Origin of the sequence: Pseudomonas sp. App30 (assembly GCF_047947025.1) — a bacterium.
GTDB lineage: Bacteria > Pseudomonadota > Gammaproteobacteria > Pseudomonadales > Pseudomonadaceae > Aquipseudomonas.
In genome coordinates this window covers 1026013-1081263 of the sequence record NZ_CP133165.1, presented here as the reverse complement: position 1 = coordinate 1081263, position 55251 = coordinate 1026013, and the positions used below count along the sequence as shown (strand labels likewise).

The 55251-nt window shown below is 60.1% G+C and carries 56 protein-coding genes and 1 pseudogene (1 of these 57 only partly in view); 31 read left to right on the top strand and 26 right to left on the bottom strand.

Translation table 11 applies throughout. The features are described from left to right. Both RAM80_RS04735 and RAM80_RS04730 read left to right on the top strand, forming a co-directional pair. Positions 1-400, top strand: the 3' portion of a protein-coding gene (locus tag RAM80_RS04735) for a Panacea domain-containing protein (protein WP_416425081.1). 41 nt of this gene lie to the left of the window's left edge; only the last 400 of its 441 coding nucleotides appear in the window; the start codon falls outside the window, past its left edge; the stop codon is at positions 398-400. 68 nt (positions 401-468) lie between these two features. Further along, positions 469-819, top strand: a complete 351-nt coding sequence (locus RAM80_RS04730; protein WP_416425080.1) for a hypothetical protein — start codon at positions 469-471, stop codon at positions 817-819. Positions 820-920: 101 nt separating this feature from the next. Here RAM80_RS04730 and hxsA read toward each other — a convergent pair whose 3' ends face one another. The 4 genes from hxsA to RAM80_RS04710 are packed head-to-tail and all read right to left on the bottom strand — an operon-like array spanning position 921 to position 4457. Further along, positions 921-1538 carry a His-Xaa-Ser repeat protein HxsA gene (hxsA, locus tag RAM80_RS04725; protein ID WP_416425079.1) on the bottom strand — a complete coding sequence of 206 codons (618 nt, stop codon included), beginning with the start codon at positions 1536-1538 and terminating at the stop codon, positions 921-923. Continuing rightward, complete coding sequence (gene hxsC / locus RAM80_RS04720) at positions 1535-2758, bottom strand: His-Xaa-Ser system radical SAM maturase HxsC (protein WP_416425078.1); 1224 nt, start codon at positions 2756-2758, stop codon at positions 1535-1537. The genes hxsA and hxsC overlap by 4 nt, the downstream gene beginning before the upstream one ends. Positions 2759-2763: 5 nt before the next feature. Further along, positions 2764-4251 carry a His-Xaa-Ser system radical SAM maturase HxsB gene (gene hxsB / locus RAM80_RS04715; protein WP_416425077.1) on the bottom strand — a complete coding sequence of 496 codons (1488 nt, stop codon included), beginning with the start codon at positions 4249-4251 and terminating at the stop codon, positions 2764-2766. Continuing rightward, positions 4248-4457 (bottom strand): hypothetical protein, encoded by a 210-nt coding sequence (locus RAM80_RS04710; protein ID WP_416425076.1) that lies wholly within the window; start codon positions 4455-4457, stop codon positions 4248-4250. The genes hxsB and RAM80_RS04710 overlap by 4 nt, the downstream gene beginning before the upstream one ends. Positions 4458-5011: 554 nt before the next feature. Here RAM80_RS04710 and RAM80_RS04705 point away from each other — a divergent pair. Then, the gene (locus tag RAM80_RS04705; RefSeq protein ID WP_416425075.1) at positions 5012-5347 is read left to right on the top strand and encodes a hypothetical protein; all 336 of its coding nucleotides are present in this window, start codon (positions 5012-5014) and stop codon (positions 5345-5347) included. 18 nt (positions 5348-5365) lie between these two features. On the opposite strand, the gene RAM80_RS04700 is transcribed toward RAM80_RS04705, so the two are convergent. The 3 genes from RAM80_RS04700 to RAM80_RS04690 form a co-directional block, all read right to left on the bottom strand. Next, a protein-coding gene (locus tag RAM80_RS04700) for an IS3 family transposase (protein ID WP_416425074.1) occupies positions 5366-6528 on the bottom strand; the annotation gives its coding sequence in 2 pieces (ribosomal slippage) (positions 5366-6273 and positions 6273-6528; 1164 coding nt in all). 161 nt (positions 6529-6689) lie between these two features. Further along, positions 6690-9434, bottom strand: a complete 2745-nt coding sequence (locus RAM80_RS04695) for a hypothetical protein (RefSeq protein WP_416425073.1) — start codon at positions 9432-9434, stop codon at positions 6690-6692. Between the two features lie 125 nt (positions 9435-9559). Then, a complete protein-coding gene (locus tag RAM80_RS04690) occupies positions 9560-10600 on the bottom strand; it encodes a hypothetical protein (RefSeq protein WP_416425072.1) in 1041 nt (346 codons plus the stop codon). Positions 10601-11032: 432 nt separating this feature from the next. On the opposite strand from RAM80_RS04690, the gene RAM80_RS04685 reads away from it, so the two are divergent. The 6 genes and pseudogenes from RAM80_RS04685 to RAM80_RS04660 all read left to right on the top strand — a co-directional run bounded on the left by RAM80_RS04685 (position 11033) and on the right by RAM80_RS04660 (position 16143). Then, positions 11033-11611, top strand: coding sequence for a hypothetical protein (locus RAM80_RS04685; RefSeq protein WP_416425071.1), 579 nt, complete (start codon positions 11033-11035; stop codon positions 11609-11611). Positions 11612-11798: 187 nt separating this feature from the next. Beyond that, positions 11799-12134 carry a hypothetical protein gene (locus RAM80_RS04680; protein ID WP_416425070.1) on the top strand — a complete coding sequence of 112 codons (336 nt, stop codon included), beginning with the start codon at positions 11799-11801 and terminating at the stop codon, positions 12132-12134. Between the two features lie 101 nt (positions 12135-12235). Then, positions 12236-13012, top strand: a complete 777-nt coding sequence (locus RAM80_RS04675; protein ID WP_416425069.1) for a hypothetical protein — start codon at positions 12236-12238, stop codon at positions 13010-13012. A gap of 286 nt (positions 13013-13298) precedes the next feature. Then, the gene (locus RAM80_RS04670) at positions 13299-13616 is read left to right on the top strand and encodes a hypothetical protein (RefSeq protein ID WP_416425068.1); all 318 of its coding nucleotides are present in this window, start codon (positions 13299-13301) and stop codon (positions 13614-13616) included. Positions 13617-13697: 81 nt separating this feature from the next. Further along, positions 13698-14872, top strand: a pseudogene (locus tag RAM80_RS04665) (IS3 family transposase). A gap of 20 nt (positions 14873-14892) precedes the next feature. After that, on the top strand, positions 14893-16143 hold the full coding sequence (locus RAM80_RS04660; RefSeq protein WP_416425067.1) for an IS256 family transposase: 1251 nt from the start codon (positions 14893-14895) through the stop codon (positions 16141-16143). Between the two features lie 92 nt (positions 16144-16235). Here the strand turns inward: RAM80_RS04660 and RAM80_RS04655 are convergent, their stop codons facing one another. Next, positions 16236-16640, bottom strand: a complete 405-nt coding sequence (locus RAM80_RS04655) for a hypothetical protein (RefSeq protein ID WP_416425066.1) — start codon at positions 16638-16640, stop codon at positions 16236-16238. A gap of 74 nt (positions 16641-16714) precedes the next feature. Further along, on the bottom strand, positions 16715-17368 hold the full coding sequence (locus RAM80_RS04650; RefSeq protein WP_416425065.1) for a hypothetical protein: 654 nt from the start codon (positions 17366-17368) through the stop codon (positions 16715-16717). Positions 17369-17658: 290 nt separating this feature from the next. Between RAM80_RS04650 and RAM80_RS04645 the strand changes: the two genes are divergently transcribed. Both RAM80_RS04645 and RAM80_RS04640 read left to right on the top strand, forming a co-directional pair. Continuing rightward, positions 17659-18852, top strand: a complete 1194-nt coding sequence (locus tag RAM80_RS04645) for an MFS transporter (protein ID WP_416425064.1) — start codon at positions 17659-17661, stop codon at positions 18850-18852. 254 nt (positions 18853-19106) lie between these two features. Then, positions 19107-24944 carry a DUF3320 domain-containing protein gene (locus RAM80_RS04640; RefSeq protein WP_416425063.1) on the top strand — a complete coding sequence of 1946 codons (5838 nt, stop codon included), beginning with the start codon at positions 19107-19109 and terminating at the stop codon, positions 24942-24944. 97 nt (positions 24945-25041) lie between these two features. Here RAM80_RS04640 and RAM80_RS04635 read toward each other — a convergent pair whose 3' ends face one another. Next, positions 25042-25662, bottom strand: a complete 621-nt coding sequence (locus tag RAM80_RS04635; RefSeq protein WP_416425062.1) for a transglycosylase SLT domain-containing protein — start codon at positions 25660-25662, stop codon at positions 25042-25044. A 108-nt stretch (positions 25663-25770) separates the two neighbouring features. After that, on the bottom strand, positions 25771-26025 hold the full coding sequence (locus RAM80_RS04630; RefSeq protein WP_416425061.1) for a DUF3077 domain-containing protein: 255 nt from the start codon (positions 26023-26025) through the stop codon (positions 25771-25773). 560 nt (positions 26026-26585) lie between these two features. On the opposite strand from RAM80_RS04630, the gene RAM80_RS04625 reads away from it, so the two are divergent. Then, the gene (locus RAM80_RS04625) at positions 26586-27125 is read left to right on the top strand and encodes a DUF3237 domain-containing protein (RefSeq protein ID WP_416425060.1); all 540 of its coding nucleotides are present in this window, start codon (positions 26586-26588) and stop codon (positions 27123-27125) included. Between the two features lie 194 nt (positions 27126-27319). Here RAM80_RS04625 and alaE read toward each other — a convergent pair whose 3' ends face one another. Beyond that, entirely contained in the window at positions 27320-27781 is a 462-nt protein-coding gene (gene alaE, locus RAM80_RS04620; RefSeq protein ID WP_416425059.1) for an L-alanine exporter AlaE, read from the bottom strand. 143 nt (positions 27782-27924) lie between these two features. On the opposite strand from alaE, the gene RAM80_RS04615 reads away from it, so the two are divergent. The 5 genes from RAM80_RS04615 to RAM80_RS04595 all read left to right on the top strand — a co-directional run bounded on the left by RAM80_RS04615 (position 27925) and on the right by RAM80_RS04595 (position 32450). After that, positions 27925-28551 (top strand): LysE family translocator, encoded by a 627-nt coding sequence (locus RAM80_RS04615; protein WP_416425058.1) that lies wholly within the window; start codon positions 27925-27927, stop codon positions 28549-28551. 165 nt (positions 28552-28716) lie between these two features. Then, positions 28717-29493: a hypothetical protein gene (locus tag RAM80_RS04610; RefSeq protein WP_416425057.1), complete on the top strand. Its 777-nt coding sequence runs from the start codon at positions 28717-28719 to the stop codon at positions 29491-29493. A gap of 178 nt (positions 29494-29671) precedes the next feature. Next, a complete protein-coding gene (locus RAM80_RS04605; RefSeq protein WP_416425056.1) occupies positions 29672-30154 on the top strand; it encodes a MarR family winged helix-turn-helix transcriptional regulator in 483 nt (160 codons plus the stop codon). Then, positions 30154-31344, top strand: coding sequence for an FAD-dependent monooxygenase (locus RAM80_RS04600; RefSeq protein WP_416425055.1), 1191 nt, complete (start codon positions 30154-30156; stop codon positions 31342-31344). The genes RAM80_RS04605 and RAM80_RS04600 overlap by 1 nt, the downstream gene beginning before the upstream one ends. A gap of 80 nt (positions 31345-31424) precedes the next feature. Continuing rightward, positions 31425-32450 (top strand): hypothetical protein, encoded by a 1026-nt coding sequence (locus RAM80_RS04595; protein WP_416425054.1) that lies wholly within the window; start codon positions 31425-31427, stop codon positions 32448-32450. Between the two features lie 82 nt (positions 32451-32532). Here the strand turns inward: RAM80_RS04595 and RAM80_RS04590 are convergent, their stop codons facing one another. Further along, on the bottom strand, positions 32533-32976 hold the full coding sequence (locus RAM80_RS04590; RefSeq protein ID WP_416425053.1) for a GNAT family N-acetyltransferase: 444 nt from the start codon (positions 32974-32976) through the stop codon (positions 32533-32535). A gap of 19 nt (positions 32977-32995) precedes the next feature. After that, positions 32996-33865, bottom strand: a complete 870-nt coding sequence (locus tag RAM80_RS04585; RefSeq protein ID WP_416425052.1) for a DMT family transporter — start codon at positions 33863-33865, stop codon at positions 32996-32998. 192 nt (positions 33866-34057) lie between these two features. Here RAM80_RS04585 and RAM80_RS04580 point away from each other — a divergent pair, with 192 nt between their 5' ends. Beyond that, positions 34058-34975: a LysR family transcriptional regulator gene (locus RAM80_RS04580; protein ID WP_416425051.1), complete on the top strand. Its 918-nt coding sequence runs from the start codon at positions 34058-34060 to the stop codon at positions 34973-34975. Here RAM80_RS04580 and RAM80_RS04575 read toward each other — a convergent pair. Both RAM80_RS04575 and RAM80_RS04570 read right to left on the bottom strand, forming a co-directional pair. Further along, complete coding sequence (locus RAM80_RS04575; RefSeq protein WP_416425050.1) at positions 34953-35603, bottom strand: HD domain-containing protein; 651 nt, start codon at positions 35601-35603, stop codon at positions 34953-34955. The genes RAM80_RS04580 and RAM80_RS04575 overlap by 23 nt on opposite strands. Before the next feature lie 39 nt (positions 35604-35642). Then, on the bottom strand, positions 35643-36137 hold the full coding sequence (locus RAM80_RS04570) for a GNAT family N-acetyltransferase (protein ID WP_416425049.1): 495 nt from the start codon (positions 36135-36137) through the stop codon (positions 35643-35645). A 164-nt stretch (positions 36138-36301) separates the two neighbouring features. Between RAM80_RS04570 and RAM80_RS04565 the strand changes: the two genes are divergently transcribed. Next, positions 36302-37195 carry an aspartate/glutamate racemase family protein gene (locus RAM80_RS04565; RefSeq protein WP_416425048.1) on the top strand — a complete coding sequence of 298 codons (894 nt, stop codon included), beginning with the start codon at positions 36302-36304 and terminating at the stop codon, positions 37193-37195. Between the two features lie 178 nt (positions 37196-37373). On the opposite strand, the gene RAM80_RS04560 is transcribed toward RAM80_RS04565, so the two are convergent. Beyond that, the gene (locus RAM80_RS04560) at positions 37374-38003 is read right to left on the bottom strand and encodes a LysE family translocator (protein ID WP_416425047.1); all 630 of its coding nucleotides are present in this window, start codon (positions 38001-38003) and stop codon (positions 37374-37376) included. A 135-nt stretch (positions 38004-38138) separates the two neighbouring features. Here RAM80_RS04560 and RAM80_RS04555 point away from each other — a divergent pair, with 135 nt between their 5' ends. Next, entirely contained in the window at positions 38139-38633 is a 495-nt protein-coding gene (locus RAM80_RS04555) for an Lrp/AsnC family transcriptional regulator (protein WP_416427412.1), read from the top strand. A gap of 126 nt (positions 38634-38759) precedes the next feature. Here RAM80_RS04555 and RAM80_RS04550 read toward each other — a convergent pair whose 3' ends face one another. The 5 genes from RAM80_RS04550 to RAM80_RS04530 form a co-directional block, all read right to left on the bottom strand. Next, entirely contained in the window at positions 38760-39152 is a 393-nt protein-coding gene (locus RAM80_RS04550) for a Rid family hydrolase (RefSeq protein ID WP_416425046.1), read from the bottom strand. Positions 39153-39157: 5 nt separating this feature from the next. Further along, the gene (locus RAM80_RS04545) at positions 39158-40510 is read right to left on the bottom strand and encodes an MFS transporter (protein ID WP_416425045.1); all 1353 of its coding nucleotides are present in this window, start codon (positions 40508-40510) and stop codon (positions 39158-39160) included. Between the two features lie 87 nt (positions 40511-40597). Further along, positions 40598-41311 (bottom strand): SDR family NAD(P)-dependent oxidoreductase, encoded by a 714-nt coding sequence (locus RAM80_RS04540; RefSeq protein ID WP_416425044.1) that lies wholly within the window; start codon positions 41309-41311, stop codon positions 40598-40600. A gap of 14 nt (positions 41312-41325) precedes the next feature. Continuing rightward, positions 41326-42615, bottom strand: a complete 1290-nt coding sequence (locus RAM80_RS04535; RefSeq protein ID WP_416425043.1) for a flavin-containing monooxygenase — start codon at positions 42613-42615, stop codon at positions 41326-41328. Between the two features lie 125 nt (positions 42616-42740). Then, positions 42741-43667 carry a LysR family transcriptional regulator gene (locus RAM80_RS04530; protein WP_416425042.1) on the bottom strand — a complete coding sequence of 309 codons (927 nt, stop codon included), beginning with the start codon at positions 43665-43667 and terminating at the stop codon, positions 42741-42743. A 151-nt stretch (positions 43668-43818) separates the two neighbouring features. Between RAM80_RS04530 and RAM80_RS04525 the strand changes: the two genes are divergently transcribed. The 6 genes from RAM80_RS04525 to RAM80_RS04500 all read left to right on the top strand — a co-directional run bounded on the left by RAM80_RS04525 (position 43819) and on the right by RAM80_RS04500 (position 49810). Continuing rightward, entirely contained in the window at positions 43819-45033 is a 1215-nt protein-coding gene (locus tag RAM80_RS04525; protein WP_416425041.1) for an aldose 1-epimerase family protein, read from the top strand. A gap of 185 nt (positions 45034-45218) precedes the next feature. Then, complete coding sequence (locus tag RAM80_RS04520) at positions 45219-46202, top strand: DUF1852 domain-containing protein (RefSeq protein WP_416425040.1); 984 nt, start codon at positions 45219-45221, stop codon at positions 46200-46202. A gap of 24 nt (positions 46203-46226) precedes the next feature. Then, on the top strand, positions 46227-47261 hold the full coding sequence (locus tag RAM80_RS04515; protein WP_416425039.1) for a methionine synthase: 1035 nt from the start codon (positions 46227-46229) through the stop codon (positions 47259-47261). 72 nt (positions 47262-47333) lie between these two features. Then, on the top strand, positions 47334-47756 hold the full coding sequence (locus RAM80_RS04510; RefSeq protein WP_416425038.1) for a MerR family transcriptional regulator: 423 nt from the start codon (positions 47334-47336) through the stop codon (positions 47754-47756). Between the two features lie 55 nt (positions 47757-47811). Next, entirely contained in the window at positions 47812-49068 is a 1257-nt protein-coding gene (locus RAM80_RS04505; protein WP_416425037.1) for an NADH:flavin oxidoreductase/NADH oxidase family protein, read from the top strand. A gap of 271 nt (positions 49069-49339) precedes the next feature. After that, positions 49340-49810, top strand: coding sequence for a GNAT family N-acetyltransferase (locus RAM80_RS04500; protein ID WP_416425036.1), 471 nt, complete (start codon positions 49340-49342; stop codon positions 49808-49810). Between the two features lie 380 nt (positions 49811-50190). Here the strand turns inward: RAM80_RS04500 and RAM80_RS04495 are convergent, their stop codons facing one another. Further along, positions 50191-50451, bottom strand: coding sequence for a hypothetical protein (locus RAM80_RS04495; RefSeq protein ID WP_416425035.1), 261 nt, complete (start codon positions 50449-50451; stop codon positions 50191-50193). Next, complete coding sequence (locus RAM80_RS04490; RefSeq protein ID WP_416425034.1) at positions 50448-51305, bottom strand: SDR family oxidoreductase; 858 nt, start codon at positions 51303-51305, stop codon at positions 50448-50450. The genes RAM80_RS04495 and RAM80_RS04490 overlap by 4 nt, the downstream gene beginning before the upstream one ends. Positions 51306-51508: 203 nt before the next feature. Between RAM80_RS04490 and RAM80_RS04485 the strand changes: the two genes are divergently transcribed. From RAM80_RS04485 to RAM80_RS04465, 5 genes are all read left to right on the top strand, one after another. Next, positions 51509-51691, top strand: a complete 183-nt coding sequence (locus RAM80_RS04485) for a hypothetical protein (RefSeq protein ID WP_416425033.1) — start codon at positions 51509-51511, stop codon at positions 51689-51691. Positions 51692-51715: 24 nt separating this feature from the next. Then, positions 51716-52708: an SDR family oxidoreductase gene (locus tag RAM80_RS04480; RefSeq protein WP_416425032.1), complete on the top strand. Its 993-nt coding sequence runs from the start codon at positions 51716-51718 to the stop codon at positions 52706-52708. 70 nt (positions 52709-52778) lie between these two features. Continuing rightward, positions 52779-53837 carry a M42 family peptidase gene (locus RAM80_RS04475; protein WP_416425031.1) on the top strand — a complete coding sequence of 353 codons (1059 nt, stop codon included), beginning with the start codon at positions 52779-52781 and terminating at the stop codon, positions 53835-53837. Beyond that, positions 53834-54292 carry a DNA methylase gene (locus tag RAM80_RS04470; RefSeq protein WP_416425030.1) on the top strand — a complete coding sequence of 153 codons (459 nt, stop codon included), beginning with the start codon at positions 53834-53836 and terminating at the stop codon, positions 54290-54292. Before RAM80_RS04475 ends, RAM80_RS04470 begins: the two co-directional genes overlap by 4 nt. Positions 54293-54307: 15 nt before the next feature. Continuing rightward, positions 54308-54442, top strand: a complete 135-nt coding sequence (locus RAM80_RS04465; protein ID WP_416425029.1) for a hypothetical protein — start codon at positions 54308-54310, stop codon at positions 54440-54442. A gap of 34 nt (positions 54443-54476) precedes the next feature. Here RAM80_RS04465 and RAM80_RS04460 read toward each other — a convergent pair whose 3' ends face one another. Together RAM80_RS04460 and RAM80_RS04455 are read right to left on the bottom strand one after the other, a co-directional pair. Then, complete coding sequence (locus tag RAM80_RS04460) at positions 54477-54779, bottom strand: hypothetical protein (protein WP_416425028.1); 303 nt, start codon at positions 54777-54779, stop codon at positions 54477-54479. Between the two features lie 16 nt (positions 54780-54795). Continuing rightward, complete coding sequence (locus tag RAM80_RS04455; RefSeq protein WP_416425027.1) at positions 54796-55194, bottom strand: response regulator; 399 nt, start codon at positions 55192-55194, stop codon at positions 54796-54798. Positions 55195-55251 lie beyond the last annotated feature (57 nt).

Genomic DNA, 55251 nt, shown 5'->3' with positions numbered 1-55251 from the left:
TGAGGGGGAAGGGGGTGAGATCTCGAATCTAAAGCTTCAGAAATTGGTGTATTACGCTCAAGGGTTCAGCTTGGCCCTGCGCGGCACGCCACTGTTCGACGAGCCCATTGAAGCGTGGATGCACGGGCCTGTGGTACCTGCTCTGTACCGTCAATTCCGGGACCGGGGATCAAACCCGATTCCACCGGATGTGGCATTCGATCCTGAGGTGCTGAGCGTTGACGAACGCCGCCTCATCGAAGAGGTGTTTGGCGTCTATGGCCAATATTCCGCATGGAAGTTACGCCAGCTCACCCATGAGGAAGACCCCTGGCGTGAAAACTACTCCGAAGGTGAGTACAGCCGCGAGATCCCCCAGCAGCAAATGGAGCATTATTTCCGCGAACATCTGGTGAACTGACCGTGGCCAGGGACAGAATCAAGCGACGGGACTCGCATGGCTCTCAGATCAAGGCACGCACTTCACCCGTGGAACTCGATGATTCGGACGCCCGCCCACCGGTATTTTCCTTCGAATACCTGCAGAAGGGCTGGTGCATTCAAGACTGCCAGCAAGAAGAACGGTCGAAGATGCTGGATAAACTGAGAAAACTCAGCAGCCTCTCCTGGAAAGACATTCGCCAGCAGGAGCGGCACGGCCTAGGCACCGAAATCATTGATAGGGGCAGTTTAAAGGCCGCGTTGCCTGCCTTTATCACGGAAGAGGTCCGCCTATTGGCGTTCAGGGCCTACGATTTGGTGCCGATGGTTGGCTACCGTAGTGGGCGGATTTTCCACGTCGTTTGGATTGATCGGGCGTTTAAGCTGTACAAACACTAACGTCCTATCTTAGTGCGTGTGCCTCATGGATGCGGAGTCGACTCAAATTTGCGTAGGTAACTGACCCTGGTCAGCTTCCGTCTGTCTCTCCGCATCCGCGCTCAGGGAATTCTCACCCCGAGAGCGTTCAGTGTTGGCGTATCCATTTTCCCGTGCACGGTAAGCCCCGAATCTGATTGGAAGGCCATGAGCGCCCCCCGGGTGGCTTTGCCCATCACACCGTCTGGACGACCTTGGTAATACTGACGAACCATCAGCGCAGTCTGCACCCTCATGACCAGCGTGTTCTTCTCTGCTTCGGTTGGGCGGGCAGCGGCAGTGGAAGTAGCCCCGCCTCCGGTTGATGTCCCATAAAGGGAATTGCTTGAGGAGGAACTCGTCGACCTGGTAGCGCTGTATCTCGACGTACCCGAGGTGTTCGGCGTGGTCGCCACAGGGGGGCTGTAATAGCGTGGCGCGCTGTAGCCGCTTGATCCGCTGTAGTGAGAGCTATGGGAACTGTGCGAGCTATGGGAGCTATGCGATCGGTGAGCGGCATACATGTTGACCACGTCGAGCGCGTTCAAGGTATTGGCGAACACGGGTGGTAAAGCATTGTCCCTGGGTGCCCAGTTCATGTCAGCGAGGGGCAATTGGTTTGCGTCGGCCATGGCCGCGCCGGCAATCGGTAGCAGGCTTACGCCTCCGATCAATAGCTTCCAGCGATCAAGCAGTTTCATTGGGCGCTCCCTGCGTAGGCTGCGAAAGCCTGCGTCGTCAGTTTTTGTATTCCACGGCTTTGCCAGCGGGTGGTGTGAGATTTGAAGAAGCCAGAACAGTGTTCAGCGGCGGCGCAGTCTTTACAGTCGTCGATGAACAGATTTTTCCAGTCCGAGATGCTCTGCCGGGCAAACCGCGCGAGATGTGGGGGGACTAGGCAGAGCGGAAGGTTGTAGATCGACACCGGAAGGCCTCGGTTACTCAGGAAGTAAACGGCTTGGGTTAAGTGCTCCTGGTAATCCAGCGGGTCTATCCAGAGCTCGTCGTAATGCTTGCGAGCAAGTCCGGTGCTCTCAATCCCCATCAACGCAACGTGTTGTACAAACGACAAATTGCGGAAAATGTAGTGGGCCAGCTCGGGGAGGCGCGGCGTCGTCAATTGGTTGAGCACGACCCGGATCTCGATGACCTGTTTTGCGCGCGCCAAGTTGTACAGCCCCTGCAAGGTTTCGCTAAAGGCGCCAGGTGCTTGCACGACGTGGTCGTGATCTGTGGGATTGTCCGCGTAGAGGGGAATTCCCCAGCTGAGCTGTGGATGATCAACCTGAGTCAGCGCCTCAATCCAGCTGGGGTCTTTGAAAGTTCGGCCGTTGCTCAATACGTGGATCGACTTGTGAGGGAGCACGTCTTTGCATTTACGCAAAATGGCCAACAGTCCTTCCCGGTAAAGGGTTGGCTCACCGCCGCTGATGCCGATGTTCTCCTCCTGCGGATCCATCAGATCAATCACGCGTAGGTTTTCCTCGATGTGCCAGCGGTCATCGATGTCCTTGGGCGGTTGAGAACACATCAGGCACAGGCTGTTGCAGCGGTCGGTCATGAACAACAGGTTGCTGTCGGAGCCTCTCCGATAGAGCACTCGAACTACCGGGCTTCCGGGCGTTAACGCAATCACATCACCTGGCTGGACGACCCCCTCGTCCTTCGGGCCGTGGAGGGCCAACACCCCAATAGCCACCGGTAGCTCAGTACTAGTTGGGGTGATGAAACCACCGAGGGGTAGTTCAAGCAGGTTGGCTTGGAGCGCGGGCTCTGCAACCCATAGCATCAGATCCTCGAAGCCAACTTGGCCCGCACAGGCAGCAGTGCCTTTCTCAATGAACTCTTCAAGGCTCACGACTTTCAGTAGCCGAGGTTCGACTAACCCCTGAATTTCAAAGTGAGTGTCTTTACGCAACAAAATGGTTACCCCCGATATCCGGCCAGACGAACATCGGAGTAGGCGCGCCGGTTCAGCCAAGACAGGAACACCCTTCGGCTGGCGTCATCGCCATCGCGCAGCAGCGTGAACAGATGCTGAAGTAAACCAAGGTTTTTAGTGCAAAAGCTGCTGAGCGCCCGGTGCCCGATAGGGTCGCCTTGACGGGCAAAGTGCTCCACTGGATCTGCACCACAGTAGGGAACCAGCGCGCAGTCAGAGCAACCAGGCAGAGCTTCGGCCACGCCACTGGCGAGCAGTACCTCCATTACAGGAGACTTCAGCAGTTCATGCAGCGGCTGGTGGACTGTACCCAGGCGCAGGCCATTTTCACCCATCTCCAGAAGCATGCGTGCCTCGTCGGACGGGTAGACGTAGCCGTCATAGTTGTACACCAGCGCTCCGGTGCCCGCGCCTGTAGGGGAGCGCAGATCCACGTATCCCGAGGCGAAGGGCGTCAGCACATTCCTCAGGAGAAGAGTGGTGTAGCTTTCGGAGAGGTAAACCCCTTGCTGGTTGATCTCCAGCAAATACGCCAAGGCCTCTTTGTAAAAAGCAACGAATCGCTCCATCGGGTAGTCCAGTCGCCGCGCACTGCGGGTAGCAAAGCCGTAGGGGCTGAGGGGGCGCAGCGCGATACTGGTGAAGCCTTGTTTGATGTACTCGTCGATGATGGCCTTGGGGCTTTCGAGGCTGCGTGCTGTCAGTGTCGTCAGGGCGGAGACTGCGTCATGCCCCATGTGTTCACGGACCCGCCTGACACCCTCGAGGGTGCGCTCGTAGGAATCGCGGGACGGCGTTGGGCGGTTCGCGTTGTGCAATGCCGCGGGCCCATCCAGCGACGTGGAAAACTGGATCTGATGCTGTTTGGCGAAATCGAGGATTTCGTCAGTCAGGTGGTGCAGGGTGGTGGTGACGACAAACTGCACGTCGCGCTGTTCGACCAGGTTGCGTGCTTCAACCCACTCGACAATCTGCTGGATTCGCCCGAATGCCAAAAGGGGCTCACCACCTTGAAACTCTACGGTGAGTGCCTGCGCGTTTGACTCGAATACTCGGTCGACAGCAGCGAGGGCGTCCGCTTCCGAGAGATCATGGCCGGCGCCGGCCATGGGCGCCCGGGACACCTGGCAGTACTGGCAGGTATGGTTGCACCGCAACGTGACCACGAAAATGTGCAAGGCCGGCCCTTGGAAAAGGAAATTCTTGCGACTGCGGTACTGGGCTGCCATCTCAGGCATAGGGTCGTGGCGCCCGGGCTCATAGATGAAATGGCGCGCAAGCAGATCTTTGTAAAACGGCGTTTCAGGAGGAATCTTTTTGTCCACCAGGGCCTGCAACTGTGGGTCGCTGACAAACAGGTATTCACCTGTTTCCGAGGTGATCAGGACATCCTGCGCATGCATTTCTGGCAGGCGCATGAATCGCAGCGGGAGTAGCCTGAAGCTGCTCGCGTCGGTCGCAATAAGGGTCATTTCAGGCCGCAACCCGATAAGGCTGCACGTGCCAGCAACTCCCTGATACCAGCGGACTCCTGATTGATGCGGTCACGTAGCGCAAAGTCATTCAGGGATTGTATGACCAGCGCGCGAGCGCGATCAGCCTGCATGATGCCGTCGGAAATGGGGGGCGAGATCATCAAATCGAATTGATCTGCCGAAGGCACAACCTGGATGGTCAAGGAGCTCGCCAGTGCATAGGCAGCTCGTTGCACAACACCAAGAGGATATGCTGTGGCGCTCACGCGTAGGGTGACTGGCCATGTCATTCTGTTCGATCCCTGAATACACATCGTTAAGGTCGCAATTTTGCCGCCACACGAGGCAATTAGCCACTACCACTTGTAGCTTTGCTGAAGATATTTTTATGAGCGGAGAAGGGGTGGCAGCCGTGGTCTAAATACGAGCCCAGCGAAACGGTAAGGTGAGTATTGGTGGCGACGAGCGCGCTTGATCTGGGAATGTGGTTAACCACATAAATGCCCGGTTTTGAGTGACGTTAGGAGAGCTATCGATGTCCGACAGAAGACCACCTTGCGAGCCTTACAGTGCCCATCCTCCAGGAGGGCATTCATTGCTCAACAACAGCATCAGGTTGAGCCGATTGACGCTTTGAGCTTGAATACTGCGCTCGGTTGACCATTGTTCTGAGTTTGTTGATGAGACCAGCCAGCATCCCATTGAACAGCAGCTCAGCATGCTACCTCCTTTTTTGAATGCGTCCGTGAGCCCTTGAATGAATGATTTGCAGACTGAGGAGCAGATGCGCGAAGCACTGTTTGGCCCCTCTACACCTACAGAACCAGTGGCGAAAGACGATGTGTCTGAGCTTCAGTTTGTGCCAACCAAGCGTGCCTCGGCGAAGGCCGCAGCTAAAAAGCCGAGCAGTTCTTCTTTGTTTCCAAAGTTGAGGATGACCCTTCGCGTCACCAAGATTTTTGAAGACGAGGCTGAAATCCTTACTCATGATGCACGGACGTTGAGCAGCCTTTTGGCAGAGCAAGAAGCGAGAAAGGTCGCTAAGAAAATGAACTATAAATACATAGAGCTCGTATCCATCGTGCAGCTATAATCCGCCCTGCTGTAGTGGTCAACTGATCCCGGACACTGCGTTAAGTTTTTCCTCGGCAACGGCAGGCGCTAATCCTTCGTTGAATTGATGCGGTCGCCGCCAGTTGTACCGTTCCATCAGAAAACGACCGATATCTTGTTTAGCCAACGCGGCGCTCATGTAGCCCACCGTCGGTATCCATTCAGTTTTCAGGCTGCGAAATAGCCGCTCCATTGGCGCGTTGTCATGGCAGTTACCACGCCGACTCATGCTCTGTGTGAAACGGTATCGCCATAGTCTCTGGCGGAAAATCCGGCTGCCGTACTGGCTGCCCTGATCGCTGTGAAACAGCACATTCTGAGGCCGGCCACGCTGCTCATAGGCCATATCCAATGCCTTGATAACCAGGTCAGCGTCAGGATTGGATGAGAACGCCCAGCCTACGACCCGGCGCGCATAAAGATCGATGACCGCTGCCAGATAGTGCCATCGGCCTTCGGCCCAAACGTACGTAATGTCACCGCACCAGACCTTGTCGGGGGACGCCACGCTGAACTCTCGATCAAGCACGTTCGGGATATCAGGTCGCTCAACGGTGGCCTTTTTATAGGCATGGGAGCCCGGTTGTTTGCTGATCAGGTTCATCTCGCGAATCAACTTACGTACCTTGAATCGCCCGATTTGCATGCCGTCTTCTTTCATCATCAGCATGATGCTTCGACTGCCCGCAGCGCTTCGGCTTTGGGTAAACAGTTCGTTCACACGGCTGCGCAAAATCACCCGTTCGGCATCAGGGGATCGGCGTTTTCGACAGTACGCGTAGTAGCAAGATCGGGTGACTTCAAATACCGAGCACAACAGATCAACCGGCTCCTCGGAGCGAAGCTGATCGACTAACGCGAGCGCTCGTGCTCCTCGGCCATCAAGAGCGCGGTAGCCTTTTTTAGGATCGACTTTTCCCGTTCCAGACGATTGATTCGGGCTTCCAGTTCTTGGATTTTTTGCTGCTCAGGTGTTAACGCCTTGCTAGTCGGGGTGACACCGCCACGCTCCTGCTGGAGCTGGCTGACCCACCGACGCAATGCTGATTCAACTAGCCCGAGCGACCGGGCTGCCTCAATGTAGCTGTAGCCTTGGTCAAGCACCAGGCTGGCGGCTTCACGTTTGAATTCGGGGGTAAAGGTACGTCGTTGCTTGGTCATCAGACACCTCTCTATGGCGAGCATTCTCGCCTAAATGGGTGTCCGGTTTCATTAGACCACTACACTATTGCCGCCATGAGGGAAACATTGCCGAGGCCATTAGCGCAGACATTTTCCCGCTCGTGTCCTCGGGAAAGAATGTCCACACAGGTTAGACAACATCAGGAGGAAATATCTTCTGCGATTTTTCTACACGTCTCGCGCAGCTTTTCGTTCAGCCTTACGTTAATCCCGTACTCAGCCGCCAGGATTACCGCAGCGACCCCAGCTAGACCTGGAATCTCTAGAGCGGTTCGGATTTGTGGGATGACGTAGTTGGCGTTGTTGAACGCCAGCTTAGATTTTATTTGGCTTCTCCAGTGGCTTTGTGCCCAGTGAACGACAGGGGGTTCAATTGCTCTTCGAAATTGAGATTCGTTGGCCATGATCAGGAAACGCAGCGTTGCTTCGAAGAGTTGAGCAGGAAACAGCTCGTCGCGCGTGAGCACTGTATGGATCGAATTCGTTATAAAGAAGTATTGATCATCAAGGTTCGGCTTTAGCATTTGATCAACCCAGCTTACGCAGTAGTTTAAACCTTTGTAATCTTTGAGGTTTTCGCGCAGTTTCTCTAGCGCCGTTCTCGAGCTGGAAACCGCTGCGGACACACCGAAAGAAAAAATGGCTGCACGCATGATCTGAAGATATCGATCTGTCTGTAGTGCTTCGGCGGGAAGCCTCGGAACGGTTGCGAAATGGGGGTTCGGGCTGAGTTGTAGGGCAGGCTTATTCCCTTCGGGAAAGGAATACGCTACAAAATCAAGCCACCGGTGCATTTGCTCAGCAAAGCCTTCTGCTGTCGCATTTTCTATGGCTCTATTGATTACGTATGACCTGAAGGTTAAATCGAATGTTGGAGCCGCTTTGCCTCCAAGCCTTTTCTCCAGTTGAAGCAGTGCATGGGTAGGCCCCGTCACCTCCGCTTCCAGCGTGAGGAAAAGGTACCAGGCAGCGTCTTGGGTCGATCTCGGAAGCTCGTGCATGCCATCAGGTGGTGTCGGGTTGCTGCACATCCCAGGAACCATGGCAGTTGGTTCCCCGTTTACCAAGGCTTCGTCTGCGGCTCCGATCGTCTGAACATGGAGCCAGAGTAATCCGTGACGAATTACCCGGCTGCAATAGATCGACTGCAGCGATGTTTCTTGATCAATGTCTGGCAATCGTCCCAATATTTCTCTGTAGATTTCGACAGCTGATGCGACATCATGCGCTTTATAAAACGCAAGTGCGGCGTCGGCCCTTAGGCCAAGATTCATGGCTTTTGAGTTTTCGATTTGACCCAGAGATGCATCTGTGGCGGCTAGTGAGAATTGAGTGGCGGCGCCACTCCAGTCGCCGGTTTTTGCCATGCTGATGCCGGCCTCTCTTCTCAGAAACATCCGCTCTAATGGCTCAAACTCACTAAGCCTTGGCTCTGTGTCACGTAGTATCGATACGACGTCGTGATGTCTATGTTGTCGGAGGAAGATTTTTGACCTTGCTCTCGCAAGATCGAGGCTATTTCCAAACTCCAACTCTGCCTGCTTAACCACATCCAGCGCGAACTGGGGCTCGCCGGCATATTCATCAAGCATTATGGAGACTGCAACCAGCAGCAGTATCGTCAGGGGAGGGTGGCCCCAAGAACGGCTTAGCGCCGCCATTTGTTGGTAGGCTTCGGAGGCGTCGCGTCCGTCGATCGTCCCTAATCGAACTTCCTCTAGCCACGGGCCGTTTACCAGCGCTGCAGTTCCACCTCGGGTCTGGAGGGTGAATCCGAGATATTCCTCACGCTCTTTCTCAACCAGGTCGTTCAATTCTTCAAACAGAGCTAGCTGTGCTTTGACGCTGCCAACATGCATTGCTTGTGAAATGAATAGACCCCCATTTGTCTCCGAAGCGGGAATTGAGGTGCCGAATCGTGGCTCCTTTTTCACTGCAATACTGAACTCGCGTAGCATGCTGAACCAGTCAGGCAGAGTTGAGGAGAGGTTAGAGATGCAAAGAGCTTTCCCTATCGCCATGATGCGGTACGTTGTTCTGGCCTCAGGTGGGAAGGCCTGCGTTTCTGCCTCGAGTGTGCGCCAGACGTTCACTGGGTGAGATGTCTTGCCGTCGATTGCTGCACACAGTACGAATTGATTGAGCCTAAACAGGAAGGATTTTGCGAGGTCGTTGGGGACAATTGGGGTTTCGAGCGAGGCGAAACGTAAGCTTGGGAACCATTGCGCAATCACCTCTAGTTGTTCCGCCCTCGTTCTTAGGAGCGCACCTCCCAATTGAACCAGACGGTTACTCTTTCCCTTGAGGCTATGGATGAATAGATCATCAACAGTCCGTACGTCAAGATTCCCATCTGCCCACAGTTGGTTCGCAAACATTTGATGAACAGAAGCTTGTTCACCCGGCAACAACACGTTTTCACCTGCGTTCGCTATGAGTGGAGATATTCTCAACATCCCCGCACCAAGGCTATCAATCCACGGCCCGATCAAAGCATCAAGGTATTCCCCAGCGGACTGAATAGGAGGGGAGATTTCCCCAAGTTGCAGCGCGGCTTGGCGCTTGAAACGCCCTACAACCAAGCTTGTTCGATAGAGAAACTTTCTGGCTTGCTCGTCCATTCTCTCTACAAGTGTTTGACGTATCGCTTCGCGCTCGCCTTCGACGTCTGCCCCAATATTGGTCGCGGCTGGCTCGGAAAGGTCAGATGAAGGCCATCCTCTCAGCTTCAACCCAGCCAGAACTGCTCGCACCAACTGCGGGTGCCCGTTTCCGCCGGTATATCGAACGAAGAATGCCCACAACTTTGGGTCGCCCCCTGCTTTCTGCACAAGGCTGGCGACTTCCGACTGGCTAAGCGCAGGAACTCGAAGTGATGTGCCCAAATCCAGCCCAAGCCTGTCAATCGAACCCGATGTCAGGTCTTTGTAGCAGGTGATAATGCAAGCAATATTGCTCCTGTTCAGGGCACGTAGGAATCGGCCAAAGCTGGAGGCAAACTGCGGTTGATTCAGCGCGTTGAGGTCATCCAGGATGATCCCTGTAAGCGATTTTGTGACCGCTTCCCCTTGGGCCCTGTTAAGCCTGTATTCGCACTCCTGTGGGGGGCATTTCGTAGATCGACAAGCGTCCAATCGCCACCGTATGCTGCAGCAGACAATCTAGAAAGCACCGACTTGCCCATTCCTGTTCCAGCTGAAAGGATGGCAACCGAGGATTTGTTCAAGACGTCTATCACCGTCTGCACTACATCAGCTCGAGGCAGAACATCAGCTGGCATTGGTAAGTCGGCCACGTTTTCCATCACAGCCATTGCCAGTTCAGTTGGCTGCCTCTGACCTTGAGTCATCCCCTGATGTATTAGCCCCTCGAGCATGCCAGGCGGCAGCGAGGTTCGGCCTGCTTGTTCGCAGAGCTTTAAAAGTGAACCTGCATCCACATACCTTGCAGTGGGCTCTGAGCGAAGCACGGTCTCCAAGACGGCTTCAAGGACGGCTGCCGCTAACGGTTCTGATTCAGTCGGCAAGAGTCGAAGGCGGTCACTGCCGTACGCAACCAATGCAACTGATAGCTCCTGCTTAACGTCTGCAATGCCTGGCTCTCCACAGTCCCACGTTATTTTTTGGAGGAGATCGCGACGCAGCTCGTCGTCGGTTCGGGCAATAATGAATGTAGTCAGGCGGTCTGAGACATTAGCTCTGAGAATCGCTTCCCTAAGGGGTCTAACCTCTGCAGTTCGTGCTGCTCTTGCCCAATAGTGGAGAACAGCTTCGCCATTTATTCTGTGAGCTACCTCTCGTTCCACGCCGATGGAAGAGGTGGTGAGGAAGCGTAGGGTGACTTGCGCATTCCGGTTGCGTTCAACCAGATCCAAGAAGTTATCCAAAGCCTCACGGACATCCTGGGAGTTGATAGTGATCGTGCCCGACCCGGCAGTGTCTTTAACCTGGACGCCTGTCACCGAGTCCTTCGCCACGATGGCATAGTCTTCGGCTACCTCGAGATACAGACGATGCCCAGCTTCCAATCGAATCCATGCCAATGCACTCACGTACAGTTGGTACGCGTAGCCCCTCAGCGCATTAACGGCCTGTCGCTTGGGGTCTCCGGATGGTGCCAGAAGTGAGGGGCCAGAGGTGTATGGCGTGGTCATATGTACCTAGGGGGTGGTATGCAGATGACTCAAGAATATGTGTCTGACAAAGCACAAGCTAGCGCTTCGCTACCAATGCCCAGTTGGGAGCTTGCGCCGGTGTGATGGTCAGGAGCCCAGCGTCCAGTCGGGGACGCCAAGTGAAGCAGGAAATCTTGTTTTCCTGGCCCGTTTCGATATCTTCTTTCACGGGCGGTGATGGTCGCCTGGCGCCTGTTACGCGCAGCAAGAGCCCATCGTTTTATTCCTCCCAATACCTATGGCAATCCCATTCATGGACAGACCGGTGAGCAGGCAATCGGTCATCGCGTCCATGGCACGAGGAATGTCATGTCTAATTTATCCGCACTTAACGTATTCAAGTCTCTTTCCAAAGCCGTTGCCCAGCAGCAGGGCTGGCAACTTTCGGTGGCGCGTAAGCGGCTTTCAATTGGCGCAGGATTCTCCAGCTATCATGAGTTGCAGAGCGTGGCATCAGGAGCTCGAGAGGATGCCCGGCTGCTTCGCTTCACGTTCGGCGTTGAGAAGTTTTCAGACGTTATTTTCCTGCCGGAGGTGGCAAACGCTTTGGAAGAGGAGGTGATCCGCTGGGCCGTTCAGGACGAACTTAACCGCAATACTCCGGAAGTCAGGGTTCACATCTCTAATCTACTCGCCGAAAGGCAGTACGACCCTGATAGAGGTGTACTGATTGCCTCGGCCACTGCCGATCTGACACGCATCGAATCATTTCGCTATGGACAGCAGTTTGAGTGCTTCGATGCAGCCATGACCTTCGATGTGAGGTTTCGAGACTATCGGTGGCAGCTAGTGTCGACATCGATGACCGTTCGCCTGAAGGCTGCAGGGGATGATGGTCTGATTGAGGATTCAATCAATGATTTTCCATCGAGCGAGTTCTGGGATTAGTTTCCTCGATCTCTCGCTTCTGTCACGTTGTTGCCTGCCAGCTCTGATTCAGAAAATGAGCATGATCCAGGTGCGCTTCTGCCTCCCGAATTAGGAGAACGTAGCCGATACATTGATCACAGAGGGCAGGGCACTGCCCACGCTGATATAATTGGGGAAGCAGCTATGCTTCCCCGTCGAGACATTGATGACCCGAGATTTGACAGAAGAAGAAATGCGGCGTGCCTTATTCGGCACTGCCGCGCCCACTATTCAACCTACGGCACCGCCACCTCCCGAGCCCGCTGTCGACTTAGTCTTCACGAAGCCGGTAGCACCGCCTGCGACCAAGAAAAAGGTGGCCAAAGCCTTCACTCCTAGGCTGCGAGTGACGCTTCGCGTCGGCAATGAGTTTGAAGGCAAAACGTTTGAGCTGATTCACGAAGCCGACACGCTTAGTAAGCTCTTGGCGGAACAAGAAGCGGTGAAGGCGGCGAGGAAGAAATACCGGTATGTAGTAGTCGTTTCAGTCAAATCCATGTAGTCGAATATTCAAAAATGCTCAGATCCCTCTCAAATTGGCTGTCAGCCAAGCTTTGGCCATCGCTCCCACTCTGCTATCACTTCTACCGGCTAGGTATTGGTGTGGCACTTCTAGCCACATTCAAGGTGGTCATTTTTCACGAAAAGACAGAATCTCCATTTCTGCTCTATCTAGGTTGCGGACTCATCTGTGCTGGATTTTGTCTGTGGCTCGCAAAGTTCGTCGCATGGGTTGTGCGCCACGAGTTCAGTCGCACAGTGATGACCTTTGTGCACGCTGGCGTGCTGCTCGCGGCCTACGTGGCGGCACGATGGGTCGTTGCGCTGGCCACCGGGCTCCCGTCCAAAGATTTCGATGGGACGATCGCTGTGTCGGCCGTCGTCTGTGCGTTGTTACTGTATGTATTGCTGTTGAGCGTCGTCTGTTTCGCTATCGCATTGGGGTGTGTGGCCGCTGTGTCGGTCTCGGAATCCGCATGGCTCGCATCAAGAATTCCAGGTGCCAAGCTAATCCGTGGTTGGATGGAGGAGCGGATGGGAGTTCTTTTCTTAGGCCAGCCAGGCTCTGCGGTAGCCAACATGTCCCTTCGATTCATGGCCCATTTTGTCGCCGGGATCTTGGTCACTGGTTTTGTCGGGCAAGGCCTGCAGATCGCCATGAATGTCACCATCAACGACACCCAGTTAATGAAGCACCTTGCCTACTACGTGGATTACCAGGTTGCCGATCGCTACCCTGGTGTTGAGGAAGGCCAGAGGTTTGTGCTCCACGATAACAATGTGATTTCGCTAGCCCGGTTGGAGAATGGAAAGGTAGAAATCGCCGTTGGCGTGATTGAGCCTCTGGCCGGGGTAACTCACCTATCGGCTTACCGCTGATCCGAATAGGGTTACTGAGGATGCTGGCTCAGTTATAGCAACTATAAGCTTTCGAGGTTTTCAAGAAAGCGGCGGTGGTTTCGGAGGGTACGTACCGTTGCGCAACGTCGATCTAGTGCGTGCCGCTGCGCGGACGGCTGTCGTTAACCAAGCCGCGGTGCGTCTTGGCCCTAGCGGGCTTCCATCCTCACGTCTGCGCGCTCCGCTTGCATTTGCGGGAAGTGAGTCTTCAAGCCGGTGAGTGCAAGCCTCGATTGCCCGAAGCCGGACGGCTGGGGAGGGCGCAATGACATCCTCAGGTTGGCTCATGCTGCCGATGAGCGGACTATTTACTCCAAAAGTGCAGACTAAAATTCTTCGTAATGCAAAGGAGGATGCCGCCATGGATGACTCAATTCGGGAGTACCGCAGCCTGCTGATCGCCCAGCACCCCGATCTCCGCGATACACTGGATATTATCTCCGATGACGAGCTGCAGATGCAGATGCAGAGCTTGTTCCGCCTTGCACAAAGTTTAGGCAAGGCGAACTCGAATATTTCCAAGGATAAGGCGATGCTCATAAGCGAGGCCGCTCTGCAACTGCAGCCTCAAACGTTGCACTGAACCAGATGGGACGTGGCCGTAGTGGTCTAATGAAACCGGACACCCATTTAGGCGAGAATGCTCGCCATAGAGAGGTGTCTGATGACCAAGCAACGTCGTACCTTTACCCCTGAGTTCAAGCGCGAGGCTGCGTGCCTGGTGCTCGACCAAGGCTACAGCCATATCGAAGCCGCCCGTTCGCTCGGATTGGTCGAATCGGCGCTTCGTCGATGGGTGAGCCAGCTTCAGCAAGAACGTGGCGGTGTTACTCCCAGCAGCAAGGCTCTGACGCCAGAGCAGCAAAAAATCCAGGAACTCGAAGCCCGTATCAATCGGCTAGAACGGGAAAAATCGATCTTAAAAAAGGCCACCGCGCTCTTGATGGCCGAGGAACACGAGCGTTCGCGTTAATCGATCAACTGCGGGCGCAAGAGCCTGTTGATCTGTTGTGCTCGGTATTTGATGTCACCCGATCTCGCTACTACGCGTACTGCCGGAAACGTCGGTATCCGGATGCTGAACGTGTAGTTTTACGCAGCCGAGTTAACGAGTTGTTTACGCAAAGCCGAAGCGCTGCGGGCAGCCGGAGCATCATGCTGATGATGAAAGAGGACGGCATGCAAATCGGGCGATTCAGGGTGCGTAGGTTGATGCGCGATCTGAACTTGATCAGCAAACAGCCGGGCTCCCATGCCTACAAAAAGGCTACCGTGGAGCGGCCTGATATCCCAAACGTGCTTGATCGCGGGTTCAGCGTGGCATCCCCGAACAAGGTCTGGTGCGGTGACATTACGTACGTCTGGGCTGAAGGCCAATGGCACTATCTGGCGGCTGTCATCGACCTTTGTGCCCGCCGTGTTGTAGGTTGGGCGTTCTCAGCCAAGCCTGATGCCGACCTGGTAATCAGGGCATTGGATATGGCCTATGAGCAGCGTGGCCGGCCTCAGAATGTGCTGTTTCACAGCGACCAGGGCAGCCAATACGGCAGCCGGAGTTTCTGACAGAGACTATGGAGATACCGCTTCACGCAGAGCATGAGTCGGCGCGGCAACTGCCACGACAACGCGCCGATGGAGCGGCTATTTCGCAGCCTGAAGACTGAATGGATACCGCCGGTGGGCTACATGAGCGCTGTGCTGGCACAGCAAGATATCAGTCGGTTTTTGATGGAGCAGTACAACTGGCGGCGACCGCATCAATTCAACGAAGGGCTACCGCCTGCAGCCGCAGAGGAAAAACTCAATTGGGAGTGTCAGAAATTTTGTGTTCGGGCATAACATGAGTAAGAGGTGCATGCATGCCAACCAAAAAGAAAACCCCGCTCCGCGAGCTACCAAAAATCCCGAAAGAGCTGCTGGAGCAGTTCGCTGACGGGCCAATGACGGCCGAAGCTATCGAGGATGCCTCTGCGGCGTTCAAGAAGGCCCTGATTGAACGAGCTTTGAGTGCCGAACTCGGCCATCACTTGGGCTATCCGCCGGGCGCGCAGCGCCCAGAGGATGAAACCAATCACCGTAACGGCAAAACCGGCAAGACGGTCTTGACCGGTGATGGGCCCATCCGACTGGAAATCCCGCGCGACCGGGACGGCACTTTCGCCCCCATTCTGATTCCCAAGCACGAGCGCCGTTACACCGGTTTCGACGACAAGATCATCGCCATGTATGCCCGTGGCATGACGGTCAGGGAAATCCGTGCGTTTCTCTCCGAGCAATACGGCACGGACGTTTCGCCTGACTTCATCAGCTCGGTAACCGACGAGGTGATGGCTGAGATCGGTGCGTGGCAACAGCGGCCCCTGGAGCCTATGTACCCGGTTATTTTCTTCGATGCGCTGCGGGTCAAAATCCGCGAAGAAGGACTGGTTCGCAACAAGACGGTCTACCTTGCGCTGGGTGTTTTGCCTGACGGAACCCGCGATATCCTGGGTATCTGGATCGAGACGACCGAGGGCGCCAAGTTCTGGATGAAGGTCTTCAACGACCTCAAGACGCGGGGCGTGGAAGATGTGCTGATCGCCGTCACCGACGGGCTCAAGGGCATGCCAGAAGCGCTGGCGGCGGTTTATCCGCAGACGACGCTGCAGACCTGCATCGTCCACTTGATCCGCAACAGCCTGGATTACGTGGCCTGGGACAAGCGACGCGAGTTGACCAAGGCGCTCAAACCCATCTACCAGGCGCTGAACGCCGAGGTAGCTGAGCAGGCGCTGAACGACTTTGAAGCCGGCCCTTGGGGCAAGCAACACCCCACCGTGGTTGCAGCCTGGCGGCGGGCGTGGGACCGGGTCATCCCGTTCTTCGTGTTCCCACCAGCCATACGGAAGGTGATCTACACCACCAACGCCATCGAGAGCATAAACTCCCAGCTGCGCAAGATTATCAAGACACGAAGCCACTTCCCTACGGACGAGGCGGCGACGAAGCTTATCTGGCTGGGATTGCGAAATATCACGGCAAACTGGGGCAATGCGGCTCAGGATTGGAAGAGTGCGATGAATCAATTCGCGATTCTGTACGGTGATCGGTTTATCAGGCCGACCTGGTAAGAGCACGGCCTGCCTGACGGCAGGCCGTTACCGGCTCGTACACAAAATATCTGACAGTCCCACTCAATTCAGTCTCCGGAATCAGTTGACAACTACAGTTTTTCAGGATTTCGGACAGAACCTAAGGCCCAATGGGCCAATCCCTCCTCGCCAAAAGCCTGCAACCCCAAGTCAGCACTCTGCACCAGCACCTGCAGCGCATGGCGCGACGCCTCAGTCCCCAGTTGGGCAAGGGCGTACGCACATTTGCGCTGACACTGCGCTGCAACACCCCAACCCGTCAGGTAGGCAGGCGGGGTCAGGGCTAGTCGTAACAGCGCCTCGCTGGCCCGTGGGTCTGCGATCACTCCAAGCTCCTGGGCAATAACTTCATGGAGCTGATGCCAAGGCTCACCCAGTAGTTCGATGAGCGCCGTGGCGGGAAGCTCGTCTAGCGCCTCGTGCAAGGCGCGGGTGCCCCGAGCCTGGATGAGGGTGGCGATTTCATGAGCATGCATGAAGATTCCGTATGGTATGGAAGAAGTGGGTGATATCGATCATCACGCTATTGCGAATCCTGTAAACAGGCCGCTTACCACACTTTCCACCAAGCCTTGCGCGCCACCGGCTGATCATGCAACCGCAAATACCACACACGCGGTTCAAGCGAATTGTCCCAAGGGCAAATTCCGACATACTCCATCAACGCCTCATACCCCAGCCGACTCGCCAGCCCATGTTCCGGCACTTCCACCTCGCGATTGCCCAGGTAGTAGATCTTCTGCCGCTCATCCTCGGGGCAATCATCTTCCTCAAGGTAAAACTCAGCTGACGCCCAGCGCGCTTCAAACGGTTTCAAAGGCCCGAATTGCTGGGCTGGGCTATCGAGGGTCTGCAGCCGTGAGCGCGTCAGCACGCCGTTCTCTATGAGCGCGTAGCCGTAGGTACCCCCAGGGTCGTACTGGCAGAACGGGACGATCATTGCAGGCAAGCCAAGGCTTCGATGCAAGTCGCGGGTGATGGCGTGCGGCTGTTCCAGAAGCGGCATGGCCAGCGCTGCGCTGCTGATCACCCAGGTATCGCCGTATTGCTCCACAAGCACCTCGTCAGCTGCTTCGGCGTCAAAGCGCGGAGGGCGTTGGGGCAGTACTTCAACGCGCTTGTTGAATACCCGGGCAATGACTTGCTCAGGGTTGAAGTCTGCCTGCGGACGACGGAATGCGATTGCAGCTTGGGAAACGCCCACTCTTGTATCCTTACAGATGGTTTGTTGAAAGTTCTACGGACGGTGTGTCGGCCCCGTTGTGGTGGGCTGGAGTGTTTTTCAATGAAAGAAAATTCATTGAAGGTTCGACCTGGTGACTTGCAGCGGCAATAGCAGTGCAGCACGCGGCAGATCGCCACGCCCGTTGAACCGCACCGCAATTGTTTGATACCGTTACCCCAGACATTGCGCTACCCAGCGCTCTGCGTAAGCGTTAACGTCAACCAACGCACACCTGGGACAGATCCGTCCCCTCGTTGTGCGTGGTTGCCATGGCTACTTATTCGCCAGCCGTTCGTGCTGGAACCTCTCTATTTACCTCCTCGTTGCTGATCGGCATCCTGCTGATCGCTGCAAACCTGCGTGCGCCCATCACATCCCTTGGCCCTGTGCTCGAGCAGGTGCAACAGCACTTCGCCCTTAGCGCTGCCGCTGCTGGCTTGCTGAACGCCTTGCCCTTGCTGATGTTTGCGTCTGCCTCGCCGCTGGCGCCCTGGCTCACGCGTCGGTTGGGGCTGGAGCAGGCGCTGTTCGGTGCGCTTTGCCTGATCGCCGCTGGCTGCCTTATTCGCTCCAGCGGCACGCTCACTGGGCTTTGGGCTGGCACGCTGCTGATCGGTGCCGGCATTGCCACGGCCAACGTGCTGGTGGTGCCACTGGTCAAGCGCGACTTCCCGGCCCAGGCCGCGTTGTGTGTCGGCCTGTATGCCGCGACCATGGCGTTGATGGCGGCACTGGCCAGCGGCGTGTCAGCGCCGTTGTCCGCGTTGACGGGCTACACCTGGAAGCTGTCCCTGGGGGTATGGTTTGCGTTGGCGCTGGTGGCCATCCTGTGCTGGCTGCCCCACCTGCGCCAGGCCCGCAGCGGTGCCAGCGCCGTGGCACCGCCGCCGCCCAAGTCGGTGTGGGGCAGTGCCATTGCCTGGCAGGTGTCGATGTTCATGGCTCTGCAGACGGTGACCTTCTACACGCTGATTGACTGGTATCCCGCCATGGCCGCCTCGGTGGGTATCGGCGCCTCCGAATCGGGTGCGCACCTCTTTGCCTATCAGGCCGTGGCGGTGCTGGCCAACCTGTCGACTGCCGTTGCCATCAAGCGCCTGCAGGACCAGCGGCTGCTGGGGTTGATTTGCTCGCTGGCGATCGTGGTAGGCATGGCGGGCTTGCTGTGGGCGCCGTCCTTGGCGTTGGTCTGGCTGGTGTTCGCCGGGGTTGGGGCTGGGATGTCGATGGTCACCTGCTTGACTCTGTTCGGCCTGCGGGTGCGTGACCATCACCAGGCCAGCGCGCTGTCGGCCATGGCGCAATGCGTGGGGTATGGGCTGGGGGCGGCGGGGCCGTTCCTGGCGGGGTGGCTGCATAGTGTTTACGGGAGCTGGCAGGTGTCGTTGTGGATGCTGTTGGCGGCGGCTTGCTTGCAGATCTTTTTTGCGGTGATGGCGGGGAGTCGGCGGTTTATCGAATAACGCAAGCGGCGGCGCTTGTGCGGCCATGCAGCAAGCTGGGGGGCACTGCATGGCCGCGGCAGTTGTTCAAGAGAACTGCTGCAAATGTAACAGCTCAGTAATGCTGTCCTGTTTCCTGTCGGACCAGCCCTTGAAGGCCATCCCGGCTGCTATCGGCAGCCGTGCCAATACGGCACAGGCCCTGTATCCTCAGCAACGTTATCGAGCCGCCTCCTTTTGCCAGGAATGCAGGCGTACAGCTCAAGGAGACGTTGATGAGCATCAAGATCGAGGCGGTCATCGCCCGAAAAATTGGCTTTGCCTCGCACCAAAACGCAGTCCCGCTGCTGCGCGAACTGACAATCAGCAATGAGGGCGATGTAGTTCGCCAAGGCCTCGTGCTCAGCCTGACCACCGATCCCGAGTTCGTTGAGCCTCGTGCCTGGCATATAGACCGTATCAACCCCGGGGATCGCCTCACGGTCAGCGACCGTGATATCAAGCTGAATGCAGGCTATCTGGCCGGCTTGAGCGAGAGCCTGGGCGCAGAAGTCGTGCTGCGCTTGTGCCAGGGTGACGAGTTGATCACCGAAGCGCGTGTGCCTACCGAACTGCTGGCACGTGCGGAGTGGGGTGGCTTGAGCGCCATGCCTGAGTTGTTGCCTGCGTTCTGCATGCCCAACGACCCGGCCGTGGACCGGGTGCTGAAGGCCGCTTCCGAGGTGTTGCGGCGGGCAGGCAAGAAAGATGGCATCGATGGGTACGAAGGCAAATCACGCTCTCGCACGTGGGAACTGGCGTCAGCGATCTGGTCGGGCGTGTGCGGCTTCAAGCTGAGCTATGCGCTCCCCCCGGCCAGCTTCGAGCAGCACGGGCAGAAGATTCGCTCGCCCAGCCAGATTCTGGAGAATGGCGTAGCCACCTGCCTGGATAGCGCCTTGCTGTTTGCTGCTGCGTTGGAACAGGGCGGGCTCAACTCGTTGCTGATCATGACCAAGGGGCATGCGTTCACCGGCGTCTGGCTGCAACCACAGGAATTCTCACAGCTGTTGACCGATGAGGCTTCGGCGGTGCGCAAGCGCATCGACCTGAAAGAACTCGTCGTCTTTGAAACCACCTTGGCGACGCAGTCGCCGTTTGCGGGTTTCAGCCATGCCGCTGCCACGGCCCAGGGCCAACTGGATGATGAACAGTTCATCATGGCCATCGATATTCACCGCGCGCGGATGCAGAAAATACGGCCACTTGCGTCCAGTGTGCCCGCGCAGGACCTTGCGGTCGAGCCAGGCCAAGAGCCTCGGCAAACGGCAATATTGGAGGACGCTCCCGCGTTGCCTGGCTTCGACGTCGATGTCGAGGTGCCAACCGGAGGCTCCGCCGGCAAACTCATCCTGTGGCAGCGCAAGTTGCTCGACCTCACCACGCGTAATCGCCTGCTGCACCTTCCAGAGAGCGCCAAAGGTATCCGGCTGGTGTGTGCCGACCCGGCAACGCTTGAAGACCTGCTGGCCAGTGGCAAGCGAATCCGCGTGGTGCCGGTACCGGATCTCAAGGTAGGTGGTCGTGACGCCGCCTTGTATGAGCAGCAGAACCGGGAGAGCCTGCTGGAAGAGGTCGCGCGCCAGGCGTTGGAGCGCGGTGAGGTGCTGGCGAGTCTGGAAAAGGCCAAGCTGGACGCCACCTTGGTCGAGCTCTATCGCAAGGCGCGGACCGACCTCGAGGAGGGCGGTGCCAATACCTTGTTCCTGGCCATTGGCTTCTTGAAGTGGAAAAAAAGCGCGGACGATCCCAAGACCTACTCGGCGCCGCTGGTGCTGTTGCCGGTAAAACTGGAGCGCAAAAGTGCGCTGTCGGGCGTGACACTGAGCATGCTGGACGAGGAGCCTCGTTTCAACCTGACACTGCTCGAGCTGTTGCGGCACGACTTTGAGTTGGTGATCCCGGGGCTTGATGGTGAACTGCCCGCCGACGAAAGCGGAATCGACGTGGCCAGCATCTGGAACATGGTGCGCCGTGCGGTGCGGGACGTGCCGGGTTTCGAGGTAGTTACCGAGGTGGTGCTGGGGACCTTCTCGTTCGCCAAATACCTGATGTGGAAAGACCTCGCCGCCCACTCTGCGCAGTTGATGCAAAGCCCCATGGTCAAGCATTTGCTGGAGCGGGCTCCAGGCGGTGAGGGACTGGGCGGTGGCGATGACTTCCCACGCCCCGAGCAGCTGGACACCGTCGTGACCCCGGCGCAGTTGTTTACGCCGTTGCCTGCGGACTCCTCGCAGTTGGCGGCGGTTGTTGCGTCAGCAGGCCACCACAGTTTTGTCCTCGACGGCCCTCCCGGCACGGGTAAATCTCAGACGATTGCCAACATGATTGCGCAAAACCTGGCAGTAGGGCGCCGAGTTCTGTTTGTGGCAGAAAAGCGCGCAGCGTTGGAAGTGGTATATCGACGCTTGGCAGAAAAGGGCCTGGGGGAGTTTTGCCTCGAGCTGCATTCGAGCAAGGCGTCGAAAGTCGAGGTGCTCAAGCAGCTCGATCGCGCCTGGGATGTTCGCGATACCCTGACCGCCGAGGAATGGGCGCGGGAAGCCGGCCGCCTGCAGGTCCTGCGCTCGCGGTTGAACCAGGTGGTCGAAGTGTTGCACCGCCGGCACGCCAACGGTCTTTCCCTGCACCAGGCCATTGGCCGGGTAGTACGCGACCACAACAGCGCCACGCCAACACTGCAATGGCCCGAAGGCACCGAGCATGATGCGGCGCACTATGAAGCGCTGCAGGATCTTGCTCGTCGTCTGGGCTTGAATGGGGTCGCGGCCCGGGATTTGGCCCTGGCGTTCGGTGGTTTGGCGCAAACGCAGTGGTCCAATGCCTGGCAGTCGCAGATAGCCGCGTGCGCGCGTGATGTGCCGGTTGCGCTGGATGCCCTGAGCGAGGCGTGTGATCGATTGCTGGCGCTGACGAACATTTCCGTGCCACGCACCGAGGCAGCGCATTTCCAGCACTTAACGCTGTTGGCTGCGCTGCTTGCCAAATGTCACGGGATGAACCTGGCCTTCGCGTTCGTGCCGGATGCCCAGGCGCGCATTGACTCTGTGCGCCGCGCTTGTGATCTGCTCGATCGATATGCAGCGTTGGACCAGACCCTGTCCGTAAACTACGCCGACGAAGCCTGCCGTCGGGTGCCAGTAGAGGAGGTCGGTGCAGCTTGGCAGGAGGCTTCGGGCAAGTTCTGGTTCCTGGCATCGATCGCCCGGAAGAAAGTCGCCAAGCGCCTGGCCGCCCTGGGCGGGGCAAGCGAGTTGCCGGATACCCCCAGGGACCTGGAAGTCTTCAAGCAGCAGCGCGCGCTTCTGGCAGAACTGGATGGCCTGGCTGCTGACCTGCAGCCGATCCCTGGTTGGCAGGGGACCAAAAGCGATAGCGGCCGAATGGCTCAAGCCGCAACGTTGGCGGAGCAGTTGCGCGGCAGGATCAGCGCCCTGGCCGAGTCACCCGATGTGCTGATCTCGTTGCGTGGGGCTGTCCAGCGCCTGGTAGTCGACGCCAATGAAATGCTGGGCCCCGATACCCAGATTGCTGTTGCTACCGCTGCGTTGCAGCGCGCGCATTGCAGGTACGAAGAGGTCTCGAGCCAGTTCAGTGCCCTGGCCGTGGCGAAAAGCACAGCCCTGTCCTCCATCGGCAGCCTGCGCGATGCCTCCCGTCAGGTTGCAGGCCAGGAGGGCCAACTCAAGGCCTGGTGTGACTGGTGTCGCGTGAAAGAACAGGCCGATGAAGCGGGACTGGCCTCCATCGCCATCGCGCTGGAGCATGGCGTTCTAGCGCCTTCTGCCGCCATTGACGCTTTCCAGACAGCCTATGCGCATTGGTTTGCAACCCATGGCATCGACAATGAGCCGTTGTTGCGCACCTTCGTTGCGGCCGAGCACATGAGTGACATCGCTGCGTTCAGCCAGCTTGATGACGAGCTGAGCAGACTCACTGTGCGCTACATCCGCGCGAAACTGTGTGGGCAGATTCCGTCCAAGAATGACGTAACCAAAAGCAGCGGCTTCGGCACCCTCAAGCATGAGCTGCAGAAGTCCCGTCGTCACAAGCCGGTTCGCCAACTGGCCATCGAGATGGGCGATGCGCTGAACCGATTGGCGCCGTGCATGTTGATGAGCCCGCTGTCGATTGCTCAATTCCTGCCGGCGGACCTGCCGCCGTTTGACCTCGTCATTTTTGACGAGGCTTCGCAAATCGCGCCTTGGGACGCTGTCGGCTCCATCGCTCGCGGCAAGCAGGTCATTATCGCCGGCGACCCCCGGCAGATGCCGCCCACCAATTTCTTCAACCGGGGCGCCAACGCTGCGGATGACGATACCGCAGAGGATATGGAAAGCATCCTGGATGAGTGCCTGGGGGCAGGGGTGCCAAGCCACAGCCTTAGCTGGCACTACCGCAGCCGGCATGAAAGCCTGATTGCGTTTTCCAACCATCGCTATTACGACAGCAATCTCATCACGTTCCCAGCCGCGGAGACCCGCGCGAGTGCGGTCGAGTGGCGCCGCGTGGAGGGCACCTATGCCAAGGGCAAAGGCCGGTACAACCAGGCCGAAGCGGAAGCCATCGTCAAAGAGACGGTAAAACGGCTGACCGACCCTGCGTTCGTCGCAGCCGGGCATACCATCGGTATCATTACCCTCAACTCGGACCAGCAGAAACTGATCAACGATTTACTCGATGCCGCCCGGGCGCAGCACCCACAGATCGAGCCATTCTTCCAAGACACCCAGACGGAGCCGGTAGTGGTCAAGAACCTGGAGACGGTCCAGGGCGATGAGCGCGACCTGATCATGCTGGGCATCGGCTACGGCCCCACTGAGGCGGGTGCGCCGACCATGTCGATGAATTTCGGGCCGCTCAACAAAGATGGCGGCTGGCGCCGCCTGAATGTGGCCATTACCCGGTCGCGGCGCGAGATGTTGGTGTTCTCGTCGTTTGACCCTTCCATGATCGATCTCAACCGCACCAACGCGCGCGCGGTTCGGGACCTCAAGCATTTCATCGAGTTTGCGCAACGGGGGCCAAGGGCACTTGCCGAGGCCGTGCAGGGTTCCGTTGGCAGCTATGATTCGCCGTTCGAAGAGGCCGTAGCGCAGGGGTTGAGGCGTCTGGGCTGGCAGGTTGTACCTCAGATCGGCGTATCCCGGTTCCGCATTGACCTGGGCATCGTGCACCCTGATCGTCCCGGGGATTACCTGGCGGGTGTCGAGTGCGATGGGGCCACCTACCACAGCGCCGCGACCGCCAGGGACCGGGACAAGGTAAGGGGTGCCATCCTGCGCGGCCTGGGATGGAGCTTGCTCCGCTTGTGGTCCACGGACTGGTGGGTCGACAAGGAAGGGGCGCTTCAACGCCTGCACGCGTCGTTGAACGAGCTGTTGGAGGGCTCGCGCGTCAGGCCGCAAGCCGTTGCGGAGGCTGATCCATCACCGTCCGAGATGCTGATAGAGTTCCCAGCCGCGGCTGAGGTGGCGCAAGCATCTTCGCAGCAGCCTGCCCCCGAGCCAGCAGCCGAGGCACCTGATACCTCAGAGCTGCGCATCGCCCGGGCTTCCTCTGCGGGCCCTGCATTGGCTGCCCAGCGCGGTGAGTATCGGATCGCCGACCTTTCCTCTCTCGCGCCACTGATCGAGGCCGAGCAGTTCCATCAACCGGCCTATGTACCCGTATTAAGCCAGATCATTGCCGAGGTCCTGCGCCAGGAGGCGCCGATGCTCGACGCGGTGTTGGTGCAACGTGTCGCTCGCGCCCATGGCTTCCAGCGTTCCGGGCGGCTTATCCGGGACCGTGTCCTTGATCTCGCTGAGCAGCACCACCACGTGCAAGTCACGGGTGCGGACGAGGCATTTATCTGGTGCGCCGAGTCAGACATTGCAAGCTGGTCGACCTGCCGGGTGCCAGCGTCAGACGCAGATGGCCGCTCTATAGAGGAGATTGCTGCTGAGGAGCTCCGTATCGCCGCGGCGCTGATCGATGGCGGCGATCCGGCGCTCGAGGTTGCGCGGTTGATGGGGGTCAAGCGGTTGACGGCACCGGCGCGGGAGCGTCTGGGGCGAATCCTGGGCGCGTGATCTGGAGGGCATCAAGGCTCCCGTTTGGCTGGGGAGCCTTGATGCCTGCATTCGCGGCGCTCACATCTGACCCGCAGGTTCGGTACTTAACCTCCCCTCACAACCAATGCCACAACCGGCTCCAGAACCCCCGGTCCAGATCAGCCTTGCACCCCGCATACTGCTGCGCGTACATCTGCGAACGGGCCTGCACCTTGCCCGCCACCGCCGGCAGCCACGCCTTGCTGGCGTAGGTGCGCTGCCGGTAGCCGCCCCAGCCCTCGTGGTAGTTCAGGTACTGGTCATAGGCGTCCCACTTGGACACGCCGTTGATGGTGTAGGTCTTGTCCATGTACCAGCCGACGAAATCGATGGCGTCGTCGAAGTCCTTGCGGCTGGCGCCGCTGTGGCCGGTGCTTTTGCGGTAGTCGTTCCAGCCTTCGTCCTTGGCCTGGGCGTAGCCGGCGGCGGTGGTCACGCGGCCCCAGGGGATCACCCACAACAGGTATTTGCGCGGCGCCTTGGCGTCCTGATGGAACGCCGATTCCTGGTACATGATGGCGAAGGGCACCTGAATCGGCACGCCCCAGCGCTGCTGGGTGGCCTTGGCGGCGTCGTACCAGCTGTCCTTTTCGCGGAAGATGCCGCAGATGTCATCCGGGGTGCGGGGCGGGGAAACGCTGCATGCGGCCAGGAAAGAGGTGAGTAATAAAAGTCCTGCGGCTTTGCCAGTGCTCATTGGGCATCCGTTCGATACGCGTAAAAAGCGCCGATTTTACCCCCGCAACGTCGGTGATGGCGATATAGCAGCGCCGCCGCTGCCGTCAGGGCGCGGCGACGCAGCGGGCTACCTGACGGCGATCAGCGCATCGACCAGGCCCTTGGCGCCTTCGATGTGGTGCAGCGCCGACCAGGCCAGGCCTTTTTCAACGCCGTCGCCGTCGGTGAGCTCGTAGGCCGAGTCGTACGCGCAGCGCAGCAAATGCGCCAGGTGGCACAGCGTGTCTTCCAGGCTGATGCCTGGGTTCACGCTGAAGAAGGGTTGCTGCTGGGAGTCGCGCATGCCGAAGGGCAGGGCGGTGGTTACCAGAAAGTCGCTCATGATCAAATTCCCTGTGAATACATCCTTGTGGCCGCCCGGCCGAGAGGTGGGGCGGTGCGGTGATGGGGGGATTTGTTGCAGGGTGGATCGGGGGTGGGTTTGACCATGATGAAGCTCCGGGTGTGTTGAAGGAGCTATCACCCACTGTGACCAAACAAATGGGTGGCAGCCATGCGAGGGTTGGTCAACCGGGACACCAGGAACCCGGCGCATCCGGAGATGCCCCGCGCACAGCTGCCATAAAACATCGTGCTTGCAGCGAGGCGAGCACAAAAATGGCGACGCTAATGCGCCTGGGTTCTCGGGTGACCAAACCCGTTCGTTCGTGTGGAACGACGTCGGGAGGTTAGTTACCAAGGGAAGGAGGCGCAAGCGTGAAAATGTAAGCTGATTATTCGATTATCACAGGAGTTGTAGGATTTTTCCTAGGAAATTTCCTATAGCTTTTGTTTCTGGAAATGTGTGTGCGAGGTTTAGGTCAAGCCACAACCCGTCTGTTGCATCTTCGTGGCGATTAATAGTTAATATTGTTATTCAATATAACAACAAGAGGTCGCCCCATGAACCTACGCAAACAACTGCCCATCCTGGCCATGACGGCCTGCGCCAGCCTGACCCAAGCCGCCACCTACGACCCACCACCGTTCAAGCTGGAACCGCTGGCGCGTTTCAGCGTTGATCTGGTGGCGCCTATCTGGGAGCTGGGCGCCACCAGCGGCCAGGGCAACCGGCGCATCATCCCCATCACCGGCGGCCACTTCGAAGGGCCGCGGCTCAAGGGCACCATTCTCGACAACGGCGCGGACTGGCAGGTGGTCACGCCCGACGGCGTGGCCGTTATCGACACCCGCTACCTGCTGCAGACCGACGACGGCGCCTTGATCTACCTGCGCACCGAGGGCTACCGGTTCGGGCCGGCCGAGGTGATGAAAAAGGTCGCGGCAGGGGAGGATGTTGACCCGGGCCAGTACCAGTTTCGGATTACGCTGAGGTTCGAGACGTCGGCGCCACGGTACGCGTGGCTCAACCGCACGATCGGGGTGGGCAGCGCCATGCGGCTTGGCAATGCGGTGGTCTACGACGCGTTCGAACTGAAATAGCTTTCAAATGATTAATTGCATTAATTGATTAGGGCGTGCCGGCAACTGTCTTGAAATGGCACCGTCTGCATCGCGATCTTCGGGGTATCCCCAATCGCGTAGCAGCTGCCGAAGGCTGCGTCCGGGTGCCACCGGGGTTTGTCTGGACAACCGCGGTGCCTGGGGACGCGGCCTTTGGCCGCTGCTACAGGGGTTCAGCTGTTGAGCGACATGGGGCGGTCGCCGCCCGGTGGCAAGCCGAATAGCTTGCGCACGGCGTTAAGGAAGGCGCCGTAGGGGCGCCCCAGCAACAACATCATCAACGCCGCGCCAAGCGTGCCGCGCACCACGCCACCCGCCGAGGCGCCACTGGTGGCAATGATTGCGGCGTAGATAGGCACCTGGAAACTGACCAGGGCAAGGCTGTCCCACAGCACCTTGGACGCACGCCCCGGGCCGGCAAGGGTCATCAACCGGTCGCGCCACAGGCCGTAAGGCCGCGCGACGGGCACCATCAGGGCCGCGCCCAGTAGCCGCGCGTGCAGCACTTGTTCCCACGTCATGCCGGCAATGAAGCGTTCATTGATGATGCCGGTGGTGGTGAAGAACAGGATCAAGGCCGTGGTGTCCGCAAGGAACCCAGCCTTGCGTGCGGTTCGCTGGAGGTGTCGAGGCACAGGGGCTCCTGGAATATCGCATTTCAAATAATGACCCCGCCAACGTCCCTGCGGTTCGCCAAGGCCCAGCCGGCCCCGGCAGGTTGCTTTCGCTTTTCGAATCAGGATTACTGGGGACTTCTCCTGCCCTGAGGTGGTCCGCGATGTTCGACCTGGCTTCCATCGTGACGTATGTCGCTGTCGTCATTGGCCTGTTCCTGATCCCCGGCCCCGCCGTGTTGCTGGTGCTGACCCGCACCCTGCAAGGCGGGCGCCCCGCGGGCATGGCCACGGGGCTGGGCATCGCTGCAGGCGACCTGATACATACCTTGAGCGCTGCGCTGGGCCTGTCGGCCATCCTCATGACCTCGGCGCTGGCGTTCACCGTCGTCAAAGTGGCCGGCGCCTGCTACCTGATCTACCTGGGCGTTACCGCCTTCTTCGCCAAGGCAAGTGCCACGCGGGTCACCCAACTGCCCACTGTCTCGCCCGGCCAGGCCTTCGCCCAGGCGGTGGGGGCGGAAGTGTTGAACCCGAAAACCGCGATCTTCTTCCTGGCGTTCCTGCCCCAGTTCGTTCACCCAGCCTCGGGCTCTTCGCTGGCGCAGTTTGCGGTGCTTGGCTTGATCTTCTCGGGGCTCAGCGCGCTGTATACCAGCCTGCTCGTATTGGCCATTGGTCCGTTGAGCCGCTGGGCCAAGGGGCTCGCCAGGCTGCGGCAGTGGGAGGGCAAATTCATTGGCACGGTGTTTATTGCGTTGGGGGTGAAGGTTGCGTTCCAGCAGCGGTAGGTGGTGCCGCCCACGCAAATAATTCCCCATGGCGTCACCGCGGCGGGTGCCAACCAGGTCCTCAAGTTGGCACCCAGGCGGCCGAGAATATTTCATGCCTGACACAAAGTGCCTACTATTGTGTCGACAATGAAAATAACTCCGTCGCCTCGACAGGGAAGCCGCATGATCATCCACAACAACTCGTCCAACACCGCCGCGGCCGCCTACGCCAGCCAGGCCACGCGCAGCACCAGCGCTTCCAGCTCCACCGCGCAAGCCACAGCCAGCAGCGCCCAGCACGCCGGCAACGCCGTGAGCCTGTCCGGCACCTCGGCCGACTACAGCCACGCCATCGCCAGTTATTCCGCCTATTTTCCCGTGCGCGAGGGCATGGCGGCCGACGCCCTGGCCCTGGGCGTTTCCCAGCCTGGCGCGGTGTCCAGCTCCAAGGGCCTGAGTTTTGCCGACGTGGCCACCGACGCCCGCAAGCGCCTGGACGAGAAGTACGCGCTGATGACCAAAAGCGGCAAGCCCTACGATGGCAGTGACACCGACCGCAACTCGGCGATGGGCGACCTCGACCGCCGCTCGCTGTACGCCGTGGCGACCAATAAGGACGGGCACTTCAGTACCCAGGAGCAAACCGCAGCCAAGGCGCTGATGACGCAGCAGGGGCGGTTGGCCACGGGGTATTACAGCGGCCCGGCCGACCAGGCGAAAAACTTCACCGACCCTTACGCGAAGGACCCGGTGGGCCGCGCCAAGGCGGCGCTGGCGTTCCTGGACAATGTGAGCGTGGAGGAAAAGTCGGCCTCCGGTTGGCTGGTGCAGCACCAAACGTTGAGCCAGGCCCTGACGCAGGCGGGCAGCGCCGCCGGCGGCTCGACGGCGACTACGGGGAAGGGGCATTTCCACAACCTGGCGGAGATATTGGCAGGCACCGATACCTCCGGAAGCTAACCACGTAGCAGCTGCCGCAGGCGGCGTCCTGCAACCACGGTGCGCCAGGTGAAACGCGCCGGCTGCTGACGCGGCCTGGTGGCCGCTGCTACAGGCATGGTAACTAGCTAAGCAAGTTAGTTATATGTTAGCTTGGCTTCATCGCAGCCGCGCCCCTTGCCCACCGGACACCCCGCGCATGAAGCCATCCCCAGCCCAAGACCCCCGTACCCTGCAGATCGCCAACGACCCCCTGGGCCAACAGCTGCAGCAGATAGCCATCCTCACCCGCGCCGCCGCCGGTAACCTGGCGGCCACCCTGGGCATCAACCAGACCGACATGGCCGCCCTCGAACACCTGATCACCGACGGGCCCTTGCCGCCCACCGAACTGGCCGCGCGGCTGGCGGTGACCACCGCCGGCATTACCCAGGTCATCGACCGGCTGGTGCGGGCCGGGCACGTGGTGCGCCAGCGCCAGCTCGATGACAAACGCCGGGTGCTGGTGTGCCCGGTGCCGGCGTCGGTGGCGCTGGCCTATCGGCATATCTCGCCCATGCTCACGGGCTTGAGCAGCGTGCTGCATGGCCTCGACAGCGGTGACCGTAGCGTGATCGAAGCCTTTCTGGGGCAGGTGATCGGCGTCTATCGCAGCAGCCTGCCACGCGGCCACCACGCCTGATGAAAACTCAAAAGATTCTGGTGACCGGCGCAAGCATTGCGGGGCCAACCCTGGCGTACTGGCTGGCGCGCCAGGGCATGGACGTGACCGTGGTGGAGAGGGCGCCTGCCTTCCGCGATGGCGGGCAGACCATTGACGTGCGCGGCGCCGGCCGCACGGTGGTGCAGCGCATGGGGCTGGAGGCGCAGGTGCGGGCGCACACCACCGCAGAGCAGGGCATCGCCTTCGTTGACCGCGCCAACCACACCCAGGCGTTCATCGGCGTAGGCGCGTTTGACGGCAAGGGCCCGATAGCCGAGCTGGAAATCCTGCGTGGCGAACTCGCCAAGCTGTTGATCCAGCACAGCCAGGATCAGGTCACCTATCGTTTTGGCGACAGCATTGAACGGCTGGTGGATGACGGCGAGCAGGTGCACGTGCATTTTGCCCAAGGCGCGGAACAAGCCTACGACCTGGTGATCGTGGCCGAGGGTATCGGTTCGACCACGCGCAACCAGGTGTTTGGCGACGAGGTCACGCGCCGCTCCCTGGACCTGTACACGGCCTATTTCACCGTGCCGTGGCAACCCAGCGATGGCCAGGTAATGCGCTGGTACAACCTGCCGGGCGGCCGCTGCGTGTGCCTGCGCCCGGACAACCTAGGCACCACGCGCGCCTTCCTGTCCTTCCAGCAGCCGCCCAGTGGCTACGAGAAACTCGCCCAGGCCGAGCAGAAAGCCTTGCTCAGGCAATTGTTCGCCGGCGCCGGCTGGGAGACGCCGCGCGTGCTGGCTGCACTGGACGATGCGCCCGACCTTTACCTGGAAGCCGTGGGCCAGGTGAAACTGCCCCGCTGGAGCAAAGGCCGCGTCGCGCTGGTGGGCGACGCTGCCTATTGCGCGTCGCCCATCAGTGGCATGGGCACCAGCCTGGGCCTGAGCGGCGCCTATGTGCTGGCCGGCGAGCTGGGGCGTCACGCCGACCACGCCCAGGCGTTCGCGGCGTATGAGGCCTTGATGCGGCCTTATGTGGCGCAGGCGCAAAGCGTGCCCACATTCGCCCCCCGGCTGGCCTCGCCGCATTCGCGGGCGGGCATCGCGGTGGGGCATGCGCTGTTGCGGTTGGCGACCTTGCCGGGGTTCAAGGGCGTTTTCAGCAAGCTCCTGTCGCCGAAGGCGGATGCCATCGAGTTGCCGAACTACGAACCTTAAGTGCGCAATGGCGGTTCGTCCTGGGCCTGTCATCGCTTGGCTATGCTGTGTGTCTACTCGTCATGCAAGGAAGCGCCGGGATGCCAGCGCAGGTTCGATCGACATTGCCGTTCAGGCCTTATCTCTGGATAAGCATCGCCCTGTTCTTTCCCGCGCTTGCCTTGCCGGCTTACTACCAAGGCACCAAGGTCGTCTACGGTGTCGAAACGGCCGCACTAGGGTGGCTCGGGTTTATCGACGGGCACTTCTCCTGGTTCGCCAACCCTCTTTACCTCGGGGCTGTGCTGCTGTCTCTCGCCAACCCGCACCGCGCATTACGCTGGGCGGTGGTGGCGTTGGTCCTGGCCTGCACGTTCATGTTCCGCAGCGGCATTATCTATGACGAAGCTCACGGGGACGGGGCGATATCCGGCCTGGGTTGGGGTTACTTCTGTTGGCTGATGGCGATGCTGTTCGCCGTCCTAGGGCTGGCACGGCCTTCCTGGCCTGGTTACCTGAAGCCGGCCTGGCTGGAGGTGGCTGTGCTGGCGGCTGCGTTGCTGGCGTTTAACTTCTATTGGTTCCATCACCCCACGGGCTATTGGCAACAAAAGTCGAAGCTGGAGCACTTCATGGCCATCAACTGTGGTGAAGCAAAACAGATGATCGAGCATACGCTGCCAGAAGTGAGGCTGTTGTACATGCCTGAAGGAAACTCTTCGTTGTCGAGTTATCTACTTACTCACACAGACCTTCAGGAAATTCAGACGCAACGCACGTCGCGCCCAGGCGTGAAAGTACTCCGTGGGCCAGACGTTCATGAAGCAGAAAAACTGGACAGCCCGACGGCCAGGTATCAATACGACGTCAACACCCAGTTCCCTGTTGCCGCCAGCGGTGCGTGGGCTTCGCGTGCGCGGATAGTCGACCGAGAGACGGGGGAAGAGGTCGCGTCGAGTACTTCGTATGGTTACCTGCCCATCGGCGGTAGCGCCGAAGTGGCCTGTGGGGAGCCAGCGGGGCCCCCGTTCATCGTCAAGGTGCTGTCGCTCAGGTTACTCACTGAGCAAGAGACTACCGAGCGCGTGATGAACGCTCGCAAGGCTGTCAGAGCACCCGCCCTCTGAAGGGAAATGTTCTGCCACGGGCTATTGGGGCGGCTGTGACGCGGCCTGGCGGCCGCTGCTACGCAGAGCGTGTGGGCACACCTCAAGGCTCAAGCACACAGTGATGAGTCGCCTGTTCATCCACCACCGCCTGAAAGCCGCAGGCACTATAGAAGGCTGCGCCGCTGGAGGAATCGGTGGACAGGCGCACCTCGCGGAAGTGTCGAGCGGCATGGGCAACCAGCTGCTCGACCAGGCGCCTGCCCAGGTTCCGGCCCCTGAACGCCCGGGCAACGAACACCCGACGCAGCCTGCCGACGTCAGGCGCTGCGAATGGGTCTTGGGTAAGGCCGCCAATCGCCACCAACTGGCCCTCCATAAAAGCCGCCATGAGGCATTCGCCGGGCCGGTTGAAGCGATTGGCGCCGGACTGCCATTCGGCAACCAGGCGCGTGAGAAACCTGAAGCCCTCGGCGGTGGCCTCTTTCTCCAAAACCGCGATGTTCTCGGGCAGTGCTGTTATGGAATGTATTGCTGGCTGATTCATTTGATGCCCTCCGTGAACGTCAGTTGACCCGCTTGAGCCGCAATCCCACCCCCACCCCCAGCAACGCCAGCCCACCACCCACCGCATGATAGGCATGCAACTGCTCGCCCAATACCCCACACGCCACCACGGCCACTAACACCGGTACCAGGTTCAGGTACAACGACGCCTTCGGCGCCCCCAAGTGGCGAACCCCCTTCATCCAGAAAAACGGTGCGCCGATCGACGCGGCGATACCCGCGTACAAAATCAGCGGTGCGTTGCTGGCGGTTATTGGTGAGATAGGGCTCATCAGCCAGACCGGCAACGTCACCAGCACGCCGAAGCCGACCTGCACCTGCAGTTGCTGCCAGGTTGAAAGGGGCAATGCCCAGCGTTTGAGCAGCAGGCCGTACAACGCATTGGCGAAGAGGGCGACCAGCATCAGGGCATCGCCCGGCGTGAGGCTTTGCTGGAACAGGCGCATGGGGTGCCCCTGGCTGGTCAACCAGAACAGCCCCGCCAGCGATATCAGCGCCCCGGCAAGTGTGCGTGCCGGTACGGCCTCGCGTGCGATGGCGCAGGCCAGCAGCGCTGACATCAGCGGCGCCAGCGAGACCAGCACGCCCATGTTGATTGCCGAGGTGGTCAGTGCTGCCTGGTACGCCAGCCCTTGATAGACCGCCATGCCGAGCACGCCCAACACCATCAGCTTGGACCAGTGCCGGGCCACCACCTGGCGGTTGCGCCACACGCCTTTGCCGGCAAACAGGCTGAGCAGCGCAAACGCCAGCAGCCAGCGGTAGAACACAATCGAGGCTGGCTGAATGGCCACTGCGGCGGCCTTGGTGACGATGGTGTTGCCGGACCAGAGGACCACGGCGCACAGCGGTGCAAGTGAGGAGGTCAAGAGCGCCGCGATGGGCGCTTGGCGTGATACGGGGAGGCTGGGCGAGTCAGGCATGGCGGGCACCTTGTCAGGAATGAGTTCGGTGGATTTTTGCGGCACCTCTTGATTAAATAAATTGCAACGATAGCAACCTATGCATGCGCTATTTGCAGCAGATGCCTGGCGATACCTGTCTTAAGGTGCAGTTCCACCATGAAGAACCTCGATCTCAACCACTTGATTGACCTGGACGCGTTGCTCAACGAGGGCAGCGTTGCTGGTGCGGCCAGGCGCCTGAATCTGAGCGCCCCGGCGATGAGTCGTCGCCTCGCGCATCTGCGCCACGCCTTGGGTGATCCGTTGTTTGTGCCGGCAGGGCGAGGCCTGGTGCCCACCCAGCGGGCGCTGGATTTGCGGGAGCGGGTGCGGACCTTGATCGAAGAGGTGCGGGGTATCCTCGCGCCGCCGGATATCGAGCTTGCCCAAGTCGAGCGGACCTTCACTCTGCGTACCAGCGATGGCGTGATCGGGACCTGGGCGGCGGCGCTGTGCGCCCGGCTGCTGGAGCAGGCGCCGGGGATTACCCTGCGTTTCGTGTTGCGCCCACAGCAAAGCATGGAGGCGTTGCGCAGCGGCGAGGTGGACCTGGACCTGGGAGTGCTCGATGGCGACGCGCCGGAGATCAAGACCCGAACCCTACTGAGGACACAGTTCATGGGCGTGGTCAGGGCGGATCACCCGCTGGTCCCGCTTGAGCACATCGGTGTCGAGCAGTTCATTGCCTGGCCGCACGTCAACGCCTCACGGCGTGGTGTGGCCGATGGCCCTATCGATCATGGACTTGCGGCGGTCAACGCCAAGCGGCGCGTGGCCCTTGTGGTGCCGTCGTTTCAGGCGGCCTTGGCCATGGCCATGAGCTCGGATTTCATCGCCGCCATACCGGAGCCATTTGCCCGCTGGAGTCCTCACTCCAACCAGTTGCATGTGTTTGCGCTGCCAGTGGCCACGCCGCAGGTCAGTATCGCCATGAGCTGGCATCCCCGGCACGACGCCGAACCTGTGCACCGATGGCTGCGCGAGCAAGTCAGGCAGACGACCGCCAGTGTCTTCACCCCCCAATCTCATCCATGAAATCCGCCAGGAATGACTCCAGCCGCCCATGGCGCACCGTAGCCAGGCGGGCGCCCTCGGCTGTCTGGAAGCCGACCGCGAGCGTCAGCAGCTTGGTGTGGAAATGCTCGATGGCAAACTGCTTGTCCTGGTAGTCGCGATCTGCAGCCGTGGGGTTGGTGAAATCGTACAGCGCCGAGCCCATGCGCCCGGCAACGTAGAAACAGCGCGCCACGCCCACCATGCCAATGGCGTCCAGGCGGTCGCTGTCCTGCAGTATCTTCGCCTCCAGGGTCTGGGGCGCGACGCCTGCCGAGAAGCTGTGGGCCTGCACGGCATGGGCAACCTGTTCGACCCGGCTGGGCTTCCAGCCCCTATCCGTCAGGATCGAAGCGGCCTTTTCGGCCGAAAGCGTCGAGGCCTGGGCCCGCAAGGGCGAGTCCTTCTCGACCGCCACGCAATCGTGCAGCAGCGTGGCGGCCAGCAGCACCTCCAGGTCGCCGCCTTCGCACTGCTGGATGCGCCGGACGTTGGACCATACCCGCTGAAGGTGCGACAGGTCGTGGGAGCCGTCGTGGGTGGGGACGGGTAGACAGGCCAGGAGGTCGCTGGCCAGGGCGTGGTAGGGGGCGAAGGGTGGGTTGGGCATGGGTTTGGCTCGGGGGGGGGGGCGTATGGGTAGCGGTCGTTATCCAGTGATGGCCTTGGCCATCTCCGACGTCCCCACCCAGCCTATCTGCTCATACACAGGCTTTCCAACCTGGGTGGCGTGCAGTACGGCAAAGCTGATACCCCGCCTGGCGAACTCGGCCTCGGCGAGTTGCATCAGGGTAGAAGCCAGGCCACGACGGCGGTAGGCGGGCTCCACGAAGACATTGAGCACATACCCGCGCTTGTCCAGGGTGGGGTGGGCCGGGTGGGGCGGCCAATCGATGCTCATTAGGCCAATGGTCGCAACAGCCTGGTCGGCATCGCAGAGCGCGAAGCCATAGTACCGACCGTCATCCAACCGCTCTTTCAGCCATGGGCGAAAGTGCTCAGTCATTACGCGCAATTTCTCAGCATCTTCGCCAGCTTCGAGAAACATTGTCTGGCGGTGCAAGGCAATCGTCTCGGCGTCATCTGGCCCAAGAGGCCGGCATTGCAGCCCGGTTGATTCGCTACGTCCCTGTGGTGGCTTCATCGCTGTCCCGTCGATGGTGAGTGTCGAAGACAAGCAGGCTATGGCATTTGCCAGCGCTGTGGCAAGGCTGAGCAAAGAGCGCGAAGCAACCACGCCTCTATAGGCCCCGCCTATGCAAGACACTGGAAACCCACCGTTCATCTCGCTCTACACCGAGCGCCACAATGCTGCTGGTGGAAGAATGCGCTGGCAATCCCATGCCAGGAGCCGTTTTGCCCTGCAACCGGCGACCCGTTCGCCGGTTTTTATTGGCCAAGAGGAATGCCTCGATGAAACTGTGCTGGATTCACCCGACTGCCCGTAACCCGGTCCTGGAGCCGCTATGGGCGACCATTCACGAGCGTGTCGGCGCCGTGGTTGCCTCAAACGTTCAACTGGACTTTCGCTTCCTGGCCACCAGCGGTGGCTTCACCCGCTCGCAGTATGCCGAGCACCTGAACTCGGTGCTGATGGTGGAAGCCGCCATGCAAGCCCAGGCCGACGGATACGATGGCGTTTATCTGGGCTGTTGGAATGACCCTTTGTGGGAAGCACGCGAGATGCTCGACATCCCGATAGCTTCGGTGGGCGAGCAGTCGATGCTAGCCGCCCTGGCCATGGGCCAACGGTTTGCGGTGGTCACGGTCTCCGACAAGACCGCCGTGGCCATCGAGCGCGATATCATCGCCTACGGCCTGCGGGACCGCTGTATCGCTCGGCCGGTCCGGTCCATCACGCCCTATTCCGATGCACAGCTATTGCTGGAAGCCGTCGATGCGCCGGCACGGCAATTCATTCCTCGTTTCGAGGCTGCGGCGCACGCGTGCATCAGCGACGGGGCAGACGTGATCCTGGTGGGCTGTGCCTATTACGGGCCACTGTTGCGTCGCGCCGGCTACAGCCACGTGCAGGGCACGCGCGTGCCCGTGGTGGATTCCTCCACCGTGGGGCTCAAATACCTGGAGGCAATGGTGGGGGTTGCCCGGTGTACCGGGCTGGTGAAAAGCCAGGCGAACTTGTTCGCCGGTGTCGCGCCTGAGTCCATGGCCCAGGGCCGCAAGGCCCTGGGGTTGCCGTAGCTGCAACTGCCTTTGTGGGAGCTGGCTTGCCAGCGAGCTTCTATGGCCCCACAGCTCGCTGGCAAGCCAGCTCCCACAGGATGTAGCAGCTGCCGCCAGGCGGCGTCCTGCAACCACGGTGAGCCAGGCACAACGCAGCGGCTCATGACGCGGCCTGGCGGCCGCTGCTACAGGTAGATTAGCCCTGCTGCACCCACGCCAGCCGCACCGCGAACCCGATCAACATCCCGCCAAACAGCCATTGCTGGACCTTCTGCGCGACGGCGCTGTGTTCCAGGCGGCGGCCCATCCAGCCGCCAGCGGTGGCGTAGGCTACGTCGAACACTGCGCCCACGCTCACTAATATCACGCCCAGGAGCGCAAATTGGCCCAGCACGGGCCCCTGGCCCGGGTGGATGAATTGCGGCAGTAACACCGAGCAGAACAACAAGGCCTTGGGGTTCAGGAGGTTGGTCAGCATGCCACGCCGCACCGCCGCCAGCCCCTGGCCCGGCGTGCTCTGCGCAGGCGGGTGGCATGGTGTGGCATGGCTGGTCGGCTTGAACATCCTGAGGCCGAGCCAGAGCAGATAGGCAGCCCCACCGAACTTGGCTATTTCGAACGTCCAGGGTAGCACCTTGAACAGCGATGCCAGGCCCACCGCCGCCAATGTGACATGAGCGGCACGGGCCAGGGCCAAACCCAAAGCGGTGGCCAGCGCCCGTCTGCGGCCCTGGCGAGCGCCGGTCTGCAGCAGCAAAACCATGTCGGGGCCAGGCATGAGAAAAATCATCGCAAGGGCGGCGAGATAGAGAACTTTATCGTCCATGGCAGCGACCGTCAGGGCAGGAAGTGAGGACAAAATTCTAAGCCGCATGGGCAAGGCAGGTGGTTGCGTAATGAACCGTTGAATTGGCTATCATTGGCAGATTGTGCCAATCAACCCCTGCTCAACTGGCTACCTATGCCAACTCAGCGCCCGGTCTACCCCAAGCTCGATGGTTACGACAAACGTATTCTCACCGCCCTGCAGCGCGACGGTCGGCTCACCAACGTTCAACTGGCCGAGGAGATTGGCCTGTCCCCCTCACCCTGCTTGCGGCGGGTTCGCCAGCTGGAGGAGGCGGGGGTGATACGCGGCTATCAAGCCAGCCTGGAGGCGGAAGCCGTGGGGCTGGGGTTGACTGTCTTCGTGGGGGTGAAGGTCGAACGTCACCATGAGGTCGAAGCCGAAAACTTCCGTTTGGCGGTGCTGGCGCTGCCAGAGGTCATCTCGGCGTTCCTGGTCTCAGGTGAGTCGGACTTCCTGCTGCATGTGGTGGTGCCGGATCTGCGTGACTACGAGCGCTTTCTTACGGAGTCGCTACTGAGGCTGCCGGGGGTGCGGGATATTCGCAGCAATTTTGCGATCAAGACCATCAAGCCTCAAGGGGGATTACCCTTGGGGCATTTGCCCTAGGTGGCGTGAAGCCGGGGTGGATTTGCTTCGCTCGGCTAGCGTTGACGGCTGGGTGCCGCTGACGCCGCCTGTGGCAGCTGCTACGGGGGGGGCGGCATGCCCTGTAGCAGCGGCCGGCAGGCCGCGTCAGCCGGCGACGATGGCGTAGGTCTCTATCTCGACCTTCTGCCAGGGCCGCAGCATGGAGTCGACCTGGATCAGGCTGCTGGCCGGGCGGATGCCGTCGAACACGTCGCTGTGGGCCTTGGCCACCTGGGCGGCATCGTTGATGTCGCGCAGGTAGACCACGGTGCGCACCACGTCTTCCACGCTCATGCCGGCTTCGGCCAGCACGTTGCGCACGGTGGCCAGGATGGCCTGGGCCTGTTCCCCGGCGTTGCTGTGCTCATGGTCGGGCGAGGCGCAGGTGCCGGAGATGTGCAGGTGGTTGCCCACGCGCACGGCACGCGAGTAGCCGAACACCGATTCGTACTGGCCGCCCGAGGAAATGTTTTGACGCGAGGTTGAAGTAGTCATCATGGGTCTCATTGTGGGAGAGGTTTGCCGGTGGAGTCCTTCACGAACAGGACGGAAATCAGGCCGACCACGGCGCCTGCGATCAGGTACCAGGCCGGTATCATCTGGTTGCCGGTGGCGTTGATCAGCCAGGTGTTGATCAGCGGGGCGGTGCCGCCAAACAGTGACACGGCGACGTTGTAGCTGATGGCCAGGGCGCTGAAGCGCACCCGGGAGCCGAACAGCGATGTCAGCGTCGCCGGCATGGCGCCTTCGAAGAACAGTTGCGCCAGGGTCAGGGTCAGCATGGCTGCCAGCAGCAGGGGCAGCGACTGGCTGTGCAGCAGCATGAAGCAGGGGATGGCCAGCACGATCAGCAGGGCGCAGCCGGCGATGATCATGGCCTTGCGGCCGATGCGGTCCGCCAGCAGGCCGGATACCGGGATCAGCACCAGCATGAACAGCGTGGCGGTCATGCCCAGGCTCAGGCTGAAGCTGTTGCTGTAGCCCAGCACGTTCTCCAGGTAGCCGGGGATGTACCCCAGGATGATGTAGTAGGTCACGTTGAACACCGTGACCAGGCCCATGCACTTGAGCAGTTGCGGCCACTCGTTCAACAGCAGGGTGAACAGGCCGGCTTTGGCCGCCGGGCTGTTTTTCAGCGCGGCTTCGTTTGCCTGCATTTGCTGGAACACCGGGGTCTCTTCGAGGCCGAGGCGCAGGTACAGGGCGATCATGCCCAGCAGGCCGCCGACGGCGAAGGGCACGCGCCAGCCCCAGTCAGCCATGGTGGCTTCGCCCAGCGTCAGGGTGAACAGGGTGACCACCGCGCCACCGAGCAGGAAACCGGAGATATTGCCGAACTCCAGCCAGCTGGTGAGGAAACTGCGGCGTTTGTCCGGCGCGTGCTCGGCGATGAAGGTGCACGAGCCGCCGTACTCGCCGCCCGTGGACAGGCCTTGCAGCAGGCGCATCAGGATCAGCAGTATCGGGGCGAACGCGCCGATGCTGGCGTAGCTGGGTATCAGCGCAATGGCGAACGTGGCCACCGCCATCAACGAGATGCTCAGCGACAGCGCCATGCGCCGCCCGTACTTGTCGCCGATGGGGCCGAACACCAGGCTCCCCAGGGGGCGGATGAGGAAACCGGCGGCGAAGGTTGCATAGATCGCCAGCAGTTGCGTGGTGGGGTTGTCGTTGTGGAAGAAGGTCTTGCCGATGATGCCGGCCAGTGATGAGTACAACGCAAAGTCAAACCATTCGACCATGTTGCCCAGGGTCACGCCGACCACGGCCTTGGTCATCGGGTTGCGCGAGGTCGAGGCCTTGGCGCGCGGGGTGGACCTGTCGTGCGACGTGGAGGAAACGTAGAGTTCGCCCATGATTTTGCCCTCTGGAATAATTGTAATGAGGCAGCTGTCAGGAGGAAGGGCAGGCCCACGTCTTGGCGCGTGGGGCCTGCGATTGGGTCAACGCATGAACACACCACCGGCGATGCACAACGACTCGCCCGTCACATAGGACGGCTTGGCGCCGAGCTGCCAGACCCAGTCGGCAATCTCGTCGACGCGGGCGGCACGCTTGAGCGGGATCGACGCAATGGCCGCTTCGATGCGGCCACCGGCACGGGTGCCTTCGGTGTCTACCCAGCCTGGCGCCAGGGCGTTGACCACGATGTTGTGGTCGGCCAGTTCAATCGCCAGCGAGCGGGTGATGGACACCACGGCGGCTTTCGAGGCGCTGTACAGCAGTTGGTTCTTGGACACCGTGAAGGCGTCCACCGACGCGAAGAACACGATGGCGCCGCCACCGGCGGCCTTCAAGTGCCGGGTGCCGATGCGGGCGATGTTCAGCGAGCCCAGCACGTTGATGTCGAAGATCTTGCGGTACAGGGCGTCGCTGTAGCTTTCCAGCGACGAGGTCGGGAAAATCCCGGCCGCGTTGATCACGGCTTTCAACGGCGCCTTGCCGTCGAGGGCGGCGTCGATGGCGCTGGTCAGCTCTGCTTCGCGGGTGATGTCACCCACGACCGGCGAGAACAGAGCGCTGGGCGCCTGGGTGCCGGGGGCGACGTCGACGGCCACCACGTGCCAGCCTTCGGCCTGGAAACGTTGGGCGACAGCCTGGCCCATGCCGGAGGAGGTGCCGGTGATGATGACGCTGGCGGTAGGTGCAGTAGTCATGATGAGTAGTCCAGTCAGGCCAGTTGAGCGATAGGGGCGGCGGGTTGCAGGGACAGTTCCATGACATCCAGTTGGCTCTGGGTGTCTTTGTAGCTGGCGAGCCATTCGCGCTTGATGATGTCGATGCGCGAGTCGGCCGGCTGCAGCCTGGCGAACTTGGCGGCCAGGCCTTGCATGCCGGCGGCGCGCAGTTTCAGGAAGCGCATCACCAATTTGGTCTGGTCGCAGTACACCGGCCATTGCGGGCCACGTGGGGCGCCCAGGCCGATGTAGAACAGGCCTTCAAGGTTGGTCGGCAGGGTCATGGCGGCGGTGCGCAGGGGCGCGCCGTCGCGCCATTGCAGCAGGTTCTCGTCCAGGAACGGCAGGCGGGTGTTGAAGCCGGTCGCCCAGACGATGGTGTCGTAGTCACCCTGGCTGCCGTCGCTGAAGGTGACGGTCTTGCCGTCGATGTGCTCGATGCCCGGGGCCACCTTGATGCGGCCGTGCTGAATCCAGTACAGCAGCAGGGTGTTGACCACCGGCGGCTGCTCGTCCAGGTCGTAGCTTTCCGGGGCGGGCAGGCCGGGGTAGTTCGTGTGCGAGCCGACGGTGGCCATGATCAGCAGGTTCATCACCATGTTCTGCTGTTCGGGCGGCAACTGGCCGAGGAACGGCAACTCACCGCGGGGCACGCCGAAAATGGTCTTGGGCTGGAACAGCTGGCCGCGGCGGATCACGATGGTGGTGTCGAGGCGCGCCTGGGCGGCATCCACGGCCAGGTCGCAACCGGAGTTGCCGAAGCCCACCACCAGCACCTTGCCTTCCACCTGTTTGACGTTGCGGTATTCACCCGAGTGAATGGACACGCCGGTAAAGCCTTTGCCCACCTCGGGGATCTTGCAATCCCACAAATGGCCGTTGGCAACCAGCACCCCGGCGTAGCGCTTGCGGGTGCCGTCGGCCAGGGTCACCTGCCAGCCCGCTTCGCCGTTGTCGCCCAGGGGCACCAGGGTGCGCACTTCGGTGTTGAAGGTGATTTTCTCGCGCAGGCCGAAGGTGTCGGTGTAGGCGTTCATGTACGCCTTCACCTGGTCGCGGCTGGGGTACACCGGGTAGTCCGCCGGCATCGGGAAACCATCGAAGCACGAGCTGCTTTTCGGGGTGATCAGGTGCAACGCGTCGTAGTCGGTGTTCCAGTGGCCGCCGATGTGCGCCGACTTCTCGTAACAGTCCACCTGGAAGCCGGCGTCGGTCATGGTCTTCAGCGCTGCCAGGCCTGCGGCCCCGGCGCCAATGATGCAGTACTGCAGTTGAGTGGACATGGTTGACTCCCCCTTCATCGAACGGTGCAAGCGCCTGTCATTGGCGTCCGTGGGGGCAGTATCCAACCGGCTTGCGTGCGGATGAATGGGTAAAACAAAGTGCTTCGTATAGGCGCAGCCTATGGCTACTGCGACTCCAGATGCGCATACAACGCCTGGATACGGCTGAGGTGGCTGCGCATCAGGTTCATCAGCACCCGGGTGGGCGGCGAAATGGGCGTGTCGTGGCGGTGAATGAAGCCGAAGACTTCGAAGATGGGCGGGTTGATCGGCACCCAGCCCAGGCGGTCATTGAAGCCCAGCTGATGCAGGATCGGGCGCGTGGCAATGACGTCGCCGAGCCCGCGGGCGGCCAGTTCAAAGCCGGTGACCTGGTGTTCCACCTCGATGATCGGGTCCAGCACCTCGCCGCCCTTGGCCGCCAGTTGGGCGAGCAGGCGGCGGATAGGGTCGGCGGTATTCCAGCGTGCTTCTGTCAGGATCAGGGGCGCGGTGGCCAGGTCGCGGATGGTTTTCGGGCCCTGCAGGTGGTCGGGGTTGGCGCTGATGTAGCCGACCTGCGCCGACCAGACCGGCTCGCTGACCGTCAGGTTCTGCTGCTTGATGGGCAGCATCACCAGGCCCGCCTCGATATCGCCGTGGCTGACCAACTCGGCGATCTCGGACGAGTTGTAGCCCACGATCTTGATGCGCATGTCGGGGTGCTGGGTGCGGAACTGTTCGATCAGGTCGGTCAGGAAGTAATGGTGCGCCGTGCCGAACGTGCCGAAGCTGGCCACCCCGCCACTGAGTTCGCGCACCGCTTGCACCGCCTCGTAGCCTTGGCGGGCGGCGGTGACCATGCCTTGGGCGAACGGCTGCAGGCGCCGCCCCGCCTCGGTGAGCACCAGCCGCCGGTTGGTGCGGATGAACACGTGGGTGCCCAGGTGCTCTTCCAGGCGCAGGATCTGCTCGGACAGCGACGGCTGGGCGATGTGCAGGCTTTCGGCGGCCTTGGAGAAGGTGCCGTGCTCGATCGCGGCCAGGAAGTAGGTCAGTTGTTGCAGGGTCATGTGAAGGTCAACCGTTCCTTGTCTGTTCGCGGCAGGGGCTGCGCGCTGCCGTGCATCATGGCCTAAATGGGCGGGGGACGTCGCCCCTGGGCTTGCTGAAACGATTCTTCAAGGCTATAAAAAACGCACAACTCCAAGAAAGGCTACTGCAATGACCCCGCTCAAACTCTTCGTTGCCCTCGGCGCCCTGTCCGCCGGCTCCCACGCCATGGCCTGGGATTACGTATTGCTCGACACTGACAAAGCCGCCCAGAACTGGCAGGTCACCAGCCAGCAGCTCGGGGTGAAAACCGCCAAACCGTTCAGCGTCACGGTGCGTACCCTGCACGGGGGGCGGCAGGAGGGCGTCAGCATCGTCGACATCGATAACGGCACGATGCAACTCTCGGTGGTGCCCACCCGCGGCATGAACGTCTTGCACGCCTCGGTGGGCAAGGTGCGCATGGGCTGGGATTCACCGGTCAAGGAGGTGGTCAACCCGGCCTTCATCGAACTCAATGGCCGCGATGGGCTGGGCTGGCTGGAAGGCTTCAACGAGCTGGTGGCCCGCTGCGGCTACGAATGGGTCGGCCACCCCGGCGTCGACAACGGCGAGCTGCTGACCCTGCACGGGCGGGCGGCCAACATTCCGGCGAGCAAAGTCACCCTGCACATCGACGAGCATCCACCGTACGCCATCACTCTGCGTGGCGAGCTAAAAGAGCAGGCGTTCAAGAAGGTCGACTTCGCCGTCGCCACCGAACTGGTCACCGAGCCGGGCAGCGTAGCGTTCGCCCTCAACGACACCCTCACCAACAACGGCGACTACCCAAAGGAATACCAGGCGCTGTACCACAGCAACTTCAGCACCCCGTTCCTGGAGCAGGGCGCGCGTTTCGCTGCGCCGGTGAAACAGGTGTCGCCGTTCAACGACAAGGCCAAGGGCGACCTGGCCGACTGGCAAACCTACCGCGCGCCCACCAAGGACTACGACGAAACGGTCTACAACGTAGTGCCCTATGCCGATGCCAAGGGCGATACCTTGACCGTGCTGCATAACCAGGCGGGTAGCCTGGGCGTGGCGGTCGGTTTCAACACCCGGACGCTGCCGGTGTTTTCCCTGTGGAAAAACACCGATACCCAGGGCCAGGGCTACGTCACGGGGCTGGAACCAGGGACCAGTTTTTCCTACAACCGCCGTTACCAGCGCCCATTGAACCTGGTACCCACGATTGGCCCGAAAGAGCACAAGCAGTTCCACATCAGCTACAGCCTGTTGGCGGACAAGGCCGCAGTGGACAAGGCCTTGAAGCAGGTGAGTGATATTCAGGGTGGGCGCGACACCGAAGTGCGGCAGACGCCGTTGGTGGACTTGACCAAGGGGTAGCCCCGGCCAACTCGTTGTCGCGCTGTTGCAGCGGCATGAGCAGAACTAATGCTTTTTTGAAATCAATTCGTTTTTACTCAACTGCCACCCGCTTTAACCTGCGCTCAGCTCTTCACACTCGCCAACGCCAAGGCTGTGAGGGAACGGAACGCTGGTCAATATTGAAAAGCAGGGTGGCAGTTGGAATGAACAATGAATTCACCTTCACGATCAGAAGCGTAAATTTTGATGAGCACTATTCGCCATCAAACAATACCCGGGTCACTACCAACTTCGCCAACCTGGCCAGGGGTGAAAACCGCCAGGAGAATCTGCGCAATACGTTGAAGATGATAGACAACCGTTTCAACGCACTGGCGCACTGGGACAACCCTGCAGGTGATCGCTACACCGTTGAACTGGAGATCATCTCTGTCGAGATGAACATGGAGGCCGGCACCCGTGGTGACGCCATCCCGCTGATCGAAGTGCTCAAAACTACGATCGTCGACCGTCAAACCAACGAGCGCATCAGCGGCATCGTCGGCAATAACTTTTCCTCTTACGTGCGCGACTACGATTTCAGCGTGCGGTTGCTGGAACACAACAACAAGCAGGCCGGGTTCAGCACACCGGAAGGCTTTGGCGAGCTGCACGGAAAGCTGTTCAAGTGCTTCGTCAATTCAAGCGCCTACCAAGCGCATTTCGACAAGCCGCCGGTCATCTGCCTGAGCGTTTCGAGCAGCAGAACCTACCACCGCACCGAAAACCAGCATCCTGTATTGGGCCATGAGTACCAGCAGGATGAATACTCGCTGACCGATGAATACTTCAAGCAAATGGGCATGAAGGTTCGCTACTTCATGCCGCCTGATAGTGCGGCGCCGCTGGCGTTTTATTTTACAGGCGATGTGTTGGGTGATTACTCCAACCTGGAGTTGATGGCCACGATCAGCACCATGGACACGTTCCAGAAAATCTACCGGCCCGAGATTTACAACGCCAACTCGGCGGCAGGTAGAACCTACCAGCCAAGCCTGACGCACCAGGACTACTCGCTGACGCGCATTGTTTATGACCGAGAGGAACGTAGTCGCCTGGCTGTCGAGCAAGGCAAGTTCGCCGAAGAACAGTTCATCAAACCCTACCAAGCCCTGCTTGAACAGTGGGCGGCGAACTGCGCGCTTTGATTCATTTAAACCAAGGTCTTTTTCATGAAAAAACTGTTGCCCACATCGACGGCTGGCAGCCTGCCCAAGCCTGCCTGGCTTGCCCAACCCGAGACACTCTGGTCACCCTGGAAACTGCACGACGAAGCGCTGATTGAGGGTAAACAAGACGCCTTGCGCCTGGCGTTGCACGAGCAGCAACTGGCCGGTATCGACATCGTCAGTGACGGCGAACAAACCCGTCAGCATTTCGTGACCACGTTCATTGAACACCTCGACGGCGTTGATTTCGAACAGCGCAAGACCGTCAGGATCCGTGACCGTTATGACGCCAGCGTCCCTACGGTGGTGGGCGCTGTCTCGCGCCGAAAACCGGTGTTCGTCGAGGACGCCAAATTCCTGCGCCAGCAGACCCGGCAACCCATCAAGTGGGCGCTGCCAGGCCCCATGACCATGATCGACACCCTGTTTGATGCGCATTACCAGAGCCGAGAAAAACTGGCGTGGGAATTTGCCAAAATTCTCAACCAGGAGGCCAGGGAATTGGAGGCAGCCGGGGTGGATATCATCCAGTTTGACGAGCCGGCCTTTAACGTCTTTTTTGATGAAGTGAACGACTGGGGCGTAGCCACCCTGGAGCGCGCCATCGAAGGGCTCAACTGCGAAACCGCCGTGCATATCTGCTACGGCTACGGCATCAAGGCCAATATCGATTGGAAACAGACGCTGGGCGCGGAGTGGCGCCAGTACGAACTGGCGTTCCCCAAGTTGCAACAGTCCAGCATCGATATCGTCTCGCTGGAATGTCACAACTCCCACGTTCCCCTGGAGCTGATCGAACTGATCCGGGGCAAGAAGGTGATGGTCGGGGCCATTGATGTGGCCAACCATGCCATCGAAACGCCCGAGGAAGTTGCCGACACCCTGCGCAAAGCCCTTCAATTCGTCGACGCCGACAAACTCTACCCGTGCACCAACTGCGGCATGGCACCGTTGCCGCGTCGAGTGGCCAGCGGCAAGTTGAGAGCGTTGAGTGCTGGCGCAGCGATTGTTCGCGAGGAACTTGCGAGCGAAGGTTGAGCCGGCCTTGGCCGCCTGATGGCGTTAGGTTTAAAGTCAGCTTTAAGGTCAAGCGTGGTGCAGGGTGGGGTTATGAGAATAGGCGAACTGGCGAAAATCAGCGGGCTGGCCCCTTCACGAATCCGTTTCTACGAGGCCAGTGGCTTGATTCACTCCGTCGAGCGCAAGGCCAACGGCTACCGAGACTACGCGCCTGATACCCAATGGGTGCTGGAGCTCATCACCGGTGCACAGGCGGCAGGTTTTTCACTGGAGGAGATCCGGCAACTGATGCCGGGGAACGCCAGCGGTTGGCAGCACGACGCGTTGCTCACGGGGCTGAAGCAAAAGGTGGAGGAAATCAGTGTGCTGCAGGAGCGGCTGGCGCAAAACAAAGCGCAACTTCTGCTCGTCATCAAGGGCATCGAAGCTAAGCCCGAGGGCGTTGCGTGTGGGGACAACGCGCAAATGCTGATAACTCGTCTGCGAGAAGAGGGGGCTACAAAAAGGTATTGACCTTAAAGTTCACTTCAATCTTAAGGTGGCCTCATCTCCAGTTGAGGACTGCCCCATGAATGTGTTCGACCCCCTGACCCTTCCCAACGGTTCCACCATCAAGAACCGAATCGCCAAAGCCGCCATGGAAGAGAACATGGCGGACGCCCACCAGGCTCCCTCCGAAGACCTCATGCGGCTCTATCAAGCGTGGGCGGACGGCGGTGTCGGCCTGATCATCACTGGCAACGTGATGGTCGACGGCCGCGCCATGACCGGACCGGGTGGCGTGGTGTTGCAGGACGATCAACACCTGGCCCCTTTCAAGCGTTGGGCGCGTATTGCTCGATCCGGCGGTGCGCAGGTCTGGTTGCAGATCAATCACCCAGGCCGGCAGATGCAGGCCAACCTCGGGCAAACGACGTGGGCGCCGTCGGCCGTGCCCCTGGCACTGGGCAACATGTCCAAGCGCTTCGCCATGCCCCGGGCGATGCCCCCTGACGTGATTGAAGAGGTCATCCAGCGCTTCGCGAACACCGCACGCCTGGGCGAAAAAGCCGGGTTCACCGGCGTGGAAATCCACGCCGCCCATGGCTATTTGCTGAGCCAGTTCCTTTCACCCCTGACCAATCAGAGAACGGACGAGTGGGGCGGCTCCCTGGAAAACCGCGCGCGCCTTTTGCTCGCCATCGTCAAGGCGGTCCGGGCTGTGGTGTCCGCGGAATTTGCGGTGGCGGTTAAACTCAATTCCGCTGATTTCCAGCGTGGAGGGTTCACTGCCGATGAGGCGAAAAAGGTGGTTGAGTTGCTCAACGGCCTGGGCGTGGACATGGTGGAATTATCCGGAGGCAGCTACGAAGTACCCGCGATGCAGGGTGACGCCCGCGACGGTCGCACCTTGGCGCGTGAAGCGTATTTCGTCGAATTCGCCCGTGACATCCAAACCGTCGCCAACATGCCGGTGATGGTTACCGGCGGTATCCGCCGCCGGCCGGTGGCCGAAAGCGTAGTGCGCAGTGGTGTGGACATGGTGGGCATCGGCACAGCGTTGGCCATCGACCCGCACTTGCCTCGTAACTGGCAGCAGGGCAAGGACAGCGCCCCGCAGTTGCCTGCAATCACCTGGAAAAACAAAGCCATTGCCGCCTTGGCGAACATGGCGGTGGTGAAGTTTCAGTTGCGCAAACTCAGCCGGGCTAAAAAGACCGATCCGAGCGTTTCACCGTTGCGGGCGCTGATCTTGCAGCAGCTCGCGATGGCCTTGCGCACTCGCCAGTATCGAAGATGGGTGGAAAAGTCTTCTCACTACAACGGCTTGGGAGACTTGAGATGACCATCGCAGCGCACGCACTGCTGCGTCTCGCCGATTGCCGTCCAACATCGAACACCTCTGCGCCCGAAAAATTGCACTCCCTCCCAAAACATCAGATGATGCCCCCATGACTACTTGCAGCCGCGTAACCCAGATGCACCCCATGATGCCCCCCTCGGCGGGCCATAGGGCGTTGCGCGCGTAAATCCCACGCATCCCCCCAAGCCCCGCCAGCAACGGCCGGGGCTTTTTCATGCTCCGGTCATGAACATCCATGACAAGGAGAGTGAGCATGTTGCAGATCCGCCCAGCCAGGTACAGCGACGCCGAGGTCGCTTTCGATATCCGGCTTCAGGCTATTCGACAGCAATGTATTACCGTCTACACGCCAGAACAGGTTCAAGCCTGGACACAGGTGCCCCTGACGGACCGGTACCGGGCCAGTGTGGCGCGCCAGTACCACATTGCCTGGTGGGGGGACGTGGCGGTTGCCACGGGGCTGATCGATTTCCAGTCCGGGGAGCTGGGCGCTCTCTTTGTGTTGCCCACGTACATGGGGCAGGGCATTGGCAAGGCCATGATCCAGCATCTGGAGCGGCTGGCGATTGCGGCTGGGCTTGACGAAATTCACCTGGACGCGACCCCGAATGCCACAGCGTTTTACCATCGGTGTGGTTACCTCGGGGAAGTTGGCGGCATCTATACCTCGCCTTCGGGGCTTGAGCTGGCGTGCACGCCCATGCGCAAGCGATTGGTTGGCTGAGGTAGGTCTGCAGCAGCGAAACAGCATCTTGCGCCGGCCGCCAGCACCAGCACCGTAGCCGCTGCCGCTGCCGCTGCCGCTGCCGCTGCCGCTGCCGCTGCCGCTGCCGCAGGCTGCGCTGGCCATCGACCACACTGGAAATATTTTTGGCGTACTCAGGGGCCAGCGCAGCCTGTCGGCAGCGGCTACAGCGTGTGGCTGAGCCTCAGCCGTCGGGGTGGATCGGCTGCTTCTGGCCGATAGCGGCCACTAGTGACGGGCATCAAAAGGTCCAAAGATGACGTCCGCAGGCTTGGAAAAAGGGAAATTTGGCAATCCCGTTCCCAAACCGACCCCCCGACTCTGCCAGCGTCAAATACACCGTTGTTTCAACGGCATATTTAGCGTCGGTTTGCCTCTTTACCGCCATCCTGGCTCATGCCCAGATTTTTCTTAAACCCTCGTAAGTTCATTGCGCCCAGCGCCACCTCCAGCGCGATCAGCGCGTAGGCATGATCATGCCAGCCCCAAATCACCCAGAGTGCATTGCTGAGTATGAAACACCAAAAACCGATGATGCGCCGCCTGGCCTGAGTGGAGCCGGTGAACCAGGCGGCAAAAATAGTGACCGCCATCGCCGGCCATTGCACCCAATCGATCATAGGATGGGCTTGCCACCAGTAACGCCGTAGCGGGTGCCGGAGATGTAGCTACCTTCGTCCGAGGCCAGCAGCACATAAATCGGCGCGGCTTCTACGGGTTGGCCAGGGCGCCCCAACGGTGTCTGGGAACCGAACTGAGTCACCTCTTCATCAGGCATGGTGGCCACGATCAGTGGCGTCCAGATGGGGCCCGGTGCAACGCTGTTGACCCGTATGCCTCGTTCTCCAAGTAACTGCGCCAAGCCGGCGCTGAAGTTGGCGATGGCGCCTTTCGTTGTCGCATAGGCAAGCAGCGTCGGCTTGGGGGTGTCGGAATTAACCGAGCTGGTGTTGATGATTGAGGCGCCCGCCGACATGAAGGGCACGGCGGCCTGGCAGATACGAAACATGGCGGTAATGTTGATATCGAAAGTCTTTACCCATTCCTCATCCGTGATGTCCTCGAAGCGTTCGTGGGTCATCTGAAAGGCAGCGTTGTTGACCAGCACATCAATGCGCCCAAAGCGGGCCACCGTATCGTCGACCAGTTGCTGGCAAACCTGTTTCTTCGCTACATCGCCTGGCAACAGCAAGCACTGGCGGCCAGCGGCTTCCACCCAACGCGCAGTCTCTCGGGCATCTTCGTGCTCGTCCAGGTAGGCGACGGCAACGTCTGCGCCCTCCCGAGCGAAGGCGATCGCCACGGCACGGCCAATGCCGCTGTCGGCGCCGGTGATGAGTGCAATCTTGCCTGCCAACTTGCCGCTGCCTTGGTAGCTTTGCTCACCGCAGTCGGGCACCGGGTCCATTTTGCGTTGCGATCCCGGCACTGCTTGAGGCTGGCTGGGGAAAGGTGGTTTTGGATAGTTGCGCATGCTTTGGGTCTCCTGGAACTTGCAGCGGGTATGTGCTTGAGAACCCTGAGGCGAAGCAAAAGTTGAGTCGGATTTCGGTCTACCTCGACCAGCGGGGCGTTGGGCGCGCAGGGCTCAGGGCCAACCACGCACTGTAATTGAGCTGAACTTTCAAGCCCGTGCGGCTCTCCCTTTTGGTAACGGCTTACCAAGGAGACCCCATCATGAAAACCACTCAACTGATCGGCCTGGCCTGCTGCGTTTTCATGCTGCACGGTTGCTTCAATGAGACTGATCACCCTGCCCAGGGCGCTGACCGCAGCAAGGCTTCCGTGCAAATGCAAAAACCGGATGCGCCCACTGGCGAGGCCACCCCGGCCGGCGAACCAGACAGAGCCAACCAGTAACTTTTAAATGTCAGGAGCCCTTTCATGGAAGACTTCAAACCCTCGCGCCGTTACCTGCTTCAAGGTGCTGCCATAACCGCCGCCGTCGGTTTCGCCGCACCTTCAATGGCGCAAGCGGCGACAGCGACTGCCACTGCGCCGTTGCGTAACCCGCAGGGTGGTTTCCCCAAGCCGCCGTTTACCGAGCAGTCACAACCTTGGCCGGGACTGGCAGGAAACATGAGCCCGCGCCCGGATCACGGCGAGCATAGCTATCAAGGCAGCGGCCAGCTGGTCGGTCGCAAGGCGTTGATCACCGGCGGTGATTCCGGCATTGGCCGTGCGGTGGCGATTGCCTTCGCTCGGGAAGGCGCCGATGTCGCCATTAACTACTTGCCTGCCGAAGAGACGGACGCCAGGGAAGTGGTGAAGTTGATCCAGGACGCCGGCCGCAAGGCAGTGGCGTTGCCCGGTGATCTGCGTGACCCGGAATTTTGTCGAAGCCTGGTGCAGCAGGCCCATCAGGCCTTGGGTGGGCTGGATGTTCTGATCAGCAACGCCGGCCGCCAGCACAGCTTCGATTCGATCCTTGATATCCCAGACGATCAATTCGACTGGACGGTCAAGACCAACCTCTACGCCATGTTTTGGGTCACCAAGGCCGCAGTTGCGCTGATGCCGGAGGGAGCCGCCATCGTCTACACCGCGTCGGTCAATGCCTACGACCCGTCGAAGAATCTGCTCGACTACTCCATGACCAAGGCTGGCATCGCCAACTTCAGCAAGTGCTTGGCCAAGCAATTGGCGGATCGAGGCATACGAGTCAACGCAGTTGCGCCTGGACCGTTTTGGACCCCATTGCAGGTCAGTGGTGGTCAAACCATGGAAAAACTGAAGGCGTTTGGCAGTGACACGCCGCTCAAACGTCCAGGCCAGCCAGCGGAAATTGCCTCACTGTACGTGCAACTGGCGTCGGCCAAGTCCACGTATGTGACCGGTCAGGTGTTCGGTGCCTCAGGGGGAGCCGGGCAGCCCTGAGTACCCAATTGCCGGTGGCGGGCTCGCTTCCCGGAAGGTAAAGGCAACTCAAGGAGTCATGATGCATCCTATGCAACTGCTTGAAGAACTGCTGTACGCCAGAGGCCCCGGGGGCGAAGAGGAAGAGGTGCGGGTGATATGCGAGCGCGAACTGCGCGAGCATTGTGATGAAACCTGGATCGATGATGCAGGAAACCTGATCGGGCTGATTCGCGCGCTCAACGCTCCCACCGACCATGCCCAAGCAGCGCGATCCGGCATGCTGATCATGGCGCATCTGGACGAAATCGCCATGGCAGTCCGCACCATCAACGACGATGGTTCATTGCAGGTCACCGCATTGGGCGGCGTCAACCCGGTCAACTTCGGCATGTGCCCGGTCGATATTCTGGGCGACGCCGCCGTGGTGCCCGGCGTGCTGTCGTTTGGCAGCATGCATGTGACTCGGCAATCGCCTCAGGGCGCCGACGTTCAGGATGGCAATGTGCATTGGCGGGACGTGCACGTGGTCACCCGGCAGAGCCGCAGGCAGTTAGAGGAGCACGGCATTCGAGCCGGCACCCGAGTGATGCTCAGCCAGCACTGGCGCAAGCCGTTTTACCTTCAGGATGCCATTGCCGCACACTTCATGGATGACCGCGCACCTGTGGTAGCGGTCCTCCAGACAGCCGCTATGGTTGCCCGAACGTCAAGCCGCTTGGCCCAGGATACCTACTTCGCTTTCACCACCATGGAGGAGGAAACCAACGCCGGCGCACTGTTCGCAGCACACCATTTGCCATGTCGCACCGCCGTTGCGGTGGAGGTCGGCCCGATTGCCGCAGAATATGGCACCGAGCTATCGGTAAACCCCATCGTCGTCGTTGGCGACGAAAAAGGCCATTACACCCGTTCGGTCACCGATGCATTGATTGCCGCTACGCAACGGGCTGGCTACACGCCGCAACCGGCGTTGCTGGTGGATTTTGCCTCTGACGCCAGTGCGATATTGGCAGTAGGGGCCCTTGGCCGGGCGGGTTGTATCGCCATCCCCACCGAGAACACCCATGGCTTCGAGGTAGTGTTGCCGGCAGGTATAGAGGCCTGTGCCAAGAGCTTGACCCGTTTTCTCATGCAGGGGCAAACATGATCGCCGTCACCGCTGCGGACTTGGGTATTGATATCAACGAGCCCGGTGGCAACGGCCTGTTTAAATGGCTGCTGGCCAGTTTTTTGATCGGCAAGCGGATTCGTACCTCCGTGGCGGTGAAGGCTTTTCATCGGCTGGTCGACCAGGAGGGGGTGGGCACGCCTGAACAATTAGCCAGGCGTAGTCATGCCCAATTCGTCAGGTGGTTGGGCGAGGCGGGCTATGCGCGATATGACGAATCCACCGCGAGGCGCTTGCGGGTATTGGGCCAGCGCGTTAGCGAGGAACTGCATCCGCAACTGTGTGCGTTGTGCACTGGGGCTCACGGGGTCGCCGACTTCGAGCGCTGGCTACTAAGCTTTGAAGGAGTGGGGCCCAAAACCGTGGAGATATTCATGCATGAAGCAGCGGGAACGCTACACGATGCTTCGGCTGATCTCCTCATGCCGTCTTGATCAGGAGCAACAACTATGCAACCACAAACAGAAGGTTTGGAAGAGCAAGGTCCCGATCGCGTGCCTTACGTCAACGACCCCGCCAAGAATCGGAAAGAACGCGATAAGCCTTCCGACGACGAGGCGGATGATGAGCCCGAGGACGAGTGAGGGGGCTGGATAGGTATGCGACAACCGCCTGAATTCAAAACAAATTTAGCTCTAGAAATACCGGCTTGATAGGAAAGTCTTCGCGAGAGAACTCCCTGACCCTCTCGGAAGCAACGCCCGGTGGCGGGCAGCGAACCGCTTCTAACGCTTGCACAACAAGATCATTTCCAGGTGGGAAGTACGCGGACATGTCGTCCCGTTCAATATCAAGAAGCACAATGAACCCACGGTCGGGCGTCACCTGACGGTCGAGTTGGTATCGAACCTCGCGAAGATTGCGCAAAGATGCGTATACCTGAATGCCACTACCAAGATATTTTCGGTGCCACTGATCCATAATCGTCTCTTGACACTCAACTATCCGTGACCGGTTCTGCAAACGATCCCAGTGCCTTGATCAGGCTCTCGGCTGACCATGGTTTGGCCAGGCAGACGATTCCAGGTTTCACCGGAATGTCCTCCAGAGCGAAGCCACTCATCAAAACCGTCACCGTCCCCGGCCATTTTTCCGCGACCATGCCGAGGAATTCCGCGCCGTGGAGCTGCCCCGGAACATCGTGATCCGCCACCACAGCGGCGCAACCCCCCGATTGCAAAAGATAAACCAGTGCATCGTCACAGTTCTGGAAGCTGTGACAAGTGTCGCTGAGATCGGCAAGGATGTCCCCCATTAGCCTTCTGAGCAATGGATCGTCCTCGACCACGACGATATCGCCCTCCAGGCGAAACGAATTCAGGACGCTGTTCATCATCGGTGGGGGCCTTGAGATGCCATGATTTCGTCATTCTAAAGTTGTGTCCGCGCGCTG

Bases quoted from the DNA above. Each gene is read 5' to 3' on its own strand.
- RAM80_RS04470 (WP_416425030.1), top strand. From the start codon at position 53,834: ATGATCGCCGTCACCGCTGCGGACTTGGGTATTGATATCAACGAGCCC.
- RAM80_RS04640 (WP_416425063.1), top strand. From the start codon at position 19,107: ATGAGCATCAAGATCGAGGCGGTCATCGCCCGAAAAATTGGCTTTGCC.
- RAM80_RS04475 (WP_416425031.1), top strand. From the start codon at position 52,779: ATGCAACTGCTTGAAGAACTGCTGTACGCCAGAGGCCCCGGGGGCGAA.
- RAM80_RS04635 (WP_416425062.1), bottom strand. From the start codon at position 25,662: ATGAGCACTGGCAAAGCCGCAGGACTTTTATTACTCACCTCTTTCCTG.
- RAM80_RS04485 (WP_416425033.1), top strand. From the start codon at position 51,509: ATGAAAACCACTCAACTGATCGGCCTGGCCTGCTGCGTTTTCATGCTG.
- RAM80_RS04610 (WP_416425057.1), top strand. From the start codon at position 28,717: ATGATCATCCACAACAACTCGTCCAACACCGCCGCGGCCGCCTACGCC.
- RAM80_RS04535 (WP_416425043.1), bottom strand. From the start codon at position 42,615: ATGTCCACTCAACTGCAGTACTGCATCATTGGCGCCGGGGCCGCAGGC.
- RAM80_RS04490 (WP_416425034.1), bottom strand. From the start codon at position 51,305: ATGCGCAACTATCCAAAACCACCTTTCCCCAGCCAGCCTCAAGCAGTG.
- RAM80_RS04660 (WP_416425067.1), top strand. From the start codon at position 14,893: ATGCCAACCAAAAAGAAAACCCCGCTCCGCGAGCTACCAAAAATCCCG.
- RAM80_RS04515 (WP_416425039.1), top strand. From the start codon at position 46,227: ATGAAAAAACTGTTGCCCACATCGACGGCTGGCAGCCTGCCCAAGCCT.
- RAM80_RS04560 (WP_416425047.1), bottom strand. From the start codon at position 38,003: ATGGACGATAAAGTTCTCTATCTCGCCGCCCTTGCGATGATTTTTCTC.
- RAM80_RS04570 (WP_416425049.1), bottom strand. From the start codon at position 36,137: ATGAAGCCACCACAGGGACGTAGCGAATCAACCGGGCTGCAATGCCGG.
- RAM80_RS04480 (WP_416425032.1), top strand. From the start codon at position 51,716: ATGGAAGACTTCAAACCCTCGCGCCGTTACCTGCTTCAAGGTGCTGCC.
- RAM80_RS04680 (WP_416425070.1), top strand. From the start codon at position 11,799: ATGACCCGAGATTTGACAGAAGAAGAAATGCGGCGTGCCTTATTCGGC.
- RAM80_RS04600 (WP_416425055.1), top strand. From the start codon at position 30,154: ATGAAAACTCAAAAGATTCTGGTGACCGGCGCAAGCATTGCGGGGCCA.
- RAM80_RS04465 (WP_416425029.1), top strand. From the start codon at position 54,308: ATGCAACCACAAACAGAAGGTTTGGAAGAGCAAGGTCCCGATCGCGTG.
- RAM80_RS04625 (WP_416425060.1), top strand. From the start codon at position 26,586: ATGAACCTACGCAAACAACTGCCCATCCTGGCCATGACGGCCTGCGCC.
- RAM80_RS04545 (WP_416425045.1), bottom strand. From the start codon at position 40,510: ATGGGCGAACTCTACGTTTCCTCCACGTCGCACGACAGGTCCACCCCG.
- RAM80_RS04510 (WP_416425038.1), top strand. From the start codon at position 47,334: ATGAGAATAGGCGAACTGGCGAAAATCAGCGGGCTGGCCCCTTCACGA.
- hxsB (WP_416425077.1), bottom strand. From the start codon at position 4,251: ATGACCCTTATTGCGACCGACGCGAGCAGCTTCAGGCTACTCCCGCTG.
- RAM80_RS04705 (WP_416425075.1), top strand. From the start codon at position 5,012: ATGAATGATTTGCAGACTGAGGAGCAGATGCGCGAAGCACTGTTTGGC.
- RAM80_RS04595 (WP_416425054.1), top strand. From the start codon at position 31,425: ATGCCAGCGCAGGTTCGATCGACATTGCCGTTCAGGCCTTATCTCTGG.
- RAM80_RS04525 (WP_416425041.1), top strand. From the start codon at position 43,819: ATGACCCCGCTCAAACTCTTCGTTGCCCTCGGCGCCCTGTCCGCCGGC.
- RAM80_RS04530 (WP_416425042.1), bottom strand. From the start codon at position 43,667: ATGACCCTGCAACAACTGACCTACTTCCTGGCCGCGATCGAGCACGGC.
- RAM80_RS04670 (WP_416425068.1), top strand. From the start codon at position 13,299: ATGACATCCTCAGGTTGGCTCATGCTGCCGATGAGCGGACTATTTACT.
- RAM80_RS04590 (WP_416425053.1), bottom strand. From the start codon at position 32,976: ATGAATCAGCCAGCAATACATTCCATAACAGCACTGCCCGAGAACATC.
- RAM80_RS04630 (WP_416425061.1), bottom strand. From the start codon at position 26,025: ATGAGCGACTTTCTGGTAACCACCGCCCTGCCCTTCGGCATGCGCGAC.
- RAM80_RS04455 (WP_416425027.1), bottom strand. From the start codon at position 55,194: ATGATGAACAGCGTCCTGAATTCGTTTCGCCTGGAGGGCGATATCGTC.
- RAM80_RS04685 (WP_416425071.1), top strand. From the start codon at position 11,033: ATGTCTAATTTATCCGCACTTAACGTATTCAAGTCTCTTTCCAAAGCC.
- RAM80_RS04655 (WP_416425066.1), bottom strand. From the start codon at position 16,640: ATGCATGCTCATGAAATCGCCACCCTCATCCAGGCTCGGGGCACCCGC.
- RAM80_RS04605 (WP_416425056.1), top strand. From the start codon at position 29,672: ATGAAGCCATCCCCAGCCCAAGACCCCCGTACCCTGCAGATCGCCAAC.
- RAM80_RS04615 (WP_416425058.1), top strand. From the start codon at position 27,925: ATGTTCGACCTGGCTTCCATCGTGACGTATGTCGCTGTCGTCATTGGC.
- RAM80_RS04520 (WP_416425040.1), top strand. From the start codon at position 45,219: ATGAACAATGAATTCACCTTCACGATCAGAAGCGTAAATTTTGATGAG.
- RAM80_RS04565 (WP_416425048.1), top strand. From the start codon at position 36,302: ATGCTGCTGGTGGAAGAATGCGCTGGCAATCCCATGCCAGGAGCCGTT.
- RAM80_RS04555 (WP_416427412.1), top strand. From the start codon at position 38,139: ATGCCAACTCAGCGCCCGGTCTACCCCAAGCTCGATGGTTACGACAAA.
- RAM80_RS04500 (WP_416425036.1), top strand. From the start codon at position 49,340: ATGTTGCAGATCCGCCCAGCCAGGTACAGCGACGCCGAGGTCGCTTTC.
- RAM80_RS04505 (WP_416425037.1), top strand. From the start codon at position 47,812: ATGAATGTGTTCGACCCCCTGACCCTTCCCAACGGTTCCACCATCAAG.
- RAM80_RS04580 (WP_416425051.1), top strand. From the start codon at position 34,058: ATGAAGAACCTCGATCTCAACCACTTGATTGACCTGGACGCGTTGCTC.
- RAM80_RS04540 (WP_416425044.1), bottom strand. From the start codon at position 41,311: ATGACTACTGCACCTACCGCCAGCGTCATCATCACCGGCACCTCCTCC.
- RAM80_RS04645 (WP_416425064.1), top strand. From the start codon at position 17,659: ATGGCTACTTATTCGCCAGCCGTTCGTGCTGGAACCTCTCTATTTACC.
- RAM80_RS04460 (WP_416425028.1), bottom strand. From the start codon at position 54,779: ATGGATCAGTGGCACCGAAAATATCTTGGTAGTGGCATTCAGGTATAC.
- RAM80_RS04575 (WP_416425050.1), bottom strand. From the start codon at position 35,603: ATGCCCAACCCACCCTTCGCCCCCTACCACGCCCTGGCCAGCGACCTC.
- RAM80_RS04550 (WP_416425046.1), bottom strand. From the start codon at position 39,152: ATGATGACTACTTCAACCTCGCGTCAAAACATTTCCTCGGGCGGCCAG.
- RAM80_RS04495 (WP_416425035.1), bottom strand. From the start codon at position 50,451: ATGATCGATTGGGTGCAATGGCCGGCGATGGCGGTCACTATTTTTGCC.
- hxsA (WP_416425079.1), bottom strand. From the start codon at position 1,538: ATGAAACTGCTTGATCGCTGGAAGCTATTGATCGGAGGCGTAAGCCTG.